The 48,112-nt window shown below is 58.9% G+C and carries 38 protein-coding genes and 1 pseudogene (1 of these 39 only partly in view); 17 read left to right on the forward strand and 22 right to left on the reverse strand.

Annotated features, from left to right (window positions below):
• Positions 1-918: the 5' portion of an L-ascorbate 6-phosphate lactonase gene (gene ulaG / locus ACEQFP_RS13095; RefSeq protein ID WP_012850088.1), read on the reverse strand. Its footprint begins 147 nt before the window's first position; only the first 918 of its 1,065 coding nucleotides appear in the window; the start codon lies at positions 916-918; its stop codon lies beyond the left edge, outside the window.
• Positions 919-1,297: 379 nt separating this feature from the next.
• On the opposite strand from ulaG, the gene ulaA reads away from it, so the two are divergent.
• The 6 genes from ulaA to ACEQFP_RS13125 are packed head-to-tail and all read left to right on the forward strand — an operon-like array spanning position 1,298 to position 5,726.
• Positions 1,298-2,695 (forward strand): PTS ascorbate transporter subunit IIC, encoded by a 1,398-nt coding sequence (ulaA, locus tag ACEQFP_RS13100; RefSeq protein WP_370547146.1) that lies wholly within the window; start codon positions 1,298-1,300, stop codon positions 2,693-2,695.
• Between the two features lie 17 nt (positions 2,696-2,712).
• On the forward strand, positions 2,713-3,018 hold the full coding sequence (gene ulaB / locus ACEQFP_RS13105) for a PTS ascorbate transporter subunit IIB (RefSeq protein WP_370547145.1): 306 nt from the start codon (positions 2,713-2,715) through the stop codon (positions 3,016-3,018).
• Positions 3,019-3,027: 9 nt separating this feature from the next.
• On the forward strand, positions 3,028-3,513 hold the full coding sequence (gene ulaC, locus ACEQFP_RS13110) for a PTS ascorbate transporter subunit IIA (RefSeq protein WP_370547535.1): 486 nt from the start codon (positions 3,028-3,030) through the stop codon (positions 3,511-3,513).
• Positions 3,510-4,166: a 3-keto-L-gulonate-6-phosphate decarboxylase UlaD gene (locus ACEQFP_RS13115; protein ID WP_370547144.1), complete on the forward strand. Its 657-nt coding sequence runs from the start codon at positions 3,510-3,512 to the stop codon at positions 4,164-4,166. The genes ulaC and ACEQFP_RS13115 overlap by 4 nt, the downstream gene beginning before the upstream one ends.
• A 10-nt stretch (positions 4,167-4,176) precedes the next feature.
• Positions 4,177-5,049, forward strand: a complete 873-nt coding sequence (locus tag ACEQFP_RS13120) for an L-ribulose-5-phosphate 3-epimerase (protein ID WP_370547143.1) — start codon at positions 4,177-4,179, stop codon at positions 5,047-5,049.
• Entirely contained in the window at positions 5,037-5,726 is a 690-nt protein-coding gene (locus tag ACEQFP_RS13125; protein WP_370547142.1) for an L-ribulose-5-phosphate 4-epimerase, read from the forward strand. Before ACEQFP_RS13120 ends, ACEQFP_RS13125 begins: the two co-directional genes overlap by 13 nt.
• 22 nt (positions 5,727-5,748) lie before the next feature.
• Here the strand turns inward: ACEQFP_RS13125 and ACEQFP_RS13130 are convergent, their stop codons facing one another.
• The 4 genes from ACEQFP_RS13130 to ACEQFP_RS13145 form a co-directional block, all read right to left on the reverse strand.
• Positions 5,749-7,821 (reverse strand): YccS/YhfK family putative transporter, encoded by a 2,073-nt coding sequence (locus tag ACEQFP_RS13130; protein WP_005295440.1) that lies wholly within the window; start codon positions 7,819-7,821, stop codon positions 5,749-5,751.
• A gap of 58 nt (positions 7,822-7,879) precedes the next feature.
• Positions 7,880-8,512, reverse strand: coding sequence for a cAMP-activated global transcriptional regulator CRP (gene crp / locus ACEQFP_RS13135; RefSeq protein ID WP_000242755.1), 633 nt, complete (start codon positions 8,510-8,512; stop codon positions 7,880-7,882).
• A gap of 350 nt (positions 8,513-8,862) precedes the next feature.
• Positions 8,863-9,087, reverse strand: coding sequence for a YheU family protein (locus ACEQFP_RS13140; RefSeq protein ID WP_005290539.1), 225 nt, complete (start codon positions 9,085-9,087; stop codon positions 8,863-8,865).
• Complete coding sequence (locus ACEQFP_RS13145; protein WP_068870131.1) at positions 9,084-10,067, reverse strand: hydrolase; 984 nt, start codon at positions 10,065-10,067, stop codon at positions 9,084-9,086. The genes ACEQFP_RS13140 and ACEQFP_RS13145 overlap by 4 nt, the downstream gene beginning before the upstream one ends.
• A 99-nt stretch (positions 10,068-10,166) precedes the next feature.
• Here ACEQFP_RS13145 and ACEQFP_RS13150 point away from each other — a divergent pair, with 99 nt between their 5' ends.
• Entirely contained in the window at positions 10,167-10,781 is a 615-nt protein-coding gene (locus ACEQFP_RS13150) for a LysE family translocator (RefSeq protein ID WP_035600035.1), read from the forward strand.
• Between the two features lie 7 nt (positions 10,782-10,788).
• Here ACEQFP_RS13150 and malT read toward each other — a convergent pair whose 3' ends face one another.
• On the reverse strand, positions 10,789-13,503 hold the full coding sequence (gene malT, locus ACEQFP_RS13155) for an HTH-type transcriptional regulator MalT (RefSeq protein ID WP_005295455.1): 2,715 nt from the start codon (positions 13,501-13,503) through the stop codon (positions 10,789-10,791).
• Between the two features lie 465 nt (positions 13,504-13,968).
• On the opposite strand from malT, the gene malP reads away from it, so the two are divergent.
• From malP to glgP, 8 genes are all read left to right on the forward strand, one after another.
• Complete coding sequence (malP, locus tag ACEQFP_RS13160; protein ID WP_005290549.1) at positions 13,969-16,374, forward strand: maltodextrin phosphorylase; 2,406 nt, start codon at positions 13,969-13,971, stop codon at positions 16,372-16,374.
• A gap of 9 nt (positions 16,375-16,383) precedes the next feature.
• Entirely contained in the window at positions 16,384-18,477 is a 2,094-nt protein-coding gene (gene malQ, locus ACEQFP_RS13165; protein WP_370547141.1) for a 4-alpha-glucanotransferase, read from the forward strand.
• Positions 18,478-18,951: 474 nt separating this feature from the next.
• Positions 18,952-20,268 carry a glucose-1-phosphate adenylyltransferase gene (gene glgC / locus ACEQFP_RS13170; RefSeq protein ID WP_370547140.1) on the forward strand — a complete coding sequence of 439 codons (1,317 nt, stop codon included), beginning with the start codon at positions 18,952-18,954 and terminating at the stop codon, positions 20,266-20,268.
• A gap of 228 nt (positions 20,269-20,496) precedes the next feature.
• The gene (gene glgB, locus ACEQFP_RS13175) at positions 20,497-22,707 is read left to right on the forward strand and encodes a 1,4-alpha-glucan branching protein GlgB (RefSeq protein ID WP_005290558.1); all 2,211 of its coding nucleotides are present in this window, start codon (positions 20,497-20,499) and stop codon (positions 22,705-22,707) included.
• A complete protein-coding gene (gene glgX / locus ACEQFP_RS13180) occupies positions 22,691-24,670 on the forward strand; it encodes a glycogen debranching protein GlgX (RefSeq protein ID WP_047058986.1) in 1,980 nt (659 codons plus the stop codon). Before glgB ends, glgX begins: the two co-directional genes overlap by 17 nt.
• A gap of 54 nt (positions 24,671-24,724) precedes the next feature.
• Positions 24,725-26,005, forward strand: coding sequence for a glucose-1-phosphate adenylyltransferase (glgC, locus tag ACEQFP_RS13185; RefSeq protein ID WP_005290561.1), 1,281 nt, complete (start codon positions 24,725-24,727; stop codon positions 26,003-26,005).
• Between the two features lie 40 nt (positions 26,006-26,045).
• Positions 26,046-27,476, forward strand: a complete 1,431-nt coding sequence (gene glgA / locus ACEQFP_RS13190) for a glycogen synthase GlgA (RefSeq protein ID WP_068870137.1) — start codon at positions 26,046-26,048, stop codon at positions 27,474-27,476.
• A 156-nt stretch (positions 27,477-27,632) separates the two neighbouring features.
• On the forward strand, positions 27,633-30,080 hold the full coding sequence (gene glgP, locus ACEQFP_RS13195; protein ID WP_035600052.1) for a glycogen phosphorylase: 2,448 nt from the start codon (positions 27,633-27,635) through the stop codon (positions 30,078-30,080).
• A gap of 57 nt (positions 30,081-30,137) precedes the next feature.
• On the opposite strand, the gene glpD is transcribed toward glgP, so the two are convergent.
• The 4 genes from glpD to glpE all read right to left on the reverse strand — a co-directional run bounded on the left by glpD (position 30,138) and on the right by glpE (position 34,030).
• A complete protein-coding gene (gene glpD, locus ACEQFP_RS13200; protein ID WP_370547139.1) occupies positions 30,138-31,625 on the reverse strand; it encodes a glycerol-3-phosphate dehydrogenase in 1,488 nt (495 codons plus the stop codon).
• Between the two features lie 384 nt (positions 31,626-32,009).
• Complete coding sequence (locus tag ACEQFP_RS13205; protein ID WP_005295472.1) at positions 32,010-32,768, reverse strand: DeoR/GlpR family transcriptional regulator; 759 nt, start codon at positions 32,766-32,768, stop codon at positions 32,010-32,012.
• A 62-nt stretch (positions 32,769-32,830) separates the two neighbouring features.
• Positions 32,831-33,661 carry a rhomboid family intramembrane serine protease GlpG gene (glpG, locus tag ACEQFP_RS13210; RefSeq protein ID WP_068870142.1) on the reverse strand — a complete coding sequence of 277 codons (831 nt, stop codon included), beginning with the start codon at positions 33,659-33,661 and terminating at the stop codon, positions 32,831-32,833.
• Positions 33,662-33,700: 39 nt separating this feature from the next.
• Positions 33,701-34,030, reverse strand: a complete 330-nt coding sequence (gene glpE, locus ACEQFP_RS13215; protein WP_005290579.1) for a thiosulfate sulfurtransferase GlpE — start codon at positions 34,028-34,030, stop codon at positions 33,701-33,703.
• Between the two features lie 272 nt (positions 34,031-34,302).
• On the opposite strand from glpE, the gene ACEQFP_RS13220 reads away from it, so the two are divergent.
• Positions 34,303-34,599, forward strand: coding sequence for a hypothetical protein (locus ACEQFP_RS13220; RefSeq protein WP_068870144.1), 297 nt, complete (start codon positions 34,303-34,305; stop codon positions 34,597-34,599).
• A gap of 50 nt (positions 34,600-34,649) precedes the next feature.
• On the opposite strand, the gene ugpQ is transcribed toward ACEQFP_RS13220, so the two are convergent.
• The 5 genes from ugpQ to ugpB form a co-directional block, all read right to left on the reverse strand.
• Positions 34,650-35,399, reverse strand: a complete 750-nt coding sequence (ugpQ, locus tag ACEQFP_RS13225) for a glycerophosphodiester phosphodiesterase (protein ID WP_068870146.1) — start codon at positions 35,397-35,399, stop codon at positions 34,650-34,652.
• Positions 35,396-36,490: a sn-glycerol-3-phosphate import ATP-binding protein UgpC gene (locus ACEQFP_RS13230; RefSeq protein WP_068870149.1), complete on the reverse strand. Its 1,095-nt coding sequence runs from the start codon at positions 36,488-36,490 to the stop codon at positions 35,396-35,398. The genes ugpQ and ACEQFP_RS13230 overlap by 4 nt, the downstream gene beginning before the upstream one ends.
• A 24-nt stretch (positions 36,491-36,514) precedes the next feature.
• Entirely contained in the window at positions 36,515-37,360 is an 846-nt protein-coding gene (ugpE, locus tag ACEQFP_RS13235; protein WP_005290590.1) for a sn-glycerol-3-phosphate ABC transporter permease UgpE, read from the reverse strand.
• Entirely contained in the window at positions 37,360-38,244 is an 885-nt protein-coding gene (gene ugpA, locus ACEQFP_RS13240; RefSeq protein WP_068870151.1) for a sn-glycerol-3-phosphate ABC transporter permease UgpA, read from the reverse strand. Before ugpA ends, ugpE begins: the two co-directional genes overlap by 1 nt.
• Before the next feature lie 67 nt (positions 38,245-38,311).
• Complete coding sequence (ugpB, locus tag ACEQFP_RS13245; RefSeq protein ID WP_005290597.1) at positions 38,312-39,631, reverse strand: sn-glycerol-3-phosphate ABC transporter substrate-binding protein UgpB; 1,320 nt, start codon at positions 39,629-39,631, stop codon at positions 38,312-38,314.
• A 273-nt stretch (positions 39,632-39,904) separates the two neighbouring features.
• On the opposite strand from ugpB, the gene panM reads away from it, so the two are divergent.
• Positions 39,905-40,297 carry an aspartate 1-decarboxylase autocleavage activator PanM gene (gene panM, locus ACEQFP_RS13250; protein ID WP_068870153.1) on the forward strand — a complete coding sequence of 131 codons (393 nt, stop codon included), beginning with the start codon at positions 39,905-39,907 and terminating at the stop codon, positions 40,295-40,297.
• Here the strand turns inward: panM and ACEQFP_RS13255 are convergent.
• The 7 genes and pseudogenes from ACEQFP_RS13255 to ftsY all read right to left on the reverse strand — a co-directional run.
• A complete protein-coding gene (locus tag ACEQFP_RS13255; protein ID WP_068870155.1) occupies positions 40,294-41,430 on the reverse strand; it encodes a glycerate kinase in 1,137 nt (378 codons plus the stop codon). The two genes, panM and ACEQFP_RS13255, sit on opposite strands and share 4 nt — an antisense overlap.
• A gap of 15 nt (positions 41,431-41,445) precedes the next feature.
• Positions 41,446-42,711 carry a GntP family permease gene (locus ACEQFP_RS13260; RefSeq protein WP_370547138.1) on the reverse strand — a complete coding sequence of 422 codons (1,266 nt, stop codon included), beginning with the start codon at positions 42,709-42,711 and terminating at the stop codon, positions 41,446-41,448.
• A 150-nt stretch (positions 42,712-42,861) separates the two neighbouring features.
• A pseudogene (locus ACEQFP_RS13265) lies at positions 42,862-43,991 on the reverse strand (sugar diacid recognition domain-containing protein).
• Between the two features lie 93 nt (positions 43,992-44,084).
• Complete coding sequence (gene rpoH / locus ACEQFP_RS13270; RefSeq protein WP_005290615.1) at positions 44,085-44,939, reverse strand: RNA polymerase sigma factor RpoH; 855 nt, start codon at positions 44,937-44,939, stop codon at positions 44,085-44,087.
• Between the two features lie 305 nt (positions 44,940-45,244).
• Entirely contained in the window at positions 45,245-46,207 is a 963-nt protein-coding gene (ftsX, locus tag ACEQFP_RS13275) for a permease-like cell division protein FtsX (protein WP_005290617.1), read from the reverse strand.
• Entirely contained in the window at positions 46,197-46,868 is a 672-nt protein-coding gene (gene ftsE, locus ACEQFP_RS13280; protein ID WP_005290620.1) for a cell division ATP-binding protein FtsE, read from the reverse strand. The genes ftsX and ftsE overlap by 11 nt, the downstream gene beginning before the upstream one ends.
• A 5-nt stretch (positions 46,869-46,873) precedes the next feature.
• Positions 46,874-48,112: signal recognition particle-docking protein FtsY (ftsY, locus tag ACEQFP_RS13285; RefSeq protein WP_396464348.1), on the reverse strand; the 1,239-nt coding region annotated here is incomplete at its 5' end.

Raw genomic sequence — 48,112 nt, forward strand, 5'->3', positions numbered from 1 at the left:
CAGACGATCTTTCTTCATCTGCCACAGCACCCGGATCTCCTGCGGATCGGCCTGGAAGTTAGACCAGATATCGTGATGGAACGGGATCACCACTTTGGCCTTCAGCGCCTCGGCCATCCGCAGGATATCGGCGCTGGTCATCTTGTCGGTGATCCCGCGCGGGTTCTCGCCATAGGAGCCGAGCGCCACGTCGATGCGATGATCGTTGCCGTGCTTGGCGTAATAGTTGGAGTAGTGGGAGTCGCCGCTGTGGTACAGCGAACCCGCGGGCGTCTTAAACAGGTAGTTCACCGCCCGCAGATCCATACCGTCGGGCAGCGTACCCTGCGCCCGCTCCGACGGCGGCAGCGTGATCAGCGCGGTGCGATCGAAGGCGTCCAGCGCCACGATCTCCGTATCTTTGATCCGGATCGTATCGCCGGGGACCACCACCCGGCAGCGATCGCGCGGCACGCCCCAAGATACCCACAGATCGACGCATCGCTGCGGGCCGATGAAGGGGACGTCCGGTGCCGCATTGCGCAGCACCGCGGCCGCCACATTGATATCGATATGATCATTATGGTCGTGGGTCGCCAGCACCGCATCGATCTCGCGGATGGCAAAAGGATCGAGCACAAAGGGCGAGGTGCGCAGATTGGGCTGCAGCTTCTGCACCCCGGCCATCCGCTGCATCTGGTGCCCCGTCGCCATCCACGGATTGGCATGGCTGCGCTTACCGGTTCCGCACCAAAAATCGATGCACAGATTCGCCCCCCCCTCCGACTTCAACCAGATCCCGGTACAGCCCAACCACCACATCGCAAAGCTACCGGGATCCACAGTCGCCTGCTCTATCTCCTCGTTCAGCCAGGTCCCCCACTCCGGAAACGTGTTCAGGATCCAGGACTCGCGGGTAATGTCATCAAGTTTACTCATCGTCGGCCTCCTATCGGCTCACCAGTGCAGCGCATGTAATCAATATCAATCATATTTAGATCAATTTTGATTGCAATAGCGCAGTGAGCTGAGCGCAGGAGATACACGACGTAATAGCCCCTTCCCCTGTGCTGCGGCGCCATGGCCACAAATACATAAATTAATATTTATAATCATAGAGATAAAAATGTTACGGCGTACGGTGCAGCTAAAGGAACGCCTATCCACGGGGCGATCGACAAGTTGAGATCATAATCACAAATGATCATTTTTAATCTTTAAGTGATTTTTAACGATTGCTAGAGTGGTCGAATTATACACAGCCCTGAGCGCATCTCCCCCGATCCGCGCTCAGGATCCACGCCGAACGGAGAACGCTATGGACATTCTGTACCGTGCCTTTCTGATTTTTTTCAATCAAGTGATGACCAACGCCCCCCTGCTGCTGGGGATTGTCACCTGTCTCGGCTACCTGCTGCTGCGTAAACCGGCGACGGTGATCATCAAAGGCACCATCAAAACCATCATCGGCTTTATGCTGCTGCAGGCGGGCTCCGGCATCCTGACCTCAACCTTTAAACCGGTGGTAGCCAAGATGTCCGAGGTCTATCACATCAACGGAGCCATTTCAGATACCTACGCCTCGATGATGGCCACCATCGAGCGCATGGGTGACGCCTACAGCTGGGTAGGCTATACCGTGCTACTAGCGCTGGCGCTGAACATTCTCTACGTCCTGCTGCGCCGCCTCACCGGCATCCGCACCATCATGCTGACCGGCCACATCATGTTTCAGCAGGCCGGGCTTATCGCCGTGGTGTTCTATATCTTCGGCTATCCCATGTGGACCACGATCCTGTGCAGCGCGCTGCTGGTCTCACTCTACTGGGGCATCACCGCCAACATGATGTACCGCCCCACCCAGGAGGTCACCGACGGCTGCGGCTTCTCCATTGGCCATCAGCAGCAGTTTGCCTCCTGGCTGGCCTATCGGCTGGCCCCCTATCTGGGGCGCAGGGAGGAGAGCGTTGAAGAGCTCAAACTGCCCGGCTGGCTGAATATCTTCCACGACAATATCGTCTCGACCGCGATCGTGATGACCCTGTTCTTCGGGCTGATCCTCTGCTCTTTCGGGCTGGACACCGTCCAGCTGATGGCGGGGAAAACCCACTGGAGCATTTACATCCTGCAGACCGGTTTTCAGTTCGCCGTCGCAATCTTCATCATCGTCCAGGGGGTGCGCATGTTCGTCGCGGAGCTGTCAGAAGCCTTCACTGGCATCTCTCAGCGCCTGATCCCCGGCGCCGTACTGGCCATCGACTGCGCGGCCATCTACAGCTTCGCCCCCAACGCTGTCGTGTGGGGGTTTATCTGGGGCACCATCGGGCAGCTGATCGCCATCGGCATCCTGATCCTGCTGGGGTCACCTATCCTGATCATCCCCGGCTTTATCCCCATGTTCTTCTCCAACGCGACGATCGGCGTCTTTGCCAACCACTTCGGAGGCTGGCGAGCGGCCATCAAGATTTGTCTGGTCATGGGGATGATTGAAATCTTCGGCTGCGTCTGGGCCGTCAAGCTTACCGGGCTCAGCGCCTGGATGGGGATGGCCGACTGGTCCATCCTGGCCCCGCCGATGATCCAGGGGCTGACGCTAGGCCTGTGGTTTATGGGCGTTCTGCTGCTGATCGCCCTGGCCTACATGCTAGTTGCCGGGCGCAGCCTGCGCGCGGAAGAGGCGGCGCAGGTCGATCAGGCGCGCGGCGCAACACTCTAACTCCATGGAGAAACATCATGACAGTACACATTCTCGCCGTCTGCGGTAACGGCCAAGGCAGTTCAATGATCATGAAGATGAAAGTGGATCAGTTTCTAACCCAGCGGGGCGTTGACCACAGCGTCAACAGCTGCGCGGTCGGCGAGTATAAATCGGAGCTGAGCGGCGCAGATATCATCATTGCATCCACCCACGTCGCCGGCGAGATCAGCGTCAGCGGCAATAAATACGTGGTCGGGGTACGCAATATGCTGTCGGCGGAAGAGTTCGGCCCCAAGCTGATGGAGGTCATCCGCGCCCACTTTCCCCAGGACCTCAGCTAAGGAGCCATGATGAAACTGCGAGACTCGCTGGCGGAAAACCACAGCATCCGCCTACAGGCCGAGGCGGCGGACTGGCCTGCGGCCGTCAGGATCGGCGTGGATCTCCTGGTCAGCGCCGGCGTCGTAGAGCCACGCTACTACCGGGCCATCCTGGATAGCGTCGCGCGCTTTGGCCCCTACTTTGTGCTGGCGCCGGGGCTGGCCATGCCGCACGGGCGCCCGGAAGAGGGGGTGATCAAGACCGGCTTTGCGCTGGTCACCCTGCGGACGCCGGTCGCGTTCGGCCATGAGGATAACGACCCGGTGGACATTCTGATCACCCTGGCCGCCGTCGACGCCCACACCCATCAGGAGGTCGGTATCCGTCAGATCGTCGACCTGTTCGAGGATGAGGCCAACTTTACGCGCCTGCGCGCCTGCCGCACGCCAGCGCAGGTGCTGGCGCTCATCGATTCGGCAACCACCCCATCGCATCCCCAAGGAGTCGCCTCATGATACCGTCCCTGCCTATGCTGCAAATCGCGCTGGATAACCCGACGCTGGAGGCGGCCTACCTCACTACCCGGCAGATCGCCGAAGCCGTCGATATCATCGAGGTCGGCACGATACTGTGCGTCGGCGAGGGCGTGCGCGCCATACGCGATCTCAAGGCGCTCTACCCCCACAAGATAATCCTGGCCGACGCCAAAATTGCCGATGCCGGCGCCATCCTGGCGCGCATGTGTTTTGAGGCCAACGCCGACTGGATCACCGTGATCTGCTGCGCCGATATCGCTACGACCAAGAACGCGCTGGCGGTTGCCCAGGCGTTCGACGGCGATCTGCAGATAGAGCTGACCGGCTACTGGACCTGGGAGCAGGCACAGGCCTGGCGCCAGGCGGGTATCGGTCAGGTGGTCTACCACCGCAGCCGCGACGCACAGGCGGCGGGGGTGGCCTGGGGGCAGACAGATATCGACGCCATACGCCGCCTGAGCGACATGGGCTTTCGCGTCACGGTGACCGGCGGCCTCACCCTGGACGATCTGCCGCTGTTTCAGGGGATCCCGGTGCATGTATTCATCGCCGGACGCAGCATCCGCGAGGCCGGCGATCCGCTGGCCGCCGCGCACCGCTTCAAACAGCGCATCGCCCAGCTGTGGGGCTAAGGAGACCAATATGCTGCATCCTACCATGCCGCTGGGCATCTATGAAAAGGCGCTGCCCGCCGGCGAAGACTGGCCACGACGCCTGACGCAAGCCGCGCAGCTCGGGTTCGACTTCGTCGAAATGTCTATCGATGAAAGCGATCGCCGCCTGGCCAGACTGACCTGGTCGCGCCAGCAGCGTCTGGATCTGCTGGCGGCAATGGCGCACAGCGGCGTACGTATTCCCTCCCTGTGCCTCAGCGCCCACCGCCGGTTTCCGCTGGGCAGCGAGGATCAGGCGGTCAGGCGTCAGGCGCTGCGGCTGCTGGCCCACGCGATTACCCTCGCCCAGGATCTGGGTATCCGGGTTATTCAGCTGGCGGGATACGACGTCTACTATCAGCAGGGCAATGCCCTGACCCGCCGACTGTTCCGCGAGGGGCTGAGCCAAGCCGTCACCTTGGCCAGCCAGGCGCAGGTCACGCTGGCCATGGAGACCATGGACATGCCGCTGCTCAACTCCGTTAGCAAAGCGCTCGGCTACTGCCGCTATCTGCGCAGCCCCTGGTTCCAGGTCTACCCGGATATCGGCAACCTTTCGGCCTGGGATAATGACGTCGAGCTGGAGCTGGTGGCCGGCATCGACCGCATCGTCGCCGTGCATGTCAAAGATACCCGGCCGGGCCAGTTTCGGGATGTGCCCTTCGGCAGCGGCGTGGTCGACTTTGAGACCTGCTTCCGCACGCTGGATCGCCATGGCTACCGCGGTCCCTACCTGATCGAGATGTGGAGCGAAAGCGCCCCGGACCCGCTGCAGGCGGTGCGCGAGGCGCGCGAGTGGGTCATTGAACGGATGCGACGTGCCGGACTGGCGGTGACGCAGGAGGCCTCATGGAACGGCTGAAACAGCAGGTCTACCAGGCCAACATGGCCCTGCCGCGCCACGGGCTGGTCACCTTTACCTGGGGCAACGTCAGCGCCATCGATCGCCAGCGCGGCTATGTCGTCATCAAGCCCAGCGGCGTCGCCTATGAGGCGCTGACCCCCGCGGCGATGGTCGTCGTCGATCTGAACGGACGGATCGTCGCTGGCGCGCTGCGCCCCTCATCCGACACCCCGACCCACCTGGCGCTGTACCGCCGCTACCCGCAGCTGGGCGGTATCGTGCATACCCACTCGACCCATGCGACCGCCTGGGCACAGGCGGGGCGGGCGATCCCGGCGCTCGGCACCACCCACGCTGACTACTTCGACGGCGACATCCCCTGTACCCGCGCGCTGAGCGCCGCCGAGATCGACCACGACTATGAGCATCACACCGGGCGGGTCATCATCGAAACGCTGGCGCAGCGCGACCCGAGCCATATGCCGGGGATCGTCGTTCACCAGCACGGTCCCTTCGCGTGGGGGGAGAGCGCGGCGCAGGCGGTGCATAACGCGGTGGTATTGGAGGAGGTGGCCAAAATGGCCTGGATTGCCTATAGCCTGAACCCGCGCCTCGCCCCGCTGGACCGGGCGCTGCGCGATAAGCATTTCCGGCGCAAGCACGGGCCGGATGCCTACTACGGCCAGCGCGGCTAAATAAATCGCTGGCGCCCCCGGATCAGTCACGTAACCGACGACTGAGCCACAAGCCATGATGCGGGCGCTGGCGCCAGGCGATAGACGAAATAGTATGCATGGTGCGCAAATGCGATAGGATGCGCCGCAGATGGACCTCCATCGGCGTCATCGGCATGCCTTGTTGTGGCTCCGGGATCGGAATCGCCTGGTTATCGTTGCTACTCGGCCCATCGTGTTCCAGACGCTGCTGACAGAGCTGCAAGGCAATCTCGCCACACTGCAAATAGTCCTGGGCCAAACGTGGCGTCAGCATATAGTGCTCTCGCGCCAGGATCGTCATGGCATTGAGGTGCTCGACGATAAACTGGCTGTGAGTGATCCACAGACGCATATCGGCCAAATAGCGTGAGTCGAAGCCCGGCTCCTGCATCGCTTGGCTGAGAGAGGAGTAGAGCGTGTTCTGTGCCTGGTTGCTGCGCATACGCGCATAAGCCTGCTCGCTGACCCCCACGTCGGCAGAGAGGAGCAAACGCAGCTCATCCTGATACGCCTCCAATGCCTGATGGGCATTCTTTCGCAACAAACCACTCTGCCACTGTGGCCACAGCCAGATCGTGCTGGCGAAGGCGAGGATACAGCCCAATAGGGTATCTACCAGGCGCGGCACCAGGAAGTTCGAACCATTCAGCGCCAACAATTGCAGAGTAAATACCGCGCTGACCGTAAAGCCGATGACGGCCAGGCCGTAGTTCTTGCGTAACACCAGATAAGCCCCCAGCGTCACCAACAACATCACCAACAACATCACCGCCTCGCTCAACGTCAGTTGCAACAGGCCAGCGGCGATAATCAGACCGGCAAAGGTCCCCATCGCACGGTGCTGGATCCGCACCCGCGTCGCGTTATACCCATTCTGGATCACCAGCATCGTGGTCAACATGATCCAGTAAGATTTAGGCAATGCCAGTAAGATCCCCAAGCCGCTACCGGCGGCGAGGGTCAGCCCGAGGCGCAAGGCATTACGCAGCGCGCCAGACTTCGGTGAACAATAGGCGCGCAACGCCGGCCAAAACGGCAGGCGTTGCTGCGTCGCCATCAGTTGGCGTTGATAGAGGGGGCGCTGGCGCTCTAATAAACGTGCCATGCGGCTAAAGTGGTGCAAACAGAATTGCCCCACCGGGTTGTCGGGATAGCGACTGGCCAGCTTCTCCAACGCGGAGACCTCAGGCTGCATAGAGAAGTGCTGTGGATAACGGTGATAGAGAATGTCATCCGCCACCACCCGCAGGCGCCCAGCGACGACCTGGGCATTGCGCCGAATGATCGCCTCGGCCTGGCTCTGCGCCACCAGCGTCTGCACCTCCTCCGGCTGAGAGAGACTGACGGTGATATGCTCTTGCAGATCGAGCGCCACCTGAAAATAGCGAACCAGGCGCTTGTACTCGGGGTTATGAACCAAAGAGAGCATGTGCATCTGCTGGTAGATCACCGTGATCAGATCCATCACCTTCTGCTGACGATTCAACAACGGCGGCAAGGCCGTCTGTGGATCACTATGCTGCGTCAGCAAGCTGTACTTGGCCTCGATATAATCCCCCAACTCCAAATAGAGCTGGTTCAGCGTCTCGCGAATCGGCTGCCCCTTCCACAGGATAAACCAGAACCAAGTAAACGCACCGTACCAGACGGTCCCCACCAGATACAGCAGCGGTGCCTGCCAGATAGGTACCATGCCGACCATACTCAGAGTAAAGATGGCGGCGACCAACGTGGCAGGCAGCAAGCGGGCATGCAATGGGCTGATCTCTCCATTGACGCCCAGCAATAACGCCAGAAAAAGCATCGCCAACGGCACAGGCACCTGCCATAACAAGGCAAGCTGCAAGAGAAAACTACCGAGCGCGAATAGCGAACCACCCACGGCCAGGCGTTTAAAGAAGCGTTTATGTGGTGTATCCAGACCCGCGATGTTACAGCAGACGGGAACCAGCGAGAACAGTAGCCCCTGTTGCAGTTGGCCAATCAATAACCCGAACAATACCGGCAGACACAAGACCAGCGTCTGACGCAGTGCATAATTCACTTCCGGGTGGTAGATAAACCGCCGCCACATGAGCACCATCCTGGGGATGGAGAGAGTCCCGCGCCACGAGGGCGGCGCGGGCGAAAAATCACCGCGTCCCGTAGACGACGATGGTTTTACCGTGGGCTGAGATCAGGTTCTGATCTTCCAGCATCTTCAAGATACGACCGACCGTTTCACGCGAACAACCGACGATCTGACCGATCTCCTGACGCGTAATCTTAATCTGCATACCGTCCGGGTGCGTCATCGCATCCGGTTGCTTCGCCAGATTCAACAGCGTCTGGGCAATGCGGCCGGTAACGTCCAAGAAAGCCAGGTTACCGACCTTCTCTGACGTCACTTGCAGGCGACGCGCCATCTGCGCGGACAATCGCATCAAGATATCCGGGTTTACCTGAATCAACTGACGGAATTTCTTATAAGAAATTTCAGCCACTTCACAGGCAGTTTTCGCCCGAACCCAGGCACTGCGCTCCTGTCCTTCCTCAAACAAGCCCAACTCACCGATGAAATCGCCCTGGTTCAGGTAAGAGAGGATCATCTCCTTGCCCTCTTCATCCTTGATCAGTACCGCGACAGATCCCTTCACGATGTAATAAAGCGTCTCCGCCTTTTCACCTTGGTGAATCAAAGTACTTTTTGATGGATATTTATGAATATGGCAATGGGACAGGAACCATTCAAGGGTTGGGTCTGTTTGTGGTTTGCCGAGAACCATTCGCTATTATCCTCTGTTGTTATCGCATCCCCGTGCGCCAAACGCGCCCCGCCAGGCGGCGGAGCCGGGAAACTGCCTAGTAACCTGTTATAGCACTGCACTTGTCGAATATAGTTTTATTAGCCTAAGGGAGTTGCTACCCGACCTTATTGATCTATACCCGCTTCATTCCATTAAAGGTGCATGTCGGCTTAGTTTGTAGCATAGCTTGACCCAACTGTCTCGCACTGTCTCGTTTCAGCATGGAATAGCTCACTGTTCGCCGCGTTTTTTTTCCCAACGGAATTATTTTTGCACCTTATTTGCACAGTAGCCTGCGCTAAATCACCAAGAAAAGCGAGCGATTAGCGTTAATCGTCCCCGTTAAACTGGCTACGCGCCATAATATTGACACTTTCATGAAGTTCAGACCAAACAACCACGGCCTCGCCGCTTATCAGCTGTTGGCGCACATCCTCAACCTTCTGTGCCAGACTCTTCTCCTGTTCGCCATAATCGGTTCCCTCACGTAACACGAAGGCTTCGATTAAATTATCCAATGTTGTCGGGGCGATATCTCGCCAAGGAATGATCACGTCATTGACTCCAAATAACAGGCTAACCATTCGGGAATACGCTGCTCTAACCACAGGGACGGGCGCCATAGCGTGCCGTTGATAAAGCCGACGTGTCCACCGAACTCGGTGAGCTGATAGTCGATATTAGACGGTAGCCGTGCCCTATCCGGGATCACCGCCGCCGTCATGAAAGGATCGTCACGCGCTTGCAAGATCAACAACGGCTGGCGAATCGCAGCCAGACGCGGCAACGCGCTACAACGCCGATAATAATCATCCGCGCCGGCGAAACCATGCAGCGGCGCCGTAATCTGCTCGTCAAACTCACGCAACCGACGCAACCGCCGGATCTGCTGCGGATCGAGCGCTCGTAACTGGGGATAACAACGCTGTTTACGCAACGCGCTGCGCTTGAGCTCATGTAACAGGTAACGTTGATAAAAACGCCCCGCCCCACTCTCCAAGTGCGCCGCACAGGCCGCCAACTGTAACGGCGCCGAGACCAACACTGCCGCCGTCAACGGCGCTTGCGATCCCTCCTCCGCCAAATAGCAGGCCAACATATTCCCCCCGAGAGAGACGCCGACCGCCGCCGTCGGTACCTCACCCAGCGTTCGGCGTAACCATGCGAGGAAGAAACGCGCATCGCCGGTCTCGCCCGAATGATAAAAACGTGGCAGCAAGTTAGGCTCACCACTACAGCCGCGAAAATGCATCACCACCGCTAACCATCCCGCCGCACGACACGCCTGCAGCAGACCATGAGCATAGGGGCTATAAAAACCACCCTCTAATCCGTGAAAGAGCACCACCCGCGGCTTATGGCGTGCGGCAAGCGGCGCCTCGCTCCAGGCCAGATCGATAAAGTCGCCGTCCGGTAAGGTGAGCCGTTGCCAGGTCGGCGTCAATGCCACTCGGCGACGTAACAGACGCGGCAATAGTGTCTGAAGATGCGGGTTGCGCAGCAGAGGCGCGGGTGAAAATGGCGTGACGCTCATGGTAGCTGAAGAAAATTCATCGAAGGACGCGTTGTATCATCAATAGCACACTGTTAGGGTCAAAACATCTCTTTCCCTACGATGCGGAGCCTAATCGGCATGGACAGCACCCTGTTCCTCTCTCTAGTCGGATTCCTCTGGGTGGCGGCGATCACGCCGGGCCCCAACAACATGCTGCTGACCACCTCCGGTGCCAACCTCGGTTGGCGATCCTCCTGGCCATTAATGTTGGGCATCATCCTGGGCATGCAGACTCTGCTGTTGCTGGTCGCCTTCGGCATCGGCGGCCTGCTGTTACTCTACCCGACGCTGCATACCCTACTCAAAGGGCTCGGCAGCCTCTATCTGCTGTATATCGCCTGGAAGGTGGCCACCTCACGCTATACTCGCCTGACGCCCACTGCGTCGGAGGCGACACTCGCTCCGCGAGCCATCCGTTGGCATCAGGGGTGGTTACTGCAATTCCTTAACCCCAAAGCCTGGCTGATGACGCTGGGCGCCGTAACCAGCTTTACCCTACCCGGCAGCGACTATCCGACGACGGTAGCGCTCATCAGCCTGGCGATGGTGCTGATCAATCTCATCGCCGGTATCCTATGGCTCGGCTTCGGCACACTGATTGGCCGCTTACTGCAAAGCCGGCATGCTTGGTTCGCCTTCAATCTCGCGATGGGCGCCCTCACCGCCGCCTGTGTCCTGCTGATCTGGCGCTAATAGCGGCTCACACCCCGTACCCCATCAGGCGCATGATGTCCTGCGCCTGACGTACCGCCTCTTGGCGGTGCGTTACCCCCAGCTTCTGATACAGATTCCGAATATGGGTCTTGATGGTGGTGGCGGCGACCGCTAACTCGTCGGCGATCTGCTCGTTACTGTACCCGGAATAGATCAGTCCCAATACCTGCCATTCACGCTGGGTCAAGGGGCTGGTGCGGATCAGCTCCGGCACCTGAGGGTGATTCAACAACCGCTCGACGAATTTCTCGTCGAAATGCGCGAATTTATGCCGATGATGCTGGTTAATGTCGCGCAGGATACGTTGCGCGCGATGTACCTCCAACTCCGGCAGGGTATTGAGTTGTAACAGTTGGCGCAACTGTTGAGCCATCACCTCACCCTCGATGACAAAGTGGCTGACAAAGCCGGTGCGGTTGGCCAGGCTCAGCGCCTCCATCAGTACCCGCAACGCCTCGCTCTTCCGATCCATATGCCAATACAACAAGTTACTCAGCAACAGGTTACGGTTCAGATCGCTCACCAATCGCAGACGACGCGCCGCACCGTTCAACGCCTCCAGAACCGCTTGCGCCTCCTCATACTGCCCCAGCATGATCTGTACGCGGGCGATATTGCGCCACTGCCCCTGGAGGAAGTGATTATCCGGCGCCGCCGGACGCACCGCCTGTAATAGCCAGTTACCCGCAGCCTGACGATCACCAGTGATCTGCCAGTAGATCACCCGCGCCTTATCGGCATTCACCAACCAGTCGCTATGGTAGTTACCCGACTGCAACAACGCCTCACAACGGCGTAGATGTTGCCCAGCATTATCCAAATCGCCCCGCGCCAGCGAGCACTTAGCCAGGAGCGCCAGGCACTGTAACTGCTGCTGCGGCTCAAAATTTGCCAACACCGCCAACCCCTCACGCGCCGCGCGCTCGGCGTCATCTAGCCGCATCCATGACCACAGTACTTGGGCGCGGATACGCAATAGGAACTCGTGCATCGGGAGCTGTTGCAGGTGCTGTTCCTCGACCAGCTCAAACGCCTTATCCTGGGTCTCGTAGGCCGCCTGCAAGAAACCTTGGGCAATCAGGATCTCACTCTGCTGCAACAGGGCCCAGAGCGCGTAATGATAGGCTTGATGACGACGGGCCACCTGCTCGGTCTGCTGCATCATCGGTAAGGCCCGCGCCAGCATGCCCTTACAATGCAATACCTCGCCCAAGACGGAGCTACTGACGATACGACTGTAGTAGCTACCGATCGGTAGATGACGCAACGCCTCCGTCGCCAAGCGCTCGGCATCATCCGGCCGACCATCGTTGATCGCCACTTGAGCACGCAAGGCATTAAACTCGGCATGCAGCGCCGCATCCAGCGTAATCTGGCGCAGCGCCATCTCCTGCTCGGCGCGCGCCAGCAGGGTATTCACCTCGCTATAACGATGCTGACTCTGTGCTAACCAGGCTTGCAACAACGCCAAACTAGGATGTTGGATCAAGGCGTCATAAGGCAGTGTATTCAGGCAGGACTCGAGCAACGCCAGCTCACATTGATGGAATAAACTCCAAGCATGCTGCAACAGAATATCGCACAACAGCGCCATGTCGCCGGCTGCCTGAGCGTGATGAATCGCCTCGGCCGGGAATCCTTGGCTCAACCACCCTTGCGCCGCACGGCGATGTAGCTGAGGCAGTGCCGTCGCCATCTCGCGCTGGCAACGATTACGCAAGAAATGGGCGAACAGCGGATGAAAACAGAACCACTCGCCCTCACCATCCATGCGGTGGATAAACAACCCTTGCCGCTCTAGCTCTTCCAGGCGTTGCTGCCCCTCCTCCTCGCCCGTCAAGGCACAGATCAGGGCATCGTTCATCGAACGTAGCACCGAGCAGCACAGCAGGAAGCGACGGGTATCGTCATCGACCCGATCCAAAACCTCATCGGCCAGATAGTCGGCCAGATGCGTCGCATTGATGCGAGCCAGACGACGGGCTGATGCCTGCGCCTGCGCCGAAGATTGACGCGCCGATAGGGCGATCAACTGTAACGCCGTCGGCCAGCCTTCGACCTCATCGCACAACGCATACATCTCGTCATCGGCCAGGGGCGTATTGAGGCGCTGATGGAAAAACTGGCCAGCCTCCAGGTGGTTAAACGCCAGCTGACGCGTGTTAATTTCCAACAGCTGCTCCCGCACCCGTAGGTTCGCGATGCCTAACGGCGGCAGGGTGCGTGACATCAGACACAATGTTAGGTTATCGGGCTGATGGCGAAGGAAAAAGCGCATTGCCTCATGCACTTGTGGATGAGAGATGAGATGGTAGTCGTCGATCACCAAGTAAAGCGGTGTCGGCCAATCGGCCAACTCGATAAACAGCTGGGCGAATAACGCGGACAACGTGGCGTATTGATGCTTCTGACTCATCGCCTCGCTTTTGGCGCACTGACCGCCGGTCGCCTGCTGTATTGCGGCGATCAAATAGTGGGCGAAACGCTCCGGCTGATTATCGCTCTCATCCAGCGAATACCACCCCAGATGCGCCTTCTCCTGCGCCCACTGCGCCATCAGTGTCGTCTTACCATAACCCGCCGGGCCGTTCACTAATACCAAGCGGTAATTACGCGCCGCGTCTAAGCGAGTGAGTAATTGTTCCCGTACTACCGTAGTTTGTAGCCGTGCTGGACGGCTCAATTTTGACGGAATCAGCATGATCGCCAGCCCCTATTCTGATACCACCTCTACACCAGTTCGGCCCGTGCCGAACAAGGTAGCGCAGGTGCCATCCTGCCCCAGAAATCGCCACTACGCGCCTATTTATTTTACGCTTCGTAATTAATGACTGCTCTTTAAGGTCTGACAATGTGCGCACTATTGCAACCGAGGTTCGGTACCCGATCGCAGGAAGTTGCTACTGATCACATTTTTCGGCGAGTCCATGCAATTAGCGCCTCAATCGCCACTAATACATCCCATTTGTACGTCATAAATACGCGCTCGTTGCGACGAGGGGTGCCATCCTCGGCGTAGCAGGCGTGGCACGGATCACAGTTCAGACTACGCCCTAAGACTCCTCCCCTGAGCAGGTCACGGCGGGAGGATGTTTTCACCCCATGGGATCGTCAGGATGTGAATCATGCCTAATACTTCAATTTTGACGCATTGAGAGAGACGCCTATGTCGTATACCCCGTTCGATCAAGCCGCCTTCCACGCGGCGCTGACCCGCCACTGGCAAGGATTGGGCCTGGAAAATATACAGCAGATGAACGCTCGTCAGTGGTGGCAGGCGGTCAGTCACGCCTGTGCCGAGCAACTCGCCGCGACGACTCAGCCCGCCCCTGTCGTGACGGAGGAGCAACGCCATGTGAACTACCTGTCCATGGAGTTTCTCATTGGCCGTCTCACCGGTAACAACCTGCTCAACCTGGAGTGGCACGATGCCGTAGCGCAGGCTCTGGGGCAATACGACATACAGCTCAGCGACCTGCTAGAACAAGAGGTCGATCCGGCGCTGGGTAACGGTGGATTGGGTCGTCTGGCGGCATGCTTCCTCGATGCCATGGCCTGCGTCAAGCAACCCGCTATCGGTTATGGGCTGTGCTACCAATATGGTCTGTTCCGCCAATCCTTCAGCGACAGCCACCAACAGGAAAGTCCGGATGCGTGGGGACGCGATGAGTACCCCTGGATGCGTCAAAACCGGGCGTTGGATGTCCAGGTCAACGTAGGCGGCAAACTTCTGCGTGAAAACGGGACAGTGCGCTGGCAACCGGCCCTGACCTTACGCGGTGTGGCACGTGATCTTCCCGTTATCGGCTATCGCAATGGTATTAGTCAACCGTTACGCCTCTGGGTCGCCTGCCATGATCATCCTTTCGATCTCGATAGTTTCGATCGTGGGCAGTTCCTGCGTGCCGAGCGTCAAGGCATCGACGCCGCCAAGTTGACGAAGGTCCTCTACCCGAACGATAACCACCAAGCCGGCAAGCGCCTACGCCTGATGCAGCAATACTTCCATTGCGCCTGTTCGCTGGCCGATATCCTCCGCCGCCATCACTTGGCCGGACGGAAACTCGACGCGTTACCTCAACATGAGGTCATTCAGCTCAACGATACCCACCCCACCATCGCCATCCCCGAGTTGATGCGTATTCTCCTCGATGAGCATGGCATGACCTGGGAGCGCGCCTGGGATATCACCCGCCAAACCTTCGCCTACACCAACCATACCCTGATGCCAGAGGCGCTGGAGTGCTGGAGCGAAAGCCTGGTGCGTAGCCTGCTGCCACGTCATCACGACATCATTCGCCAGATCAATCAGCGCTTCCAGCAGGTCGTCGAACAACGCTGGCCGGGTGATAAGGCGCTCTGGCAACGCATCGCCATCATCCATGACAAGCAGGTCCGCATGGCTAACCTGTGCGTCGTCGCAGGGTTTGCCGTCAACGGGGTCGCCCAGTTGCACTCTGACCTGGTTAAGAGCGATCTGTTCCCCGAGTACTATCAGCTGTGGCCAGAGAAGTTCCACAATGTCACCAACGGGATCACGCCACGGCGTTGGCTGAAGCAGTGCAACCCCGCGCTCGCCGGGCTGATCGATCGCACCTTGCAACGCGAATGGGCTAACGATTTAGATGCGCTACGTGGGCTGGAGCCTTATGCCACACAGGCCGGGTTCCGTGAGGAATATCGCCAGATCAAACAACAGAACAAAGCGGCCCTGGCACGCTATGTGAAACAGACTCAAGGCTTGATCCTGAATACCGACGCCATCTTCGACGTCCAGATCAAACGTCTGCATGAATACAAACGCCAGCATCTCAACCTGCTGCATATCCTGGCGCTGTACCATGAGCTGCGCGCCAATCCCAACGCCGATCGCGTACCGCGTCTCTTCCTGTTCGGTGCCAAGGCTGCTCCAGGCTACTACCTGGCGAAAAACATCATCTACGCGATCAATCGTGTGGCCGAGGTGATCAACCATGATCCCCGCGTCAAGGATCGCCTCCAGGTCGCCTTCCTGCCAGATTATCGCGTCTCTCTCGCGGAGATGATGATCCCGGCCGCCGATGTCTCCGAGCAAATCTCCACCGCCGGCAAAGAGGCCTCGGGTACCGGCAACATGAAGCTGGCCCTCAATGGCGCACTGACCGTCGGTACGCTAGATGGTGCTAACGTCGAGATCGCCGAGCAGGTCGGAACCGACAACATCTTCATCTTCGGCCAGACGGTGGCAGAGGTAAAAGCCACCCTCGCCGCTGGCTACCAGCCACAAAAAATCTATCGCCAGGATAAGCGACTGAAGGCCATCATCGACGAGCTCGGCTCCGGTCACTATAGCCAGGGCGATCGTCACGCCTTCGACATGATGCTGCACAGCTTGCTACAAGGCGGCGATCCCTATCTAGTGCTGGCCGACTTCGCCGACTACTGTCAGGCACAAGCCAAGGTGGATACCCTCTATCGCGATAGCGAGGCATGGACGGAGAAGACCATCCTTAATACCGCGCGAGTCGGCATGTTTAGCGCCGATCGGGCTATCCGCGACTATCAGCAACGCATCTGGCAACGCCAGCGTTAAGGAGTCGCCATGCAACGCGCACCGACGCAAACCACTCTGGAACAGCGGGCATCCAAGGCCGGGATTGCCAGCAGCTACATCAACGCCCATGGTCGTAGCCAGGCCATCAGCGCACAGACCAAGCAGCGCCTACTCGATGCGATGCCTGCGCCGGTGCCTCACTCGGGGCCATTGCCCAGCGTACTGGTCGCCGGTCAAGGTGGTAACACCACCATCACCCTGCAACAGAGCGGAGACTACCAGTGGTCGCTGTTCCTGGAAAACGAGATGCAGCCCGCCCATCAAGGGCGGCTGAAACGCCGCAAACAGCTGGTACTGCCGCCTCAACTGCCGTTGGGCTATCATCGCCTGCAACTGAGTGAGGGTGAGCGACAGTGGCATTGCCCACTGATCATCACGCCGACTCGCTGTCATGAGCCCGATGCCTTGTTGACCGGACGTAAGCTCTGGGGCGCCTGCGTCCAACTCTATACCCTGCGCTCGGCGAGCAACTGGGGGATCGGTGACTTCGGCGATCTCGCTCAGATGGTCGGTCAGATCGCCCAGCGTGGCGGTGCCTTTATCGGCTTAAATCCGATCCATGCGCTGTACCCGGCTAATCCCGACAGTATTAGTCCCTATAGCCCCTCTTCGCGTCGTTGGCTGAATATCATCTATATCGATGTTAATCGTGTCGCGGAGTTTCAGCATAGCGAGGCCGCTCAACGCTGGTGGCAGGATGAGGGAACCCGCCAACGTCTGGCGGCGGTACGAGCGAGCGACTGGGTCGATTATCCCGCCGTCTACACCCTGAAACTGGAGGGGCTACGCCTCGCCTTCCAAGCCTTCAACGCACAGGGTAACGATGCGCGCACTCAGGCCTTTCAACGCTTCGTGCAGCGAGGAGGAACCAGCCTACAACACCAGGCAGCCTTCGATGCCCTGCATCATCACCTCCAGAGCCAAGATGCGCAGATGTGGGGCTGGCCGGTATGGCCACCCGCCTTACGACGGGCCGACAGTCCAGAGGTTGCCCAATTCTGTCGCCAACACCAGCAAGAGGTTACCTTTTTCCTCTGGTTACAGTGGCTGGCCGATAGCCAATTGGCTGACTGTTATCAGCAGGCGAACCAGCACGCTATGCCTATCGGGCTATATCGCGATCTGGCGGTCGGTGTGGCACAAGGTGGCGCCGAAACCTGGAGCGAGCCGGAGCTCTACTGCCTACAGGCCTCCGTCGGCGCTCCACCCGATATCCTCGGCCCGTTAGGGCAGAATTGGGGATTGCCGCCCATGGATCCCCATACCCTGCACGCCCTGGGCTATCAACCCTTCATCGAGATGTTACGTGCCAACATGCGCCACTGTGGTGCGTTGCGCATCGACCATGTCATGTCGCTGCTACGCCTGTGGTGGATCCCCCAAGGCGAGTCGGCCTCGGAGGGCGCCTATGTGCAGTATCCGCTCGACGATCTCCTGGCGATCCTGGCCTTGGAGAGCCAGCGCAACCGTTGCATGGTGATCGGTGAAGATCTGGGAACCGTACCGGTCGAGATTATCGCCAAGCTGCGCGAGTACGGTGTCTACTCCTACAAGGTGCTGTACTTCGAGCACGATAGCGATAATGTCTTTCGCGCCCCGCAGAGCTATAACGTGCAGGCGATGGCGACCGTGACCACCCACGATCTCCCGACGCTGCATGGCTACTGGCAAGCTGACGATCTGCGCCTCGGCGAACGCCTCGGCCTCTATCCCGATCGCGAGGTTCTCGCCGAGCTCTATCAAGATCGGGCGGCGGCCAAGCAAGGTTTGCTCGACGGTCTGCACCACTATGGCTGCCTGCCTCGTCGTACCGGGCGCCATGCCGAACGCATGACGATGACCCCCTGTCTTAGCCGTGGGGTCCAGCGTTACGTGGCCGATAGTGCCAGCGCCCTCCTGGGCCTCCAACCCGAGGATTGGCTCAACATGACCTCGCCGGTCAACGTGCCTGGCACCTGCGACGAATATCCCAACTGGCGGCGCAAACTTAGCGCGACTATTGAGGAGATATTTAATAATGAACAAATTAATCGCTTGATAAAGGATTTGGATAAGCGGCGACGGCGCGTTTCCGCCGGATGAAAAAAAAATAATGGCCGCTGGCATGGCGGCCATTATTTTCTGGCGGTTTTTGTTTTTTCTGCTAAGAAAAAACTTTCTTCCTTATAAATCAATCCCAAATGAATTAATACCAATATATATCCACTTTCATTTTCCCACATTATTTGTCGTATGTTACCCGTATAATCATAATATTCATCATCATATTACACCCCCTACACGTGACCGCCTCCGCAATCTCACATTGAATTTGAAAAAGAGTCAGATTACATTATTCGACACCGTGTGGTTGTCATGAATAAATAACGTATCACCCTGGTATTAAATAAGTATTTAATTGGTTTCAATCATATCAATAATATCTATTGTTATTACTGTTCAGCATTATGATACCGAATAGTTAAACCTTTGCTGCGGGTGCTCGGCATCATCCGCGCCTTTCCTTGCCTGCGCTGGGCAAGAGGGCATAGGGATTTGTCAAATAAGGACGTGACCATGACTCATAGCGTGACAGATATTGCACTTATCGGCCAGTTAACCCAACGGACAGTGGCGCTGGTATTAGCCGGCGGACGAGGAACTCGGCTTAATGGGTTAACCGATGGACGAGCCAAACCCGCCGTCTATTTTGGTAGCCGTTTCCGCATCATCGATTTTACCCTCTCCAACTGTATTAATTCCGGTCTGCGCCGTGTCGGTGTCATCACCCAGTATAAGGCTCACTCGTTGCTGCGCCATATTCAACATGGTTGGTCATTCCTGCACTCCGAACGCAATGAGTTTATCGACCTACTCCCGGCCCGCCAGCAGTTAGAAGAAGGTCACTGGTACCGAGGCACGGCCGACGCGGTATACCAGAATAAATCCATCATGCAGCAGCACTATCGTCCTGAATATGTCGTTATCTTAGCGGGCGATCATATTTATAAGATGAACTACGCCCAAATGCTATTGGATCACGTAAAGTCTGGCGCACAGTGCACCGTCGGCTGCATCGAAGTTCCCCGTGAGCAGGCGCATGCCTTCGGGGTTATGGCCGTCGATGAGCAATTCCAAATCACCCGTTTTGAAGAGAAACCCGCGCATCCCCCCGCCATGCCTGGCGACCCGACACGCTCACTGGCCTCGATGGGGATCTATATTTTTAATGCCGATTACCTCTACCAAGCGCTCGATGAGGCGCAAACCGATCCGCAGACGAGCTTCGATTTCGGTAAAGATATCATCCCGGCGGCAGTGCGCGCCGGCGTCGCCTATGCCCACCCCTTCGGCCGCTCCTGCATGGGATTTACGGCCGACGGTGAGGCCTACTGGCGCGACGTCGGTACCCTGGATGCCTACTGGGAGGCCAATATCGATCTGATCAGCACCCCACCGCGTCTGGATCCCTTCGATCCCAACTGGCCAATCATCAGTAAGCATGCCCAACTGGCCCCCGCCCGTTTCAAACAGTCGGCACGCCACATCGGGAATAAGGTTGAAAATGCCCTGATCGGCGGTGGCTGTATCATCGATAGCGCCCATATTCAGGACTCGATCCTTTCCGCCCGTGTCGAGGTGTCGCCAGAGTCCTCTATCGAGGCCTGCGTCCTCATGCCCGAAGTGTATGTCGGGCGGGGATGCCGCCTACGGCGTTGTGTCATCGATCGCGGCTGCCGTCTCCCCGACGGCCTGACGATTGGTGAAGATGCACAGCAAGATGCACGCTATTTTCACCGTAGTCCGCAAGGTATCGTCCTGGTGACCCAAGAGGCGTTAGCGCGTTTGCCAGCACGCCATCTGGCGCCGCCCATCCTGGCCGTACCCGCCTAACGCAAAAAGTGCGCCGTGCCGCCGCCGGCGCATAAAGCTGACTATGCTTAAAGATGGTCGCTGCAACGACGATGTACCGATGCAGCGTAGAGTGAAAATGATGTTCTCGCTACCGGGGGGCGACGCCAGCCGGTAGCACTCAGACTGATGGCCGGCATGAGGATGGTGTTATCGTCTTCCCCCTTACGGAATCGAGCATCCCATGCTGTCAATTAAAGGAAGAATGCCATGTCCGTACTTCCCAGCAAGCACACGATCCAACAACTATTAACGGGCCACTGTGCCGACCCCTTCGCCCTGCTCGGGATGCATTCGACGGCCAAAGGGCTGGCGGTGCGGGCGCTGATGCCCGATGCCCAGGCGGTGCAGGTCGTCGATCGTAAGAACGGGCGCACCGTCGCCACTCTGGAACCGATCCATGAGGGTGGCTTTTTCTGCGGCCTGCTGCCTCGACGTAAGAATCCGTTTCCCTACTTGCTACGGGTCACCTGGGGTGACCAGCAACATCTGTTGGAAGATCCCTACCGTTTCGGCCCCTTGCTGGGAGAGATCGATAACTGGCTACTGAAAGAGGGGACGCATCTGCGCCCCTATGAGCGCTTGGGTGCCCATCTGACCCAATTGGCCGATATTCGCGGCGTCAGCTTCGCCGTCTGGGCACCGAATGCCCGACGCGTCTCGGTCGTGGGTAACTTCAACAACTGGGATGGCCGTCGCCATCCGATGCGCTTACGCCAAGAGAGCGGGATCTGGGAGCTGTTCATCCCGGCACTCGAGGCCGGCGAGCTGTATAAATTCGAGTTGATCGACGCCAACGGCGATCGTGTACTCAAGGCCGATCCCTACGCCTTCGAGGCGCAGATGCGTCCGGATACCGCCTCCTTGGTCGCGGCACTACCGGAGAAGAACGCACTCAGCGCCCAGCGCAGCGCCGCCAATGGCTTCAGCGCCCCCATCTCCATCTACGAAGTGCATCTCGGCTCCTGGCGACGCCACAGCGACAACAACTACTGGCTCAGCTACCGGGAGATGGCCGAACAGCTGATCCCCTATGTCAAGGAGATGGGCTTTACCCATATTGAGCTGCTGCCGATCAACGAACACCCCTTCGATGGCTCTTGGGGCTACCAGCCACTCGGGCTGTACGCGCCGACCCGACGTTATGGTACGCCACAAGAGTTCCGTGCCTTTATCGATGCCGCCCATGCCGCCGGGATCAACGTCCTGCTCGACTGGGTTCCCGGTCACTTCCCCAGCGACGACTGGGGGCTGGCGACGTTCGACGGCACGGCGCTGTATGAATACGCCGATCCCCGCGAAGGATTCCATCAGGATTGGAATACCCTGATTTACAACTATGGCCGCCACGAAGTACGTAACTTCCTGGCCGGAAACGCGTTATTCTGGCAAGAGCGTTACGGTATCGATGGGTTGCGTGTCGATGCGGTGGCGTCGATGGTCTACCGTGACTACAGCCGCGCCGCGGGCGAATGGGTGCCGAACTGTCACGGCGGCAATCAAAATCTTGAGGCCATCGAATTCCTACGCTACACCAACCGCACCCTCGGCGAGCAACGTCCCGGCGCCGTCAGCATCGCAGAGGAGTCGACCGACTTCGCTGGCGTCACGTTACCGCCGGATGCCAATGGGCTGGGCTTCCACTTCAAGTGGAACATGGGGTGGATGCACGACACCCTCAACTACATGAAGCATGATCCAATACATCGTAAGTACCACCACGATCTGATGACCTTCGGCCTGCTGTACGCGTGGAGTGAGAACTTCGTGCTGGCGCTCTCACACGATGAGGTGGTCCACGGCAAAGGGTCGCTGTTGGACAAGATGCCCGGTGACGCGTGGCAGAAGTTCGCCAACCTACGCGCCTACTACGGCTTCATGTGGGCCCACCCCGGTAAGAAACTGTTGTTCATGGGCGGGGAGTTCGCCCAGGGACGCGAATGGAACCACGAAACTAGCCTGGACTGGCACCTGCTGGAAGGTGAGGATAACTGGCACCACGGCGTGCAGCGCCTGGTCCGCGATCTGAACCAGTGCTACCGCAATTGTGGCGCGCTACATCGCTGGGATTGCGATGCGCGTGGCTTCCGCTGGCGGGTGGTCGACGATAAGCAAAACTCGGTCTTCGCCTTCGTCCGACGGGATGATCTGGGCAATGAGATCCTCGTGGTCAGCAACTTCACCCCGGTGCCACGCCATCACTACCGCATCGGTGTCGATCTTCCGGGACGCTACTGCGAGATACTGAATACCGACTCCAGCCACTACCACGGCAGCAACAGCGGTAACCAAGGCGGTGTGGTGAGCGAAGCGATCGGCAGCCACGGGTGTGAATACTCCCTGCAACTGACCTTACCGCCGCTATCGACGCTCTACCTGTGCCTGGATAACGGGAGCGAGGACGATGCTCAGGCCGGGTAACGCTTACCCCCTGGGCGCCCATGTGACGCCGCAGGGGATCAACTTCGCCATCGCCTCGGCGCATGCCCAGCGCATCGAACTGTGTCTGTTCGATCGTGACGGGCGCCAACAGTCCTATGAGCTGCCAGCCCGTAGCGGTGACGTGTGGCACGGTCTCCTGCCCGGCGGACACGCTGGCGTGGAATATGCCTACCGTGTCTACGGCCCCTGGCAGCCGGCGAGCGGCTTGCGTTTTAACCCGGCCAAGATGGTGTTAGATCCCTACGCCCGGGCACTCACCCACGCGTTACCGCTCGACGAGCGTTTGTGCGGTGGCCTGCATGAACCGGACTGGCACGATAACCGCGATCTGCTGCCCCGCTGCATCGTCAGCGATGAAAGCTATGCCTGGCAGGAGGACGTCTCGCCGAACACGCCCTGGAATCGTACGGTGATCTATGAGGCGCACGTGCGTGGCTTAACGCGTCTGCACCCGGCCATCCCGCCGGAGCTGCGCGGTAGCTACGCGGCGCTGGCGCACCCGGTGATGCTAGAGCATTATGCCCGGCTGGGGATCACCGCCCTGGAGTTGCAGCCTATCCAGATGCATGCCGACGAACCCCGCCTGCAACGGCTAGGGCTGAGCAACTACTGGGGCTACAATGTGTTGGCCCCCTTTGCCCTCGAGCCTCGCTACCACTCTGGACGGCGCGGCAGCACGCCACTGAGTGAGTTCTGCGCGACAATCGCCGCCCTGCACCGTGCGGGCATCGAGGTAATCCTCGACGTGGTATTCAACCATACCGCCGAGCTGGACGAATCCGGGCCGATGGTTTCGCTGCGCGGCATCGACAACCGCAGCTACTACTGGCGGGACGCCCAAGGACAGTTGGCGAACTGGAGCGGCTGTGGCAATACCCTATGCCTAACCGAGCGCCACAGCGTGCAGTGGGTGATGGATTGCCTGCGCTACTGGGTCGAGACCTGCCATGTCGATGGCTTCCGTTTCGATCTGGGAACGACGCTGGGGCGTACCCCGGCGTTCAGCCGCCAGTCACCGCTGTTTATCGCCATCGCTCAAGATCCCTGCCTCGCCAAGGTGAAGTTTATCGCCGAGCCCTGGGATATCGGCCCTGATGGCTACCAACTTGGCCAGTTTCCCCAATATTTTGCCGAATGGAACGACCGCTTCCGCGACGATATGCGGCGCTTCTGGCTCCAAGGTAGCTGTACCAACGGCGACTTCGCTACCCGTTTCGCCGCCTCCAGCGATCTGTTCCGTCACCCTGGCCGCCGCCCCTCCGCCAGCGTCAACCTGATCAGCTGCCACGACGGGTTTACCCTGCGCGATCTGCTGAGCTACAACCAGCGTCACAACCAAGCCAACGGCGAGGACAACCGCGACGGTCACAGCCAGAACTACAGTAATAACCATGGGGTGGAAGGTATCGACGCGGAGGATGAAGTCCAGGCACGACGCCAAGCCAGCGCCCGCGCGCTACTCACCACGCTACTGCTCTCCCAGGGGACACCGATGCTACTGGCGGGAGACGAGATCGGTCACTCGCAGCAGGGCAACAACAATGCCTACTGCCAGGATAACCCCACCACCTGGATCGACTGGACGCAGGCCGACGAGAGAATGCTGCACTTCACCGCCCAGCTGATCCATCTACGGCAACGCATCACGGCCCTGACCGACGACCGTTGGTGGAACGACAACGATGGCAGCGTACGCTGGCTAAACGCCGACGCTCAGCCGATGACAGCACAACAATGGCAGGCATTGCCGCCTGGTGCGTTACAGATCCTACTGGCGGAACAGTGGCTGTTGGTGATCAACGGTGGCGCGGATGCCCAAACGATAACGCTGCCCCCCGGCGACTGGCATATTCCGCCCCCTTTTGCCGAATTACGGGAAGACATGCATGGCGGCCGTCAATCCCTTGCCGCCCGCAGCTGTTGTCTATTTATGCGTATCTAGCGCGATAGCACGGCGCCACTTGCGGCGCCGTCGGCCTTTTACAAGGAGTCAGAAATGGTGAAATCAGACACTCAAAATAAACTGATGTTGGCCCGCCAGCTGCCGCAACAGTCCGTGGCGCTGATCCTGGCCGGAGGGCGAGGATCGCGCCTGAAAGATCTCACCAAGACTCGCGCCAAACCGGCGGTGCATTTCGGCGGCAAATTCCGCATCATCGACTTCGCCCTGTCCAACTGCATCAACTCAGGTATTCGGCGTATCGGGGTGATCACCCAGTATCACTCCCATACCCTGGTGCAGCATATTCAGCGCGGCTGGTCGATCCTTAACGAGTCGATGAATGAATTTGTCGATCTGCTGCCGGCCCAGCAACGTGATGCCTCGGAAACCTGGTATCGCGGCACCGCCGATGCCGTCTACCAGAACCTGGATATCATCCGCCGCTACCACGCCGACTATGTGGTGATCCTGGCCGGTGATCACATCTATAAGATGGACTACTCGCGCATGCTGCTCGACCACGTCGAGAGCGGCGCCGGCTGTACCGTGGCCTGCATTCCCGTGCCTCGCGCCGAGGCCAACGCCTTCGGGGTGATGGAGGTCAACGATGACCACCGTATCCTCAAATTTCTGGAGAAGCCGGCCAATCCACCCGCGATGCCTGGCGACGAGGAGATGTCGCTGGCCAGCATGGGTATCTACGTCTTTAACGCCGACTATCTGTTCCAACTGCTAGAAGAAGATATCCATACCCCGGGATCCTGTCATGACTTCGGCCAAGATTTGATCCCCAAGGCGACCGCGCAGGGCCGCGCCTGGGCACATCCCTTTACGCTCTCCTGCGTCACCAGCGGCAATGCCGACACCCCGCCCTACTGGCGCGATGTCGGTACCCTGGATGCTTACTGGCGTGCCAATCTCGACTTGGCCTCCGTCACCCCGGAGCTGGACATGTACGATAACCACTGGCCGATCCGCACCTATATGGAGTCGCTGCCCCCGGCCAAGTTTGTGCAAGACCGCTCCGGTAGCCACGGCATGACCATGAACTCGCTGGTCTCCGGCGGCTGCATCATCTCCGGCTCGGTGGTGGTGCATTCGGTCCTGTTCCCACGCGTACGCATCAACTCATTCTGCACCATCGACTCTTCCGTGCTGCTGCCCGATGTCTACATCGGCCGCTCCTGCCGGCTACGTCGTTGCATCATCGATCGGGCCTGTCACCTGCCAGAAGGCATGGTGATCGGCGAAAACGCCGAAGAAGACAGCCGCCGCTTTTATCGTTCGGAAAGCGGCATTGTATTAGTAACGCGCGAAATGCTCGCGCGTCTGTGATCACCCTGCGGCCATGTGGGTCGCAGAGCGAGGAGTAACCATGTACGTCTTACACGTGTGTTCTGAACTTTTTCCGCTGCTGAAAACGGGCGGATTAGCGGATGTGGTCGGCGCGATGCCTGCCGCCCAAATCGCCCAGGGCGCCAACGTGCGCGTATTAGTCCCCGGATTCCCGGCCATCTTGGCGGGTATTCCCAACAGCGATAAAGTCGCCGAGCTGGAAACCTTTGCCGGGCGCGTCTCTCTGCGTTATGGCATCTATCACGGTGTCGGTGTCTATATCATCGATGCGCCCCATCTCTACCAACGTCCCGGCAGCCCCTATCACGACCAGTGGATGAACGCCTATGGCGATAACCATCTGCGTTTCGCCCTACTCGGTTGGATCGCGGCGGAGCTAGCCTGCGACTGCGATCCGTTCTGGCGTCCGCAGGTGGTACATGCCCATGACTGGCATGCCGGTCTGGCCTGCGCCTATCTGGCGGCGCGCGGTAACCCGGCTCGCTCGGTGTTTACCGTACACAACCTGGCCTATCAGGGATTGTTCGATGCCCGCCACTTGGATGAATTAGCCCTACCGCGCCACTTCTTCCAGATCTATGGACTGGAGTTCCACGGTCAGATCTCCTTTATGAAGGCGGGGCTGTACTACGCCGACCATGTCACCACCGTCAGCCCGACCTATGCCGAGGAGATCACCCATCCCGAGTTCGCCTATGGCATGGAGGGGTTACTGCAATGGCGCGCCAACGCGGGTACGCTGAGCGGCATCCTCAATGGTGTGGATGACCGCATCTGGAACCCCGCCAGCGACGCCCTGATCGCCCGGACTTACCAGCGTGAGACGCTGCGCGACAAGGCGGAGAACAAGCTCCACCTGCAAACCGCTATGGGGCTCGAGGTCGACGCCAGCAAGCCATTATTCGCCGTCGTCAGCCGACTCACCAGCCAGAAGGGGCTCGATCTGCTGCTGGCAGCCTTACCGACGCTGCTCGCAGGTGGTGCCCAGTTGGCCTTGCTCGGCGCCGGCGATAACCAGCTGCAGGAGGCCTTCCTCGCCGCCGCCGCTGAACATCCCGGCCAGGTCGGCGTTCAGATCGGCTACCACGAGGCATTCTCCCATCGCATCATGGCCGGCGCCGACGTGATCGTGGTACCGAGCCGCTTCGAACCCTGCGGCCTCACCCAACTGTACGGCCTCAAATACGGTTCGTTACCGCTGGTCCGTCACACCGGGGGACTGGCCGATACGGTCAATGACTGCTCGCTGGAGAACCTCTCCGACGGTAGCGCCACCGGTTTCGTCTTCCACGACTGTAACGCCGCCGATCTGGCCAACGCCCTCCGCCGGGCGTTAGTCCTGTGGAGCCGCCCGACCCTATGGCGCTACGTTCAGCGCCAGGCCATGGCGCAATCGTTCGGCTGGGATCGCGCGGCCGAGCGTTATCTGGCGTTATACCGTAGCTTGTGAGCGAAGAGGCGCCTGCGCCTCCACTGATGTAGGCCGGCGAGTCTGCCGGCCCGAGGGTGGCCTCACCCCCTACCCGCAAACGGATCTGCGAGGGGATGGCCGCCGTAATACCATGACCGGGCCGATGCCCGGCACCGAGGATCGGGAGCTGTCATGATAAACTCACCCTTTAACTATACGTCCCCTGTGGTTAGCGTCGAAGCGCTCAAGCACTCCATCGCCTATAAGCTGATGTTTACCGTCGGCAAGGATCCCGCCGCCGCCAACCAACACGACTGGTTGAACGCCACGCTGTTCGCCGTACGCGATCGCATCGTCGAGTGCTGGCTGCGTTCGGTTCGCGCCCAATACTCGCAGGATCTGCGCCAAGTCTACTACCTGTCGATGGAGTTCTTACTCGGACGCACCCTCTCTAACGCCCTGATGGCCATCGGTGTGTATGATGAGACCAAGAAGGCACTCGATGAGATGGGCATCGATCTGGATGAGCTATTGAATGAAGAGTTGGATCCCGGACTGGGCAACGGCGGGCTGGGACGCCTGGCGGCCTGCTTCCTCGACTCGATGGCCTCGCTAGGGCTACCGGCCAACGGTTATGGCATCCGCTACGAATATGGCATGTTCAAACAAAACATCGTCAACGGCCAACAGGCCGAGTCGCCGGATAACTGGCTCGAGTATGGCAACGCCTGGGAGTTTGTGCGCCACAATACCCGCTATCGAGTACGCTTCGGCGGGCGCATTCAGCAGGAGGGCAACCGCACCCGCTGGCTGGAAACGGAGGAGGTCTTAGCCTTAGCCTACGATCAGATCATTCCCGGCTTCGACATCTGTGCGACCAATACCCTCCGCCTGTGGTCAGCGCGCGCCAGTAACGAGATTAACCTCGGCAAATTCAACCAGGGGGACTACTTCGCCGCCGTCGAAGATAAGAACCACTCGGAAAACGTGTCACGCGTGCTCTACCCGGATGACTCCACCTACTGTGGTCGCGAGTTACGTCTACGTCAGGAGTACTTCCTGGTCTCGGCTACGGTCCAGGATATCATCAACCGCCATCTGCTGACCCATCACCGCCTAGACAACCTGGCGGACAAGGTTGCCATTCACCTCAACGATACCCATCCCGTCTTATCGATCCCCGAGCTGATGCGTCTGTTGATCGACGAACATCACTATAGCTGGGAACAGGCGTGGCAGGCGGTGATGCAGATCTTCTCCTACACCAACCATACGCTGATGAGTGAAGCTTTGGAGACCTGGCCGGTGGATATGCTGGGGCGCATCCTACCGCGCCATCTCCAGATCATTTTCGAAATCAACGATCATTTTCTCAAGAAGGTCCAGGCGAGTTATCCCGATGACGATGCCCTGCTACGTCGCGTGTCGATCATCGACGAAAGCAACGGTCGCCAGGTACGTATGGCTTGGCTGGCGGTGGTCGCCAGCCATAAGGTCAACGGCGTCTCTAAGCTGCACTCGGAGCTAATGGTGACCTCGCTGTTCGCCGACTTCGCCCGCCTGTTCCCCGACCGTTTCTGTAACAAGACTAACGGTATCACCCCGCGCCGTTGGCTGGCGCAGGCCAACCAACCCTTGTCGAAGGTGTTGGACAACACTATTGGCCGGCGCTGGCGCACCGATCTGGGGATGCTCAGTGAACTGCTACCGCACGCCGACTACCCAACCTTTATCCGCGAAATCCAGCAGGCTAAACAGCATAATAAGCGCCAGCTGGCGCTGTATGTCGCGCTACATCTGAATACGGTGATCAATCCCAAGGCACTGTTCGATGTACAGGTCAAACGCATCCATGAGTACAAGCGCCAGTTGCTCAACGTGCTGCATATCATCACGCTGTACAACCGCATCCTCCAGGAACCGGATGCCGAGCGCGTGCCTCGGGTGAAAATCTTCGCCGGCAAGGCCGCCTCGGCCTACTATAACGCCAAGCTAATCATCCGCCTGATCAACGATGTCGCCAAGGTGATCAACGCCGACGAACGGCTCGATGGCCAACTCAAGGTGGTCTTCATCCCCAATTACAGCGTCAGTCTGGCGCAACTGATCATCCCGGCCGCCGACCTGTCGGAACAGATCTCCACCGCCGGAACCGAGGCATCCGGTACCAGCAACATGAAGTTTGCCCTCAATGGTGCCTTGACCATCGGCACCCTGGATGGCGCCAACGTCGAGATCCGCGAACGCGTCGGAGAGGAGAACATGTTTATCTTCGGCAACACCACCGAGCAGGTGGAGGCGCTGCGGCGTAACGGTTATAACCCGCGCGACTATTATGAACGCGATCCCGAGCTAAACCAGGCGCTCACTCAGATCGCCTCGGGGCTATTCAGCCCGGAGGAGCCACGCCGCTACGCCAGTCTGTTCGACTCCCTGATTAACTTTGGCGATTATTACCAGCTGCTGGCCGACTATCGTAGCTATGTCGACACCCAGGATCGGGTCGATGAAGAGTACGCCCATCCCGACGAGTGGACGCGTAAGACATTGCAAAACATCGCCAATATGGGGTACTTCTCCTCCGATCGTACCATCCAAGAGTATGCCGATGAGATCTGGCACATCAAGCCGGTGAAACTCTAAACGCCCATGAGCGCGCCCCACCCCGGAGGCGCGCTCATGCGGGGTAGTGCCGTACGATTAGGCGTTGCGCTGCGCCGCCAACCACTCGGCGACGCGCTGGCGCTGAGCATCGTCCAGCCACATCCCCAGTTTCGTCCGACGCCACAAGGCGTCCTCCGCCGTCACCACCCACTCCTGCTCCATCAGATAACGCAACTCTGCCTGATACAATCCATGGCCGAAGTGCTCACCCAACGCCTCCAGCGACGTCGCCGTGCCGATCACCCGCTCACTACGGGCACCGTAGGTATGTGCGTAGCGGCGCGCTAATGCCGGCGGCAACCAACTATGACGGCGCTGTAACGCCGCGGCATAGCTATCGCGATCGCACCCCATCTCCCCTCCCGGCAACACCGCGCCCTTGGTCCAGGCGTCGCCACAATGGACATAGTAGGGACGTAGCTTTTCTAGCGCATGCTCGGCCAACTTACGGTAAGTCGTCAACTTGCCGCCAAACACCGACAGCAGCGGCGCCAGCCCCTCCTGATCGTGAATATCTAACGTGTAGTCACGCGTGATTGCCTGAGGTGAATCGGATTCGTCGTCGCATAGCGGGCGCACGCCGGAATAGTGCCAGACAATGTCCTGGCGACTCAGGGGCCGCGAGAAGTGACTGTTGTACACGTGCAACAGATAATCGATCTCCTGCTCCTCGATACCTACCGCGCGTGGATCACCGTGGTACTCCACATCGGTGGTGCCAATAATCGAGAACGCATCCAACCAAGGAATGACGAATACGATACGCTGATCCTCATTCTGCAAGATATACGCCTGAGGCTGATCGTGCACCCGCGGCACCACGATATGGCTCCCCTTAATCAGGCGGATGCCGTAGGGCGACTTGAGCTGTAGGCCGTCGTCGAAGAACTGCTTAACCCAGGGGCCAGTAGCGTTCACCAGGCCGCGAGCGCGCCAGGTCAAGGACTCCCCACTCACCGTATCACGCGCCTCGACCACCCATAATCCCTCCTCACGCCAGGCACGCGTCACCTCGGTGCGCGTGCGCACCTCGCCCCCCTTCTCCACCACCGCCATGGCATTCAGCACCACCAGGCGCGCATCATCAACCCAACAATCTGAATATTCGAAACCGCGCGTCAGATTGGGCTGTAGTACCGAGTCAGCACCGAAACGCAGGCTTCGACTTCCCGGCAAAGTAGTGCGTTTACCCAGATGGTCATAGAGGAACAGGCCGGCACGGATCATCCAGGCCGGACGTAAATGAGGCTGGTGAGGCAGGCGGAAACGTAACGGAAAGGCGATATGTGGAGCCATCTTTAGCAGCACATCGCGCTCGGCCAGTGCCTCGCTGACCAGCCGAAACTCATAGTGCTCCAAATAGCGTAACCCACCATGAATCAGTTTCGAACTGGCCGAGGAGGTGGCGCAGGCCAGATCGCGCGCCTCCAGCATCAGGACAGACAACCCGCGTCCAGCGGCATCGGCCGCGATCCCCGCGCCATTGATCCCACCACCGATTACGATCACGTCTTTGATTTCCACCTTGCCCCCTCGCATACATCGACAACAATGTTCGTTTTCGAGCATTATGATATGCGATAAGCAACAAATGCACCATCCATTAACCAAATAAAAACACAAATGCGTGCTGCGGATAACACAAAATTGATATTACCATTACCTTCTTTGTGGGCATGTGCCATGGATTCATTCAGGAGGGAGATAAACCATACGGATGGGGATTAGATCGCCGAGATAGCAAGAGAGAGGGCGAGAAGCGGTTGAGTAGAGGAAACCACTGAGCGACACACCGCACTCTTTGCCGGCATGCGCCGCCGGAAAATGAACACGAAAGAGGCTGCGGCCCCCCCGATGGCGCTAAGGTGTTACCCCTCCGCGACGCGCGAGCGCCGGGAGGGAGGCCGATCAGCAGATCTCCAACTGTACGCTGTGCTGTTCGATCACTTTTTGCAGCCCCAGCGGGGGCAGTTGATCGGTAAACAGATAATCAAGCTGTTCCATATTACCGAGGTTCACCATCGCATTACGGCCAAACTTGGAGTGATCCGTCACCAGCATCACGCAACGTGAGTTCTCGATGATCGCTCGCTTCGTTCGAACCTCGTGGTAGTCGAACTCCAGCAGTGACCCATCCATATCGATGCCGCTGATCCCCAAGATGCCGTAATCCAACCGAAACTGCGAGATAAAGTCGAGCGTTGCCTCGCCGACGATCCCACCATCACGGGTCCGAACCTCACCACCGGCTAAGATCAGACGGAAATCCTCCTTCGCCATCAACAGACTGGCGACATTTAGGTTATTGGTCACCACCCGCAGATTGTGGTGATTCAATAAGGCATAGGCTACCGCTTCGGGCGTGGTACCAATATCGATGAATAGCGTGGCCCCATCGGGGATCATGCTGGCCACCCGGCGAGCGATACGCGCCTTCTCTTCCGACCACATCCCCTTACGGTCATGATAGGCCGCGTTGACCGAGCTAGACGGTAAGGCGGCGCCGCCATGGTGACGATGGATCTTATTCTGTTCGGCCAGATCGTTCAGGTCTCGCCGGATGGTCTGCGGACTCACGTCGAAGTGTTCGACCAACTCCTCGGTACTCACGTAGCCGCGCTGACGGACCAGGTCGATAATCGCTTCATGGCGTTGTGTTTGTTTCACGTAAACTCCCCTGCGTTTACCGGCTCCCCCGGCAGCATAAAAACGGAACAGTGGGCGCGGCCTCACTGTCGGCGAAAATGGCGCATATCCCAGAAGGCCATCAACAGGCCGATGACCAACCCCCCGATATGGGCGGCATTCGCGATAGAGAGACCAAACCAGTTGAAGTAGCCGGCCAGCAACCACAACAGCGAGAAGACCATCAGGCCGCGCGGCATCGACACGCCAAACTGAGGGGCCCGCTCACCACACCACCAGACATAGCCCATCAGGGCATACACCACCCCGGATAGGCCGCCAAAGTAGATCCCACTGAATAGTGACTGTGCCCAGCCGCTCATCAACGCGGAGACCAGCATGATCTGCGCCAGTTTACTCGCTCCTAAACGCTTCTCGACCTGCCCACCCAGATACCACCACCACATCAGGTTAAAGATGATATGTAACGGGGAAAAATGCAGCAATGCCGGGGTAAAGTAACGCCATAGTTGATAATGCTGCGCCGCATCCGCCGGCCAGGCCAGATAGGTCATCACCGCACCATCGCCCAATACCAGCTGACATAGATACACCAAGATACACAGCAACGTCACGCCGATAGTTAACGGCCCACTCTGGCCGGAGAAGCTACGCAGATACGCGAAGCGCGTGTAACGCAGCCCGCTATGGGTCGAGCCGCTCTGCCAGCTTGCAGCCTGGTAACGTGGGTGCTGCGGTTCATGCAGGAAACGTTGCAGTTCATGCTCGACCTGCGCCAAATGGCTATCATCCGCCAGCCACAAGGCGATCCCATGGTCTCCAGCCTCCGCCTCCAGACGCACGCCCTGTGTCGCCATATAGTCAATAAATGCCTGTGCCAAGCGTGGGTTAGGCAATGTGATCACACGAACCATGAATACCTGCTTATTTCAATCGGCGCCGACGGTGCCACCTCAGTCGCCGCTACGCGCCACTTCTCCGGGATAGGCCCGCAGCCAGGCCTCAAAGCCGCCGTCGACACTGTAAACTTCATCAAAGCCTTGGTGCAGCAAATATTGCGCCGCGCCCCGGCTACTATTACCGTGATAGCACATCACCATCAGCGGCATGACGCCATCGTGCTGCCGCATCAGTTGTGCCAACGAGGCATCGGTGAGATGAAACGCCCCGGGCACATGCCCGGCGGCATAGCTCTGTGCATCGCGGATATCCAGCAACATCGCCTGCCCCTGCGCCAACATCTGTTGTACCTGCGCCACGGAGATCACACCAAACTGCTCCATACTTCGCCTCTATCGACTCGTCAAAGGGCCATATTGTAACCGCTTTGTTAAATGTAGAATACGAGATTCGTGTGGCGCGCCCCGTGCGGTACGGCGATCAGAGATTGCGGTTTTTACATTAAAAAGCAAGAACAAAAAGCGCGATGGCGCTAACGCGCGGGTAAAATCCCCACGTTTATCCCACTTTGCGCTACATCGCGTGTCAACGTCTTGACTATACTAACGCGGTGACACGGCCACGACGGCGGTGTCGCTGAGATGGAGGCACTACCATGCGCGATGTCATCCTCTTCCTGGGCCTACTGTGCGGCGGCATCCTACCGGTCTATGCCGATAGCACGGTGATGCAGCAACAGCAGCAGATGATCCAACAACAGCAGCAACAGTTTCAGCAGCAGCGTAATACGTTTAACCAACAAAGCCTACGCAACATGCAAACGCAGATACTGCGCGACAGTCAGGCACAACGCATCCAGCAACTTAATCAAGATATGCAGCGCAACGATCCGCTGTGGCAAAGCCAACAGGGGCTGACGCCAACCACGCCCAGCCCCACGCGTCTGCCTTAGCGTAATATCACCTCGCCGGAGCGACGCCGAATGCGTCGCCCCGAATCTCCTTAGCGCTGAGCGAAGTCCGGCCCGATCAGGTCGATACGATCGGTGCAGAGGCTATCGACGCCCCAATCCAACAGCTCGCGTGCCCGTTGCGGCTGATTCACCGTATACACCAGGATATGCAGCCCGGCCTGCCGGATCGCCGCCACCCGATCGGCGTTTAGGGCATGATGATCGATATGGAGAGCCACGCAACCGAGATCTCGCGTCAACGCCAGCCAATCGTCATCCCACGCCTCCAGCAACAAGCCGCGCGGTAGCTGTGGGGTGGTGCGCTGCGCCTCGGCCAGCGCGATAGGCGAGAAGGAGGAGAGCAGCGGTGGCACCGCGGCATCGCGCCACAACGCGGCGGCGGCCAGCGCCACCTCTCGCCCGGTCTCCCTCTCACAACCGCGCGTAGGTTTGATCTCGATGTTCGCTAGCATGCCATACTGACGACAACGCGCCGCCACCTGGCTCAGTAGCGGTAGCGGCTCGCCGGCAAAGCGATGGCCAAAACCGACGCCAGCATCCACCCCAGCCAGACGCGCCCAAGGCAGCTCCCCCGCGACACCCCAACCGTTGGTGGTGCGCTCCAGGGTATCGTCGTGCAATAGAAAGACTTGCCCATCGGCACTCAATTTGGCATCGAACTCGATCATGGTGTGGCCATAGCGGGCCCCCATGTCGATCGCCGCCAAAGTATTTTCCGGCGCCAACTTACCGCCGCCGCGATGGGCGACGATGGCGGGATACGGCCAAGGATTCATCATGATGGCTCCTGATCGGGCGAGGTGATGCGCCGCCCGCTGCGCGGATCAAAGAAATGCAGGTTAGCCTGTGGCAGTCCCAGCCGCAATACGCTGCCGACGGCCGGTAAGGACTGATAGGGTAAACGTACCGTCACGCTCTGCGTTCCCCAACGCCCATGCGCCAAGTTATCGGCCCCCAACAATTCCAGCGTCTCGACCGTCAAGGCATTACCCGGTTGTTCATCGTCGACACGGCACAGATGCTCTGGACGGATCCCGAGAGTCAACGCCTGCCCCGCCAGCTCGGGTAGCGGACGCTGCAAGTGAATCTGCTGCGTCGGCGTCAACTGGAAGGTCTGCCCATCGGGCGCTAACTGCCCATCGAACAGGTTCATCGCCGGCGCCCCCATGAAGCCAGCGACAAAGCGGCTAGCCGGACGGTGATAGATCTCGGTCGGTGTGCCGATCTGCTCGGCGACACCCTGATTGAGCACGATGACCCGTTGTGCCAGCGTCATCGCCTCCACCTGATCATGTGTCACATACAGGCTGGTGGTCTTTAGCCGACGATGTAACTGTTGCAGTTCCAGGCGCATCTGTACCCGCAGCTTAGCGTCCAGATTCGAGAGTGGCTCGTCGAATAAGAATACCGCCGGTTCGCGGACAATCGCGCGCCCCATCGCCACGCGCTGGCGCTGTCCACCCGACAACTCACCGGGTCGACGTTGTAACAACGCCTCTAGCTCGAGGATCTGGGCGACCTCCTCCACTCGCTGACGGATCTGTTGCTTACCCAGCCCACGGAACTTCAAGCCATAACCCATGTTCTCCGCCACCGTCATGTGGGGATACAACGCATAGTTCTGGAACACCATCGCCACGCCGCGATCCTTCGGCTCTTTGTGCGTTACCCGCTCATCGCCGATGTAAATATCGCCGCCGCTGGTCTGCTCCAAGCCCGCCACCATGCGCAACAGCGTCGACTTACCGCAACCGGACGGGCCAACCATGACGATAAACTCGCCATCCTGCACATCCAGATCGATTCCCTTGATGATCGCCTGCCGGCCATCATAGCTTTTACTCACATTCTGTAGTGTTAAACGCGCCATCGAGTCGTCCGTTGCCTCATTCAATTACTTATCGCTATCGACCAAGCCGCGCACAAACCAGCGCTGCATGGTAAACACCACCAATAACGGTGGGATCAGCGTCAACAGCAGGGCCGCCATCACCCGCTGCCACTCGGTAGCCCCCTCGCCGTTGGCGATAGCGCTCTTAATACCGACCATCGCCGTCGCCATCTCCGGTTCGCTGGCGATCAATAACGGCCATAGGTACTGGTTCCAACCGTAGATAAAGGTGATCACAAACAACGCGGCCAGATTGGTGCGCGAGAGGGGAAATAACACATCGCGGAAAAAACGCATCGGTCCCGCGCCATCCATCCGCGCCGCCTCGACTAACTGAGGCGGTAACGTCATAAAAAACTGGCGAAACAGAAAGGTGGCGGTGGCCGATGCCATCAACGGCAGCGTAAGCCCGGTATAGCTATCCATCAGCTGCAACCCGGCCATCACCTCCACCGTCGGAAAGATACGCACTTCCACCGGCAGCATCAGGGTAATAAATATCAACCAAAAAAACAGGTTACGCAGTGGAAAACGAAAATAAACGATGGCGAAGGCCGACAACATCGACACACTGATCTTGCCGACCGTGATCACCAACGCCATCACCAGGCTGTTCAACAACTGGCGGCCGAATGGGATGCCACCATTACCGATCCCTTGCTGCCAAACGTGGCGGAGGTTATTCCACAGCTCATCGCCAGGCCACAGCGGCATCGGTGTCTGAAACACCTGAGCCCGATCCAGGGTCGCCGTCACCAAGGCCACATACAAGGGAAACAGGATAGTTAAGGCGCCGGCGATCAGCATCACATGACTGAACCATTCCAGCCCTCTACGATTCTCTATCATCAGTAACGTACCTTACGCTCTATATAACGGAACTGGATCAGCGTCAGACCGATGACCATCACCATCAGGACGACCGATTGCGCCGCCGAACTGGAGAGATCCAGGCCGGCGAATCCTTCGCGATAAATCTTGTAGATCAGGGTCGTGGTCGATTGACCCGGCCCTCCGCCGGTCGCGGCGTCGATGACCGGAAAGGTGTCGAAGAAGGCGTAGACCAAATTGACCACCAGCAGAAAGAAGCTCACCGGGGCAATCAACGGCAGGACAATGTGCCAGAAACGGCGCAATGGCCCGGCACCGTCGATGGCCGCCGCCTCGATCAGCGATCGCGGAACAGACTGTAATGCGGCTAGAAAAAATAAGAAGTTATAGCTTACCTGCTTCCAAACGGAGGCCAGCACCACCAGAAACATCGCCTGACCGCTGTAGCGAGCGTGGTTCCACTCATACCCCACACTGGCCAAGGCATGGGTGATCAACCCCATGCCCGGGCTAAACAGGAACATCCACAGCACCGCCGCGATAGTCGGTGCCACCGCATAAGGCAGAATAAACAGCGTCTGATAGAGGCGGCGCCCATGCAGCACATGGTTGACCAGGGCGGCGAAGAACAACGAAATCACCAAGCCGCTAGCGGTCACCAAGGCGCTGAACCATAGGGTGGTACGTACCGATGCCAGGTAATACGGGTCATCGAGTAGTGTCACGAAGTTCTCCAGGCCGACAAAGTGGCTGGAGAGGCCGAAAGGATCGACCTGTTGCAACGAGTACCATAAGGCTTCGGCCGCGGGCCAGAGAAAAAACACCAGGGTGATCGCCAGCTGGGGAGCGACTAACGCATAGGGCAACCAGCTACGACCATAAACGGGGATTGGGGTATTCATATCACCTCAACATACCAGAGATCGTGGCGCCGCCGACGCCGCGCCACGACTGCCGCAGGGCAAGAGATTATTGACTGTTCTTCTCGAAGCGTGCCAACAATTGGTTACCGCGCATCACCGCGTTATCCAGTGCCTGCTGGGCATTCTGCTTACCGGTCCATACCCCCTCTAGCTCCTCATCCACCACGGTACGGATCTGCGGCATGTTGCCCAGACGGACCCCCTTGGTGAAGGGGAGCGGATCCTTGTGTAGCATCTGGCGCGTCGCCGTGTCGGCACCGACGTTAGCTTGGTAGAACCCCTGCTGACCTGTCAGCGTATAGGCGGCACTGGTCACCGGCAGATAACCGGTCTTCTGATGCCATTCGGCCGCATTCTCAGGGCTGGCCAAGAAGTTGAGGAACTCGGCGACGCCGCGATAGACCTGCGGTGACTTACCATTCATGACCCATAGGCTGGCGCCACCGATGATCGCATTCTGCGGTGCGCCAGCAATGCGCTCATCGTACGGCATAAAGGCGACGCCATAATCAAACTTGGCATACTCACGGATATTGGCGAGCGAGCCTGAGGAGGCGGTGATCATCGCGCAATCGCCGTTATAGAACTTCGCGGTCGGCTCATCCTTACGCCCGAAATAACTGAACTCGCCGCGCTGCATCATGTCCGCTAGGCGCTGAATATGCGCCACCTGCTGCGGTTGGTTAAAGGTCAAGCGAGCCGATGGACCGCCGAAGCCATTATTTTCGCTGGCAAAGGGCAAGCCATTCCAGGCGCTAAAGTTTTCCAACTGCACCCACCCCTGCCAACCACTGGCGTAACTGCATGACATGCCACTTTGACGTAACGCCGCGGCATACTCGGCCAGCTGTTGCCAGGTCTGCGGCGGCTTCTGCGGATCGAGTCCTGCCTTTTTGAAGGCATCCTTGTTGTAGTACAGCACCGGCGTCGAGCTGTTAAAGGGTTGCGACAACAGGCGGCCATTCGCGCCATCGGCATAATAGCCGGCGACCGTCGGCACGAACTGCGTCTGATCAAAGGCGATCCCCGCCTCTTGGAATACCTGATACACCGGCTTGATCGCCTGACGCGCTTGCATCATGGTGGCGGTACCGACTTCATAGACCTGCAGAATGGCGGGCGCCTTGCCGCTACGGAAGGCCGCAATACCGGCCGCCATGCTCTGCTCATAGTCTCCCTTGTAGACCGGCATCACCTTATAGTCGCTCTGCGACTGATTGAAGCGCGTCGCCAGGCTAGTCACCTCTTTACCCAACTCGGCATCCATCGAGTGCCAGAAGGGGATTTCGATCGCCGCCCATCCTGGGGCGCTCAGCGTCAGGGTGATGGCCAGCGAGGCCAGCGTCTGTGTTACCTTGTTAACCATTTCCGCTCTCCGTGGTAAAACACTCACTACATCGGCTTCAGTGAGTGATAAACGACATGTTATTGGCGTTAGCTACCATGCCATGCGCGTATGACAGAGAAATAACCAGCGGATGACGACCTGATGACGGCGAGGTGACGGGAGGATGACAGCCGAAGCGCGTCGCGGCACGCCACAGAAACGCGGCCAAGGCGCGTCAGGTACGGCGCGCGCGACGAGAATACCGTACAATGACGGCTCGCTCCCCTCGATAGCTACCTGACGGAAAAACCCATGAAACTGACTATTGAACGTCTGGAAACGCTCAGCACCGATGATCTGCGCGATCTACAAAAAATCTGGCCGCAGCAGACACCGGCATGCTGGCAACAGTGGCTGGATAATGGCGGCGCCCTATTCGCCGCCCGCTTTAATGAACGCCTATTGGCGGCCGTCAAGGTGACGCTGGACAACGGCATCGCCACCCTGCGCGATCTGATGGTTCGCGAGGTCACACGCCGTCGCGGCGTCGGGCTCTATCTGATCGAAGACACCCTGCGGCAACTGCCCGCGATCCACGCTTGGCAATTGCCGCTCAGCGACATCCCTGCCACCCAGCAGGCGACGATGGATCACTTTATGGTCGCCTGCGGCTTTAGCCGACGCGCACAGGGCTGGAGCCGTTAGGCGCGCGCCGCGCGCCATACCGCCGCCACATTACGCGCCGTCACGCGCAGGTTGTCGTGCGCCTGCGCCAACGCCTCCTGCAAGGTGGAGATGCGGCATAGCACCGAGAAAACCGCATCCAGACCATGGGGATGGACGACGCCATAATCCGGCGTCATACCGCCCGCCAGCGCGATGGTTGGCACACCCGCCGCCTTGGCCACCCGCGCCACGCCGATTGGCGTCTTGCCATGGATCGTCTGGCTGTCGATACGCCCTTCACCGGTGATCACCAGGCTGGCACCCTGCACCGCCTGCGCCAGATCCAGCGCCTCCGTCACGATCTCAATGCCTGGACGCAAGCGTGCCTGCAACAGGCCGCACAGGGCCGCGCCCATGCCCCCCGCCGCGCCACTCCCCGGGACATTCAACACTGCCCGGCCCCCTTCCTGCTCCAGCAACGTACCGTAGTGATGCAACGCCGCGTCCAATTGCGCCACCATCGCCGGCGTCGCCCCCTTCTGGGGGCCGAATACCGCCGAAGCCCCCTGCGGTCCACAGAGCGGATTGTCGACATCGCAGGCCACCAGGATATCGGTCTGCGCCAGGCGAGCGTCCAGTCCCGTCAGATCGATGTGCGCCAATGCGGACAAGGCACCGCCACCGTAAGACAATGGCTGCCCCGCGGCGTCATACAGCCCAGCCCCCAGGGCCTGCATCATCCCAGCCCCGCCATCGTTGGTGGCGCTGCCGCCGATCCCCAGGATCAAACGGCGCGCGCCACGATCGAGCGCCGCCAGGATCAGCTCGCCGGTCCCGTAGCTGGTGGTCTGCGTCGGATCGCGTCGCTCGGCCGGCACCAGATGCAGGCCGGAGGCCGCCGCCATCTCAATCACCGCCGTCTCGTTATCGCCTAACCAGCCAAAGAAGGCCTCGACCGGTTGCCCCAACGGCCCGGTAACGGTTTGGGCGATACGTTGACCTCCGGTCGCCGCCACCATGGCATCGACCGTCCCTTCACCGCCATCGGCCATCGGCAGTAACTGATAGTCGGCATCGGGGTACACCTCACGAAAACCCTGTTCAATCGCCTGGGCCACCTGCATGGCGCTCAGACTCTCTTTAAACGAATCGGGGGCGATCACGATCTTCATACTCTATTCTCTCCGTTAACCTGCCAGGTGGAAGACACCGAACATCAGGGTAGAAATCAATGCGATCATCAGGCCGACCGCCGTCTCATAAGGGATTAGCTTCAGGCGCTCATGCACCTGCATATTGACGCTGCCGCCCGTCGCATGGAAGAAACTGCCATGCGGCATATGGTCGAACACGGTGGCGCCGGCGTGAACCATCGCCGCCCCCGCCAAGGCGGTAATGCCCATCTCTAACAGGGTCGAACTGAACACCGCAGATGCCACCGCGGTACCGGCGGTGGTGGAGGCCGTCGCCATCGACATCAATGCACCCGAAACCGGTGCCAACAGGTAAGAGGGCAGCCCAGAGGCACCAAGCCCCGAGATCAATACCTCCTTTAACCCCGAGTTGGCGATGATGCCGGCCAGGGTACCGGTTCCCAGCAGCATGATTGCCACCGGTGCCATGCGTGACAGGCCGGAAACCATATAGCGGTTGGTGTTGCGCCACTGCCCCATCACCACCAAGCCGACCAAACCGCCCAACGGCAACGCCACCAGCGGATCGATGGCGATACCCGCCACCGGACGTAGCGCCAGCAATACGATAGCCACTAAGGGGGCGCTCAGCGCCGCCATGAAGGAGGGCTGGCTGCCGTGCTCGGCGACCACCAACTCATGCGCCTGTACCTTACTACCACGCGCGCGTAGGCGGCGCGCTAACAGGTAGGCCAGCACGAGACCAAACAGCCCGGGCACGATACCGGCCATCATCAGCGAGGTCAGCGGCACATTGAAGGCCTCCGCCGCCGCGATGGTATTCGGGTTAGGCGACATCACGTTGCCCGCCTTACCCCCACCGACCATCGCCAGCAGGATCGCCATCTTGGAGATATCCGCGCGATGGGCGATCGCCAAGGCGATCGGGGAAACGGTGATCACCGCCACGTCGACGAACACGCCGACGGCGGTCAGCATCAGCGTCGCCACCGCCAATGCCAGCAGGGCACGGCCCTCTCCGACGCGGCGCACGATAGTCTCTGCGATGGTACTGGCGGCGCCCGATTCAATCAGGACCCCAGCCAGAATACCGGCACCGAGGATGCGCAGGACCGCGCTGGTGATCCCCTGCGCGCCGCCGATCATCAGCGCAATGGTCTGTACTAAGTCGGCCCCGCCGACCAAGCCACCGGCCAATGCGCCGGCTATCATGCCGTATGCGGGGGAAACTTTACGTAAAATCAATATGATGGCAACGACAAGCGCGACTAGCGCGCCCGTGGCGGAAACTGTTGTCATGGTGCGTCTCCTCTTGTTGTTGTTATCGCTGTGTCCGCTCGAGGCGGTGAAGGGTACCCGGCCATTATGAAAAATATGCGCGGAAAAGCTTGAGGGTAATCGACAGAAAATGGGCCGTGCTACGGCCCTATTTTTGTAGGTTTGTACAAATTAGCCGTGGAGCTGCATACCAAGATAAAGCTGAATAACATCGTCTAATTTATTGATATTTAATCCAGTTATATCGGATATACGCTGTAGGCGATAACGGAGGGTATTGACGTGGATATGCAGCTGTTTTGAGGTTTGAGACAGTTCACAATTCTGAGCAAAGAATGCCTGCAGGGTACGGCACAACACCCCACGGCTATCCTGGCGTTGCAGTATTCGCCAGGTGCGTCCCAGTTCATCAGCCTGCCAACTGCCAGCCAATTGCTCCAGTAGCGCCGGCAACACAACACATGATCGTGATAATACAGCAGGGCGCCATGCAGCGCATGGCGACGAGCCAACGCCTGCAGCGCCACGGCGCTCCGGTAAGAGCGAGAGATGGCATCGCTGCCGTAGAAGTGCCCACCGACATAGACGCGCAAGGCGAAACGTGCCGCGATGCCGCGCGTTAACTGGCGTACCGTCCGGCGCAACGCAGGATCCGCCCCCGATGCCTCTGCGTCGCAGGGGAGCAATACCACCAGTTGGCCGAACCCCTGCACTCCGATCAACGCCTCACGATTTAAGGCCGTCAATGCCTCGAGTAGCGCGCGTAGCGTCTCATGCTGGGCATCTTGCAAGGTAAACAACAGCGCGATGCGAGGCTGGGTAACATCGACGCCCAGATAGGCGGCGGTCGCCGCCAGCTGCCCCTCGTCACGCTCATCGGCGATCAGCTGTTGTACCAGTGTTTCCCGATAACGCTTCTCCCACTGATTCTGCTCCAGCAGCGCCGCTTGCTCCACGATCAGTTCGGCCGCCATACGCACCAGCTCGCCATAGGCTCGCACCTCACTCGGTGCCCCAGAGATCCCGACGACACCGATGACGCGCCGCTGAAAGGCAATCGGTAGATTGATACCCGGGCGCACGCCTCGCAACTGACTCGCCGCCGCCTCATCGATCTCAATCAATCGGTTTTCTGCCAGCGCTAATACCGCGCCCTCATGGCGTTGATGCACCCGCGCCGCATCGCCAGAGGCGATGATCATCCCGTGGGCATCCATCACATTGACCGAATGGCCGATGATCTTCATCGCCCGGTGTACGATCTGCCGAGCCACGGCCTCGCTGAGGTCGCTGCCGTTCATCCTTCCTCCTCGGATCCATTGCGCCAATACCGAATCGCAGGCAATAAAAAAGGCGATGCCAATGCATCGCCCTCTATTCTGCCGTGTGCCGACTTAGGCTTCTATCGCCGCACGCAGTTTCTTCATGGCATTTTTTTCTAACTGACGCACACGCTCGGCGGAAACCCCGTAACGATCGGCCAGCTCTTGCAGCGTCGCCTTATTCTCACTGTCCAGCCAACGGGCGCGGATGATGTGCTGGCTACGCTCGTCTAACCCTTCCAGGGCGACGCTCAGCTTATCGGCGGCGTGACTTTCCCAGTTGTCGTCCTCGATCTCATTGGCGAAGTCAGAAGACTTGTCTTGCAAGAACAACACCGGAGCGGCGGGCGCGCCTTCCTGCTCATCGTCATTCGGCAGGTCGAACGCCATATCTTGCGCCGCCATGCGCGACTCCATCTCCAACACGTCTTTCTCGCTGACGCCCAGCTCGCGGGCAACCAGTTCAACCTCATCCTGGTTGAACCACCCCAGACGCTGCTTAGTCTTGCGCAGGTTAAAGAATAGCTTACGCTGTGCCTTGGTAGTCGCCACCTTCACGATGCGCCAGTTACGCAGCACATACTCGTGGATCTCGGCCTTGATCCAATGCACGGCAAAGGAGACCAGACGAACCCCCATCTCGGGGTTAAAACGCCGCACGGCCTTCATCAGACCGATGTTACCTTCCTGAATCAGATCCGCCTGTGGCAAGCCATAGCCGGCGTAGTTACGGGCGACATGAACCACAAAGCGCAGATGCGACAGGATCAGCTGCTTAGCCGCATCCAAGTCACCCTGGTAATGCAGCCGTTCACCCAGCGCCCGCTCTTCCTCTGCCGTCAGCATCGGATAGGCATTGGCAGCCCGCACATAGGCCTCCAGACTGCCCTGGGGAACCAAGGTTAAAGTTTGCATTTCTTTGCTCATCAAACCCTCTCAATACGCTAACAGTCCGTGCATTGACCGCTTACGGTCTGGCAAAGAGCCAAACAACGAAAGCTAGCACGTTTCTGCATAATTTGACCGTGAGTCACCCCACAAGTTCACTATTATAGTGAACAATATTGCACAAATCTGCAACTCAGGCTAAACCAAGCCTACACGATTGTGGTGTGCGAAGGGAGAATAAAACCATACCAGGCGGGAACCAAGGTTGGGTCAGGCCATCAGGCTCTCCCCCCGTCTCGGACTCAACGGGGAGAGAGTATAGCATAAGGTAATATGACGTCGTGTTACTGCGGCGTAAAACGGCGTAAATGCTGTACCGTTGCCAGCCAGGCCGCCAACCAACCGATCATCGTTGCGACCAACAGCAGCAGCAAGCACTCATCCCAGCTCAAACCATGCAGCGTAAAGCTGGTACCGAAGACCGAGGCCACACGGGAGACCGCGCCCCCCAGCTGCCAGACCATCGTCTGAGACAGGATCAGCGATAACAAGGCGCCACAGAATCCCAGTAAGGCTCCGCCATTGAGGAAGGGACGTAAAATAAAACCGTCGGTCGCCCCGATCAACTTCATCACATTGATGGTATCACGGCGACTGAAGATGCTCAGGCGTACGCTGTTACCGATCACCAGGAACACCGCCACCACCATCAATACGCCGATCATCCCGGCCACCTGGCCGACCAACCCCGTCAGCGCGGCCAAGCGGGCGAACCAGCTATCGTCCATACGCACCTCATCCACGCCTTGCACCGCCGCCACGCGATCGCGTAGAGAGTTCAGGGTCGCGCTACTCTCAAAGTTGAGTTTAGGCGTGATGATTGCCACCGCCGGCAGCGGGTTCTCCTCCAACATATCCAAGGCACCACCGAAACCGGACCAGTTCCGGAACTCGCCTAATGCCTCTTCACGCGACAGGTAATTGACCTTCGCCACGCCATCCTGCTGCTTGAGGGTGGCGATCACCTGGCTGGCCGCATCGTCATCTAGCGCCTTATCCAGATATACCGTCAACTGCGGTGTCGGATACCACTGGGTCGCGGCCTCGCTGACATTCTTATAAACCAGATAGCACACACTCGGCAGCGTCAAGGAGATGGCGATAACCATCACCGTCAACAGGGTCGCTAACGGCTGGCGTAGCATATCCGCCAGGGTGTTCAACCAAGCATAGCGCCACTGCTCGCGCCAACCGCCGCGCAGCGCCTTGCTCTTGTCCGGGCGACGGGTATGGGATTTATTGCTCATGCTGGACACCTCCCGCCATGCGTCCCTGACTGAGGGTCAAGATGCGATAACGACGCCGGGCGATCAGCCCCATATCGTGCGTCGCCATCAGCACCGTCACCCCGACACGGTTAAACTCTTCGAACAGGCGCAAAATACCTTCGGATAAGGCCTCATCCAGATTACCGGTCGGCTCATCCGCCAGTAGCACCGCCGGCTTATTGACCACCGCCCGAGCGATGCCGACCCGTTGCTGCTCACCGCCGGAAAGTTGGATAGGGAAGTTCTTCGCCTTATCCAATAAACCGACTTTATCCAGCGCCGCCGACACGCGGCGACGGATATCCTCGCTGCTGGCGCCGGAGATGATCAACGGCATCGCCACGTTATCGTACACCGTGCGATCCAACAGCAGATGGTGATCCTGGAAGATCATCCCGATCTGGCGCCGTAGAAACGGCACCTCGCGGTTTTTCAACCGGCTGATATCGTGACCGCTAAACCAGATGTGCCCGGCACTCGGGCGCTCAATACCGCAAATCAGCTTCAGCAGGGTACTCTTCCCCGCCCCGGAGTGGCCGGTCAAGAACGCCATCTCCCCTTGCTTCAGGTGAAAATCCACCCCCTGCAAGGCCTGACGACCGCCCAGATACGCTTTACTGACCTGTTCGAAGCGAATCATCCGTTTTAATCCTCTCGGGCAAAAAGTGCCTCAATAAAATCATCCGCCTTAAAGGGACGCAAATCTTCGATGCCTTCCCCGACGCCGATGTAGCGAATCGGGATACCGAACTGATCGGCAACGGCGAAGATCACCCCGCCCTTGGCGGTACCATCCAGCTTAGTGAGGGTGATACCCGTCAGACCGACGGCCTCATGGAACAGACGCGCCTGGCTGATCGCATTCTGCCCGGTGCTGGCATCAATCGTCAGCATCACCTCGTGAGGCGCTTGCTCATCCAGCTTCTTCATCACCCGCACGATCTTCTTCAACTCTTCCATCAGGTGAGACTTATTCTGCAGGCGTCCCGCCGTATCGGCGATCAACACATCCACCTTGCGCGCCTTGGCCGCCTGGATGGCATCGAAGATCACCGAGGCCGAATCGGCGCCGGTATGCTGGGCGATCACCGGAATATGATTGCGCTCACCCCAGACCTGCAACTGTTCGACGGCCGCGGCACGGAAGGTATCCCCAGCCGCAAGCATCACCGACTTTCCCTGAGCCTGGAACTGACGAGCCAGCTTGCCGATGGTGGTAGTCTTACCCACACCGTTAACACCGACCATTAAGATGACGAACGGCTGATGCCCGCTAATATCCAACGGCGCATCCACCTTATGCAGGATCTCACCCATCTCCTGTTTTAACTTGCCGTACAGCGCCTCGGCATCTTTCAGCTCTTTACGACTGGCATGCGTGGTTAGCGTATCGATGATTTTACGCGTGGTATCCACACCGACATCGGCGACCAGCAGCTGCTCTTCCAATTCATCGAACAGATCATCATCGATCTTCTTACCGCGGAACAGGCCAAAAAAACCGGAGCCGAGGTTTTGACGCGTCTTGACCAAGCTACGCTTCAAACGGGCGAAGAAGCCCTCCTTGGTTGGTTTTTCCTGCTCACGGGCACTGACCGGCGCGGGCGAAGCCGCCTCCTCGGCGACGATATCTTGCAGGTCCACGGTCTCCTGCGAACGCGCCACCTCGGCCAGTTCGCTGATAGCGCTCTCTGGGTGATGAGCCTCTTCGCTGACCAACGCCTCGTCTTGCTCGGCAGGTGTCTCCTCTAACGCGACGGTGGCTAAGGCCGCGGCATCGACCACGAGAGCCTCCTGCGCCGCTTGCTCTGCCTGCTCTGCCTGCTCTGCCTGCTCTGCCTGCTCTGCCTGCTCTGCCTGCTCTGCCTGCTCTGCCTGCTCTGC

It is taken from the genome of Edwardsiella sp. A.80236, from assembly GCF_044540725.1.
Lineage (GTDB): Bacteria > Pseudomonadota > Gammaproteobacteria > Enterobacterales > Enterobacteriaceae > Edwardsiella > Edwardsiella tarda.

Excerpts from the sequence above, each read along its gene's own strand:
- ulaA (WP_370547146.1), top strand. The coding sequence starts at position 1,298 with ATGGACATTCTGTACCGTGCCTTTCTGATTTTTTTCAATCAAGTGATG.
- ulaB (WP_370547145.1), top strand. The coding sequence starts at position 2,713 with ATGACAGTACACATTCTCGCCGTCTGCGGTAACGGCCAAGGCAGTTCA.
- ulaC (WP_370547535.1), top strand. The coding sequence starts at position 3,028 with ATGAAACTGCGAGACTCGCTGGCGGAAAACCACAGCATCCGCCTACAG.
- ACEQFP_RS13115 (WP_370547144.1), top strand. The coding sequence starts at position 3,510 with ATGATACCGTCCCTGCCTATGCTGCAAATCGCGCTGGATAACCCGACG.
- ACEQFP_RS13120 (WP_370547143.1), top strand. The coding sequence starts at position 4,177 with ATGCTGCATCCTACCATGCCGCTGGGCATCTATGAAAAGGCGCTGCCC.
- ACEQFP_RS13125 (WP_370547142.1), top strand. The coding sequence starts at position 5,037 with ATGGAACGGCTGAAACAGCAGGTCTACCAGGCCAACATGGCCCTGCCG.
- ACEQFP_RS13130 (WP_005295440.1), bottom strand. The coding sequence starts at position 7,821 with ATGTGGCGGCGGTTTATCTACCACCCGGAAGTGAATTATGCACTGCGT.
- crp (WP_000242755.1), bottom strand. The coding sequence starts at position 8,512 with ATGGTTCTCGGCAAACCACAAACAGACCCAACCCTTGAATGGTTCCTG.
- ACEQFP_RS13145 (WP_068870131.1), bottom strand. The coding sequence starts at position 10,067 with ATGAGCGTCACGCCATTTTCACCCGCGCCTCTGCTGCGCAACCCGCAT.
- ACEQFP_RS13150 (WP_035600035.1), top strand. The coding sequence starts at position 10,167 with ATGGACAGCACCCTGTTCCTCTCTCTAGTCGGATTCCTCTGGGTGGCG.
- malT (WP_005295455.1), bottom strand. The coding sequence starts at position 13,503 with ATGCTGATTCCGTCAAAATTGAGCCGTCCAGCACGGCTACAAACTACG.
- malP (WP_005290549.1), top strand. The coding sequence starts at position 13,969 with ATGTCGTATACCCCGTTCGATCAAGCCGCCTTCCACGCGGCGCTGACC.
- malQ (WP_370547141.1), top strand. The coding sequence starts at position 16,384 with ATGCAACGCGCACCGACGCAAACCACTCTGGAACAGCGGGCATCCAAG.
- glgC (WP_370547140.1), top strand. The coding sequence starts at position 18,952 with ATGACTCATAGCGTGACAGATATTGCACTTATCGGCCAGTTAACCCAA.
- glgB (WP_005290558.1), top strand. The coding sequence starts at position 20,497 with ATGTCCGTACTTCCCAGCAAGCACACGATCCAACAACTATTAACGGGC.
- glgX (WP_047058986.1), top strand. The coding sequence starts at position 22,691 with ATGCTCAGGCCGGGTAACGCTTACCCCCTGGGCGCCCATGTGACGCCG.
- glgC (WP_005290561.1), top strand. The coding sequence starts at position 24,725 with ATGGTGAAATCAGACACTCAAAATAAACTGATGTTGGCCCGCCAGCTG.
- glgA (WP_068870137.1), top strand. The coding sequence starts at position 26,046 with ATGTACGTCTTACACGTGTGTTCTGAACTTTTTCCGCTGCTGAAAACG.
- glpG (WP_068870142.1), bottom strand. The coding sequence starts at position 33,661 with ATGGTTCGTGTGATCACATTGCCTAACCCACGCTTGGCACAGGCATTT.
- glpE (WP_005290579.1), bottom strand. The coding sequence starts at position 34,030 with ATGGAGCAGTTTGGTGTGATCTCCGTGGCGCAGGTACAACAGATGTTG.
- ACEQFP_RS13220 (WP_068870144.1), top strand. The coding sequence starts at position 34,303 with ATGCGCGATGTCATCCTCTTCCTGGGCCTACTGTGCGGCGGCATCCTA.
- ugpQ (WP_068870146.1), bottom strand. The coding sequence starts at position 35,399 with ATGATGAATCCTTGGCCGTATCCCGCCATCGTCGCCCATCGCGGCGGC.
- ACEQFP_RS13230 (WP_068870149.1), bottom strand. The coding sequence starts at position 36,490 with ATGGCGCGTTTAACACTACAGAATGTGAGTAAAAGCTATGATGGCCGG.
- ugpE (WP_005290590.1), bottom strand. The coding sequence starts at position 37,360 with ATGATAGAGAATCGTAGAGGGCTGGAATGGTTCAGTCATGTGATGCTG.
- ugpA (WP_068870151.1), bottom strand. The coding sequence starts at position 38,244 with ATGAATACCCCAATCCCCGTTTATGGTCGTAGCTGGTTGCCCTATGCG.
- ugpB (WP_005290597.1), bottom strand. The coding sequence starts at position 39,631 with ATGGTTAACAAGGTAACACAGACGCTGGCCTCGCTGGCCATCACCCTG.
- panM (WP_068870153.1), top strand. The coding sequence starts at position 39,905 with ATGAAACTGACTATTGAACGTCTGGAAACGCTCAGCACCGATGATCTG.
- ACEQFP_RS13255 (WP_068870155.1), bottom strand. The coding sequence starts at position 41,430 with ATGAAGATCGTGATCGCCCCCGATTCGTTTAAAGAGAGTCTGAGCGCC.
- ACEQFP_RS13260 (WP_370547138.1), bottom strand. The coding sequence starts at position 42,711 with ATGACAACAGTTTCCGCCACGGGCGCGCTAGTCGCGCTTGTCGTTGCC.
- rpoH (WP_005290615.1), bottom strand. The coding sequence starts at position 44,939 with ATGAGCAAAGAAATGCAAACTTTAACCTTGGTTCCCCAGGGCAGTCTG.
- ftsX (WP_005290617.1), bottom strand. The coding sequence starts at position 46,207 with ATGAGCAATAAATCCCATACCCGTCGCCCGGACAAGAGCAAGGCGCTG.
- ftsE (WP_005290620.1), bottom strand. The coding sequence starts at position 46,868 with ATGATTCGCTTCGAACAGGTCAGTAAAGCGTATCTGGGCGGTCGTCAG.